Source organism: Pseudomonas sp. Marseille-P9899 (assembly GCF_903166565.1).
GTDB lineage: Bacteria > Pseudomonadota > Gammaproteobacteria > Pseudomonadales > Pseudomonadaceae > Aquipseudomonas > Aquipseudomonas huaxiensis.
Genome location: NZ_CAESCG010000001.1, coordinates 691,076 through 748,746, shown reverse-complemented (window position 1 = coordinate 748,746; position 57,671 = coordinate 691,076). Strand labels below are relative to the sequence as shown.

Annotated in this window: 45 protein-coding genes and 1 pseudogene (2 of these 46 running past the window's edge); 28 read left to right on the top strand and 18 right to left on the bottom strand. The window is 64.7% G+C overall.

Going from position 1 to position 57,671, the window contains the following annotated elements:
• Window positions 1-468, top strand: the final stretch of a protein-coding gene (locus tag HWV67_RS03280) for an ABC transporter substrate-binding protein (protein ID WP_175649906.1). It extends 669 nt beyond the left edge of the window; 468 of the gene's 1,137 nt are visible here — the last part of the coding sequence; its start codon lies beyond the left edge, outside the window; its stop codon occupies window positions 466-468.
• Between the two features lie 32 nt (window positions 469-500).
• Entirely contained in the window at window positions 501-1,772 is a 1,272-nt protein-coding gene (locus tag HWV67_RS03275) for an OprD family porin (protein ID WP_175649905.1), read from the top strand.
• 63 nt (window positions 1,773-1,835) lie between these two features.
• Here the strand turns inward: HWV67_RS03275 and HWV67_RS03270 are convergent, their stop codons facing one another.
• The 4 genes from HWV67_RS03270 to HWV67_RS03255 form a co-directional block, all read right to left on the bottom strand.
• Window positions 1,836-2,996: a M20 aminoacylase family protein gene (locus HWV67_RS03270; protein ID WP_175649904.1), complete on the bottom strand. Its 1,161-nt coding sequence runs from the start codon at window positions 2,994-2,996 to the stop codon at window positions 1,836-1,838.
• A gap of 12 nt (window positions 2,997-3,008) precedes the next feature.
• Window positions 3,009-4,643, bottom strand: coding sequence for an APC family permease (locus HWV67_RS03265; RefSeq protein ID WP_175649903.1), 1,635 nt, complete (start codon window positions 4,641-4,643; stop codon window positions 3,009-3,011).
• Window positions 4,644-4,739: 96 nt separating this feature from the next.
• On the bottom strand, window positions 4,740-5,948 hold the full coding sequence (locus HWV67_RS03260; RefSeq protein ID WP_175649902.1) for a diaminopropionate ammonia-lyase: 1,209 nt from the start codon (window positions 5,946-5,948) through the stop codon (window positions 4,740-4,742).
• A gap of 61 nt (window positions 5,949-6,009) precedes the next feature.
• The gene (locus tag HWV67_RS03255; RefSeq protein WP_175649901.1) at window positions 6,010-7,242 is read right to left on the bottom strand and encodes a Zn-dependent hydrolase; all 1,233 of its coding nucleotides are present in this window, start codon (window positions 7,240-7,242) and stop codon (window positions 6,010-6,012) included.
• A 139-nt stretch (window positions 7,243-7,381) separates the two neighbouring features.
• Here HWV67_RS03255 and HWV67_RS03250 point away from each other — a divergent pair, with 139 nt between their 5' ends.
• Window positions 7,382-7,849: an Lrp/AsnC family transcriptional regulator gene (locus HWV67_RS03250; RefSeq protein ID WP_110968734.1), complete on the top strand. Its 468-nt coding sequence runs from the start codon at window positions 7,382-7,384 to the stop codon at window positions 7,847-7,849.
• Here HWV67_RS03250 and HWV67_RS03245 read toward each other — a convergent pair.
• Window positions 7,846-8,589, bottom strand: coding sequence for a sulfite exporter TauE/SafE family protein (locus HWV67_RS03245; RefSeq protein WP_175649900.1), 744 nt, complete (start codon window positions 8,587-8,589; stop codon window positions 7,846-7,848). The two genes, HWV67_RS03250 and HWV67_RS03245, sit on opposite strands and share 4 nt — an antisense overlap.
• Window positions 8,590-8,786: 197 nt before the next feature.
• Between HWV67_RS03245 and HWV67_RS03240 the strand changes: the two genes are divergently transcribed.
• From HWV67_RS03240 to HWV67_RS03230, 3 genes are all read left to right on the top strand, one after another.
• Window positions 8,787-9,647, top strand: a complete 861-nt coding sequence (locus tag HWV67_RS03240) for an AraC family transcriptional regulator (RefSeq protein ID WP_175649899.1) — start codon at window positions 8,787-8,789, stop codon at window positions 9,645-9,647.
• 72 nt (window positions 9,648-9,719) lie between these two features.
• The gene (gene ppk2, locus HWV67_RS03235) at window positions 9,720-10,637 is read left to right on the top strand and encodes a polyphosphate kinase 2 (protein ID WP_175650957.1); all 918 of its coding nucleotides are present in this window, start codon (window positions 9,720-9,722) and stop codon (window positions 10,635-10,637) included.
• A gap of 73 nt (window positions 10,638-10,710) precedes the next feature.
• Window positions 10,711-12,327: an inorganic phosphate transporter gene (locus HWV67_RS03230; protein WP_175649898.1), complete on the top strand. Its 1,617-nt coding sequence runs from the start codon at window positions 10,711-10,713 to the stop codon at window positions 12,325-12,327.
• 188 nt (window positions 12,328-12,515) lie between these two features.
• On the opposite strand, the pseudogene HWV67_RS03225 reads toward HWV67_RS03230, so the two are convergent.
• Window positions 12,516-13,551 (bottom strand): annotated as a pseudogene (locus HWV67_RS03225) (transporter).
• Window positions 13,552-13,554: 3 nt separating this feature from the next.
• Complete coding sequence (locus HWV67_RS03220; RefSeq protein ID WP_175649897.1) at window positions 13,555-14,502, bottom strand: Ppx/GppA family phosphatase; 948 nt, start codon at window positions 14,500-14,502, stop codon at window positions 13,555-13,557.
• 183 nt (window positions 14,503-14,685) lie between these two features.
• Between HWV67_RS03220 and HWV67_RS32345 the strand changes: the two genes are divergently transcribed.
• On the top strand, window positions 14,686-16,365 hold the full coding sequence (locus HWV67_RS32345) for a methyl-accepting chemotaxis protein (protein WP_175649896.1): 1,680 nt from the start codon (window positions 14,686-14,688) through the stop codon (window positions 16,363-16,365).
• A 391-nt stretch (window positions 16,366-16,756) separates the two neighbouring features.
• Here the strand turns inward: HWV67_RS32345 and HWV67_RS03210 are convergent, their stop codons facing one another.
• Complete coding sequence (locus HWV67_RS03210) at window positions 16,757-17,200, bottom strand: hypothetical protein (RefSeq protein WP_175649895.1); 444 nt, start codon at window positions 17,198-17,200, stop codon at window positions 16,757-16,759.
• A gap of 347 nt (window positions 17,201-17,547) precedes the next feature.
• On the opposite strand from HWV67_RS03210, the gene HWV67_RS03205 reads away from it, so the two are divergent.
• The 12 genes from HWV67_RS03205 to HWV67_RS03150 all read left to right on the top strand — a co-directional run bounded on the left by HWV67_RS03205 (window position 17,548) and on the right by HWV67_RS03150 (window position 41,086).
• On the top strand, window positions 17,548-17,865 hold the full coding sequence (locus HWV67_RS03205; protein WP_175649894.1) for a hypothetical protein: 318 nt from the start codon (window positions 17,548-17,550) through the stop codon (window positions 17,863-17,865).
• 280 nt (window positions 17,866-18,145) lie between these two features.
• Entirely contained in the window at window positions 18,146-18,550 is a 405-nt protein-coding gene (locus HWV67_RS03200) for a hypothetical protein (protein ID WP_095158797.1), read from the top strand.
• Between the two features lie 134 nt (window positions 18,551-18,684).
• Entirely contained in the window at window positions 18,685-25,266 is a 6,582-nt protein-coding gene (locus tag HWV67_RS03195; protein WP_175649893.1) for an SDR family NAD(P)-dependent oxidoreductase, read from the top strand.
• Between the two features lie 29 nt (window positions 25,267-25,295).
• Window positions 25,296-26,612 (top strand): flavin-containing monooxygenase, encoded by a 1,317-nt coding sequence (locus HWV67_RS03190; RefSeq protein WP_175649892.1) that lies wholly within the window; start codon window positions 25,296-25,298, stop codon window positions 26,610-26,612.
• Between the two features lie 25 nt (window positions 26,613-26,637).
• Window positions 26,638-30,237: an alpha/beta fold hydrolase gene (locus HWV67_RS03185; protein WP_175649891.1), complete on the top strand. Its 3,600-nt coding sequence runs from the start codon at window positions 26,638-26,640 to the stop codon at window positions 30,235-30,237.
• A complete protein-coding gene (locus HWV67_RS03180; protein WP_175649890.1) occupies window positions 30,230-31,732 on the top strand; it encodes a flavin-containing monooxygenase in 1,503 nt (500 codons plus the stop codon). The genes HWV67_RS03185 and HWV67_RS03180 overlap by 8 nt, the downstream gene beginning before the upstream one ends.
• Window positions 31,720-34,497 carry a beta-ketoacyl synthase N-terminal-like domain-containing protein gene (locus tag HWV67_RS03175; RefSeq protein WP_175649889.1) on the top strand — a complete coding sequence of 926 codons (2,778 nt, stop codon included), beginning with the start codon at window positions 31,720-31,722 and terminating at the stop codon, window positions 34,495-34,497. The genes HWV67_RS03180 and HWV67_RS03175 overlap by 13 nt, the downstream gene beginning before the upstream one ends.
• Complete coding sequence (locus HWV67_RS03170; protein WP_175649888.1) at window positions 34,494-36,302, top strand: acyltransferase domain-containing protein; 1,809 nt, start codon at window positions 34,494-34,496, stop codon at window positions 36,300-36,302. The genes HWV67_RS03175 and HWV67_RS03170 overlap by 4 nt, the downstream gene beginning before the upstream one ends.
• Complete coding sequence (locus HWV67_RS03165) at window positions 36,299-36,571, top strand: acyl carrier protein (protein WP_110968748.1); 273 nt, start codon at window positions 36,299-36,301, stop codon at window positions 36,569-36,571. Before HWV67_RS03170 ends, HWV67_RS03165 begins: the two co-directional genes overlap by 4 nt.
• Complete coding sequence (locus HWV67_RS03160) at window positions 36,564-38,333, top strand: fatty acyl-AMP ligase (protein WP_175649887.1); 1,770 nt, start codon at window positions 36,564-36,566, stop codon at window positions 38,331-38,333. Before HWV67_RS03165 ends, HWV67_RS03160 begins: the two co-directional genes overlap by 8 nt.
• Window positions 38,320-39,069 carry a thioesterase II family protein gene (locus tag HWV67_RS03155; RefSeq protein ID WP_175649886.1) on the top strand — a complete coding sequence of 250 codons (750 nt, stop codon included), beginning with the start codon at window positions 38,320-38,322 and terminating at the stop codon, window positions 39,067-39,069. The genes HWV67_RS03160 and HWV67_RS03155 overlap by 14 nt, the downstream gene beginning before the upstream one ends.
• A gap of 148 nt (window positions 39,070-39,217) precedes the next feature.
• Entirely contained in the window at window positions 39,218-41,086 is a 1,869-nt protein-coding gene (locus HWV67_RS03150) for a ricin-type beta-trefoil lectin domain protein (protein WP_175649885.1), read from the top strand.
• Between the two features lie 94 nt (window positions 41,087-41,180).
• On the opposite strand, the gene HWV67_RS03145 is transcribed toward HWV67_RS03150, so the two are convergent.
• From HWV67_RS03145 to HWV67_RS03105, 9 genes are all read right to left on the bottom strand, one after another.
• On the bottom strand, window positions 41,181-41,357 hold the full coding sequence (locus tag HWV67_RS03145; RefSeq protein ID WP_175649884.1) for a DUF6021 family protein: 177 nt from the start codon (window positions 41,355-41,357) through the stop codon (window positions 41,181-41,183).
• A gap of 240 nt (window positions 41,358-41,597) precedes the next feature.
• Complete coding sequence (locus tag HWV67_RS03140; protein WP_175649883.1) at window positions 41,598-42,704, bottom strand: alkene reductase; 1,107 nt, start codon at window positions 42,702-42,704, stop codon at window positions 41,598-41,600.
• Between the two features lie 66 nt (window positions 42,705-42,770).
• Window positions 42,771-43,211 carry an SRPBCC family protein gene (locus HWV67_RS03135; RefSeq protein WP_175649882.1) on the bottom strand — a complete coding sequence of 147 codons (441 nt, stop codon included), beginning with the start codon at window positions 43,209-43,211 and terminating at the stop codon, window positions 42,771-42,773.
• 10 nt (window positions 43,212-43,221) lie between these two features.
• Entirely contained in the window at window positions 43,222-43,608 is a 387-nt protein-coding gene (locus HWV67_RS03130; protein ID WP_175649881.1) for a nuclear transport factor 2 family protein, read from the bottom strand.
• 10 nt (window positions 43,609-43,618) lie between these two features.
• Window positions 43,619-43,996: a nuclear transport factor 2 family protein gene (locus HWV67_RS03125; protein ID WP_175649880.1), complete on the bottom strand. Its 378-nt coding sequence runs from the start codon at window positions 43,994-43,996 to the stop codon at window positions 43,619-43,621.
• 72 nt (window positions 43,997-44,068) lie between these two features.
• Window positions 44,069-44,812 (bottom strand): SDR family oxidoreductase, encoded by a 744-nt coding sequence (locus HWV67_RS03120; protein ID WP_175649879.1) that lies wholly within the window; start codon window positions 44,810-44,812, stop codon window positions 44,069-44,071.
• 106 nt (window positions 44,813-44,918) lie between these two features.
• Window positions 44,919-45,500 carry a TetR/AcrR family transcriptional regulator gene (locus HWV67_RS03115; RefSeq protein WP_175649878.1) on the bottom strand — a complete coding sequence of 194 codons (582 nt, stop codon included), beginning with the start codon at window positions 45,498-45,500 and terminating at the stop codon, window positions 44,919-44,921.
• Window positions 45,501-45,617: 117 nt separating this feature from the next.
• Window positions 45,618-46,871, bottom strand: coding sequence for a cation:dicarboxylate symporter family transporter (locus HWV67_RS03110; protein WP_175649877.1), 1,254 nt, complete (start codon window positions 46,869-46,871; stop codon window positions 45,618-45,620).
• Between the two features lie 111 nt (window positions 46,872-46,982).
• The gene (locus HWV67_RS03105) at window positions 46,983-47,408 is read right to left on the bottom strand and encodes a VOC family protein (protein WP_175649876.1); all 426 of its coding nucleotides are present in this window, start codon (window positions 47,406-47,408) and stop codon (window positions 46,983-46,985) included.
• 105 nt (window positions 47,409-47,513) lie between these two features.
• Between HWV67_RS03105 and HWV67_RS03100 the strand changes: the two genes are divergently transcribed.
• The gene (locus HWV67_RS03100) at window positions 47,514-48,398 is read left to right on the top strand and encodes a LysR family transcriptional regulator (protein ID WP_175649875.1); all 885 of its coding nucleotides are present in this window, start codon (window positions 47,514-47,516) and stop codon (window positions 48,396-48,398) included.
• A 9-nt stretch (window positions 48,399-48,407) separates the two neighbouring features.
• Here HWV67_RS03100 and HWV67_RS03095 read toward each other — a convergent pair whose 3' ends face one another.
• A complete protein-coding gene (locus HWV67_RS03095; RefSeq protein WP_175649874.1) occupies window positions 48,408-49,283 on the bottom strand; it encodes an AEC family transporter in 876 nt (291 codons plus the stop codon).
• 438 nt (window positions 49,284-49,721) lie between these two features.
• Here HWV67_RS03095 and HWV67_RS03090 point away from each other — a divergent pair, with 438 nt between their 5' ends.
• The 8 genes from HWV67_RS03090 to HWV67_RS03055 all read left to right on the top strand — a co-directional run.
• On the top strand, window positions 49,722-51,404 hold the full coding sequence (locus tag HWV67_RS03090) for a M64 family metallopeptidase (RefSeq protein ID WP_175649873.1): 1,683 nt from the start codon (window positions 49,722-49,724) through the stop codon (window positions 51,402-51,404).
• Window positions 51,405-51,440: 36 nt separating this feature from the next.
• Window positions 51,441-51,824: a hypothetical protein gene (locus HWV67_RS03085; protein WP_175649872.1), complete on the top strand. Its 384-nt coding sequence runs from the start codon at window positions 51,441-51,443 to the stop codon at window positions 51,822-51,824.
• Window positions 51,824-52,438, top strand: a complete 615-nt coding sequence (locus HWV67_RS03080; protein ID WP_175649871.1) for a hypothetical protein — start codon at window positions 51,824-51,826, stop codon at window positions 52,436-52,438. Before HWV67_RS03085 ends, HWV67_RS03080 begins: the two co-directional genes overlap by 1 nt.
• 1 nt (window position 52,439) lies before the next feature.
• The gene (locus tag HWV67_RS03075) at window positions 52,440-52,964 is read left to right on the top strand and encodes a 3-hydroxyacyl-ACP dehydratase FabZ family protein (protein WP_175649870.1); all 525 of its coding nucleotides are present in this window, start codon (window positions 52,440-52,442) and stop codon (window positions 52,962-52,964) included.
• Window positions 52,957-54,246, top strand: coding sequence for a beta-ketoacyl-[acyl-carrier-protein] synthase family protein (locus HWV67_RS03070; protein ID WP_175649869.1), 1,290 nt, complete (start codon window positions 52,957-52,959; stop codon window positions 54,244-54,246). The genes HWV67_RS03075 and HWV67_RS03070 overlap by 8 nt, the downstream gene beginning before the upstream one ends.
• Window positions 54,243-54,983 (top strand): SDR family NAD(P)-dependent oxidoreductase, encoded by a 741-nt coding sequence (locus HWV67_RS03065; protein WP_175649868.1) that lies wholly within the window; start codon window positions 54,243-54,245, stop codon window positions 54,981-54,983. Before HWV67_RS03070 ends, HWV67_RS03065 begins: the two co-directional genes overlap by 4 nt.
• A 14-nt stretch (window positions 54,984-54,997) precedes the next feature.
• Entirely contained in the window at window positions 54,998-55,261 is a 264-nt protein-coding gene (locus tag HWV67_RS03060) for an acyl carrier protein (protein ID WP_157969657.1), read from the top strand.
• A 108-nt stretch (window positions 55,262-55,369) separates the two neighbouring features.
• On the top strand, window positions 55,370-57,671 hold the 5' portion of the coding sequence (locus HWV67_RS03055; protein ID WP_175649867.1) for a DUF6603 domain-containing protein. Its footprint extends 2,249 nt past the window's final position; the window shows 2,302 of its 4,551 coding nt (coding positions 1-2,302); the start codon lies at window positions 55,370-55,372; its stop codon lies beyond the right edge, outside the window.

The following is a 57,671-nucleotide window of genomic DNA, read 5'->3' as shown; positions in this document are numbered from 1 at the left end:
CGCCGCCTTGGCTACAAGGGCACCATCTACCACACCCACGGCGCCGCCAACTCGGCCTTCCTGCGCATCGGCGACAAGGCCCTGAACGGCGCGATCCTGCCGGTAGGCCCGGTGGTGGTGTGGGACAAATTGCCGGAAACCCACCCGTCCAAAGCCGTCGCCAGCGACTACGCCCAGCGCTATGAAGCGCAGTACGGCGCGGGCAGCCTGTCGCCGTTCGGCGCCTACCTGTACGACGCCATGCGTCTGGTCGAAGCGGCCGTGCCTGCCGCACTGAAAACCGCCCAGCCGGGCAGCGCCGAATTCCGCCAGAGCCTGCGCGACCAGCTGGAAAGCACCAAGGACGTAGTCGGCACCCATGGCGTCTACAACCTCAGCGCCACCGACCACTTCGGTCACGACCAGCGCGCCCGCGCCCTGGTGACCGTGAAGGACCAACAGTGGGTCCTGCTGCACGCCCCTGAATGAACCCCGAAAACAACAATAAGAAAGGCCACACCATGAACCGACTCAACACCGCCGTCGCCCTCGGCTCGCTTTGCGCCCTCAGCCCGGTCCTCCAGGCCCAGGGTTTCTTCGAAGACAGCAAGGCGACCGTCACCGCCCGCAACTACTACTTCGACCGCGACTACAAAGGCACCTCGGCGCAATCGGCGACCCGCGAATGGGCCCAGGGCTTCATCCTGCGCTTCAATTCCGGCTACACCGAAGGCCCGGTGGGCTTTGGCCTCGATGCCCAGGGCCTGCTCGGCATCAAGCTCGACTCCAGCCCCGACCGCACCGGCACCGGTCTGCTGCCATTCGACAGCACCGACCGCCATCCCCGCGACGACTACTCGGAGCTGGGCCTGACCGGCAAGATCAAGGTGTCCAAGACCGAACTGCAGGGCGGCACGCTGATGCCGATCCTGCCGATCCTGTTCGCCAGCCCGACGCGCCTGCTGCCGCAGACCTTCCGTGGCGTGAACATCAAGTCCCAGGACATCGACAGCCTGACCCTCACTGCGGGCCGCCTCGACCGCATGAACCAGCGCGACTCCACCAACGACCAGAAGATCTCCATCGCCGCGCCCAACCGCCGCTTCAACGGCGCCGCGCAGTCGGACGCCTTCAACTACATCGGTGGCGACTACCAGTTGTCCGAGCCGCTGACCCTCAAGTACTACCACGCCGAGCTGGAGGACATTTACAAGCAGGACTTCGTCGGTTTCATCGACAACCGCGCGCTGGGCGGCGGTCGCCTGAAGACCGACGTGCGCTACCACATCAGCCGCGAACACGGCCCGGCCAAGGCCGGCGAAGTCGACAACCGCACCTTCGGCATCATGGCCACCTACAGCCAGGCCGGACACAGCCTTGGCCTGGGCTGGATGCAACTCAACGGCAATACCTCCATGCCCTACATCGCCGGTTCCGAGCCGATGGTGGTCAGCGAAGGTGCGCTGAGCAGCGAATTCCTCAACCCCAAGCAACGCACCTGGCAAGTCCGTTACGACTACGACTTCGTCGCCATGGGCGTTCCCGGCCTGAAAGGCATGCTGCGCTATCTGGACGGCAGCCATATCGAACTGCCGACAGCGTTGGGCGGGTCGGGGTTGAACGAAAGCGAGAAGGATATCGAGCTGTCGTATGTGGTGCAGAGCGGACCGCTGAAGAACGTCGCCGTACGCCTGCGACATGCCTGGTACCGCAACGACTTCGCCCCGGCGGCGTCGTTCCGGGATGACAATGAGCTGAGGGTGAATATCGACTACACGCTGGCGTTGTTCTGATGAAATGAGCCCCCGCCTTGTGCGGGGGCTTTGTTTTGGCCATGCAGGAGCGCTACCAAACCATCAAACCGACAAGCTTCTTCTCACCACCTCGGCAAAGTAGCGTGCCCCCACGCCCAGAATCCGGTCATTGAAGTCATAGCAGGCGTTATGCAGCGGCGTCGCCCCGACCTCGCCCTCAGCGCCGTTGCCGATAAACACGAAGTTGCCCGGCACCTGTTGCAGGAACGCGCCGAAATCTTCCGAGATCATCATCGGCGCCACCTCGGCATCCACCGCCGCCTCGCCCACCACCGCACGCGCAGCTTCCACCGCCAGCGCAGTATTCGCTGCCCAGTTCACCGTCGGGGCGAATTCGTGGCTGTACTCGAACTCGCACTCGGCGCCATTGGCCGCGCAGATGCCCTGGCTGATCTCGCGCATCCGCGTCTCCAGCAAACGTTGCACCTGCGGGCTGTAGCTGCGGGTGTCGCCCTTGATGGTGACGTGGGTGGGAATGGCGTTGCGAATGCCGTCGGTCAGGAACTCGGTGCATGACACCACCGCCGACTGGCTTGGATCGACATTGCGCGCCACCACGGTCTGCAGCGCCAGGACGATCTGGGCCCCGGTCACCAGCGGGTCGACACCCATGTGCGGCCGCGCCGCGTGGGTGCCGCGACCACGAATGCGAATGACGAAGTTGTCCTCGCTGGCCATGATCCCTCCAACCCGCGTGGCGATATGCCCGGCCGCCATCCCCGGCATGTTGTGGGCACCGTAGATGGCGTCTACCGGGAACCGCTGGAACAGCCCGTCCGCCATCATCGCCTTGGCGCCACACCCATGCTCTTCGGCAGGCTGGAAGATGAAACGCACCGTGCCATTGAAATTGCGCTGGCGACACAGCAGGTCGGCGGCGCCAAGGACCATCGCCATATGCCCGTCGTGGCCGCAGGCGTGCATCTTGCCGGCGATGCGCGAAGCGTGCTCGCGGCATGGCGCCTGTTCGGTGATGTTCAGCGCGTCCATATCGGCACGCAGGCCAATGACGCCCGCGCCCTCGCCCACGGTCAGACTCGCCACCAGCCCGGTGCCGCCGATGCCGCGGTGCACTTCAAGGCCCATGCCCTGGAGAATCCCGGCCACCCGCTCGGCGGTGTCGACTTCCTCGAAGCCGGTTTCCGGGTGGCGGTGGAACGCATGGCGCCAGTCTTTAAGGCGCTGTTCGAATGCATCAGTCATGGTCGATTCCTGTCACGGGGTCACGGTCGAAGGTGAGGTGGGCATCGCGAGGGACGCGGGTTCAGTCTCGGCGCTGTCGCGCCAGGCCGCGCTCTCCTGAAGGTGCCGGGTGCGATAGCCGCTGCGCACCCCGGCGTAGTAGAAGGCCAGTGCCATCAGCGCTACCACCAGCATGTCCCAGCCCGCCGGCAGCACGCCGATGCCACCGAAATCGCTGCTGCCCAGCCAAGACACCAGGGCCATGGCGGGGAGGAAGCCGATCAGCCAGAGGGCGGCGTAGAGGTCGCGGGCAAATCCTTTCCAGCCGGCCTTGGCCTGAAACCAGAAGAAAATCGGCAAGGCGCCCACCACCAGCAGGATCACCTGGCCGGTCAGCGGCCAGCGCGCCCAGTACAGCACCAGCGCGGCGCAGACAAAGGCAAACGGTGCGACCACGGCCATGCCCTTGATCACCAGCGGACGCGGGACATCCGCCGCAGTGACGCGCAAGGTCATCAGGCTCACAGGGCCAGTAAGGAACGAGATGATCACCGCTACCGAAATCACCGCCGCCAGCGTGCCCCAGCCGCGGAAGAAAAACAGAAAGACGAAGGACACCGCCAGGTTCAGCCACATCGCCGGACGCGGCACGCCATACAGCGGGTGCAGGCGACCAAAGACTTTCGGCAAGGTGTTGTTGCGCTCCATGGCATGGATCATTCGCGCCGTGGTGGCGGTGTAGATCGAACCGGTGCCCGAAGGGCTGACGAAGGCATCCAGGTACAACAGCATCGCCAGCCAGTTGAGGTTCAGCGCCAGGGCCAATTGCGCCAGCGGCGAGTTGAAATTCAGGCTATGCCAACCGCCGGCAATGCTTTGCGGGCTGACCGCACCGATGAACGCCACCTGCAACAGCACATACACCACCAGCGCAATCAGCACCGAGGTGATCAGCGCGAAGGGAATGCTGCGCCCCGGATTACGCGCCTCGCCGGCCAGGCTGACCGGGCTCTGGAAGCCGTTGAAGCTGAACACGATGCCGCTGGCCGCCACCGCGGTGAACACCGCCGACCAGCCATAAGGCGCGAAGCTGGCCTGGCTGCCGTCACCGAAGTTCTCCGGATTGAACCCGGCCCAGATCAGCACCACGCCGGTCAGCGCCGGGACGATCAGCTTGAACAGGGTGATGGCGGTGTTGGTCCGTACGAACAGCTTCACCCCCCAGTAGTTGAGGCCGAAGTACACCAGCACCAGTGCGGCGCTGGCCCACAGGCCGGAAGTGCTGAGTTCGCCGTTGGCGACCATTGCCCGGGCCCAGGGGTAGTCCCAGGACGCCATGTACTGGATCGAGGCGATGGCTTCGATGGGAATCACCGAGACGATGGAGATCCAGTTGGCCCACGCCGCCATGAAACCCACCAGCGCGCCGTGGGAGTAGCGGGCGTAACGGACCATGCCGCCGGACTCGGGAAACATTGCGCCCATTTCGGCGTAGGTCAAGGCAATCGCCAGAATCACCACGGCGCCGATGATCCAGGCCAGGATCGCCGCCGGCCCGGCGATGGCCGAGGCATGCCAGGCGCCGAACAGCCAGCCCGAGCCGATGATGGACCCCAGCCCGGTCAGCATCAGCGACCAGGGTCCGATAGTGCGTTTGGTAGCGTGCATGTCACTCTCCGCTTGTTGTTTTTGTCTGGAGCAGCAGGCGTCGGATCAGGCCGGTGACAGCCTGATCGGACGGGGTAATCGGGAAAGGGAGAAATCTCAGGCGCCGGGAGTCCAGCGCATTTGCCGGGCTCGCACCGACTCGGCCGATTCGCCTACCAGCTCGGCATACACGCCCGGCGCAGTGGCGCCTTCGGTGCTGATCAGCAGCACCCGCGAATCGGCGTTCAAGCCAATTTCGGCAGCCTGGCCCGGCGCCTCCGCCAGACGCTGCAACGCGGCCAGCCCGGCCACCGCCGACTCGCCGGCTTCCAGCGGAATGTCACGGGCGCTGCCTGCGGCGAGACGGCCCATGGCGCGTACCGCATCGCTGTCTTCGATGGTCATGAAGAAATCCACCCCCGGCTGCAGGAATTTCCACGCCAGCGGCGAGGTTTCCCCGCAGGCAAGACCGGCCATCACCGAGTCCACCGAACCGCTGGCCTTCGCCGCACGCCCGGCCAGGGCGCTCTGGTACAGACAATCGGCTTGCTCCGGCTCGACCACGATAACGGTCGGGCGCTGCTCGCCCTGCAATTCCCACAGGTAGCTGGCAATACCCGCCGCCAGGCCGCCGACGCCACCCTGCAGGAACACATGGGTGAAGCCTTCGGCGTGGGCTTCGACGATCTCGGCGGCGATGGTGCCGTAGCCCTGCATCACGTCGCGGGGGATGTCTTCGTAGCCTTCATAAGACGTATCCGAAACCACCAGCCAGCCGTTGCGATCTGCCTGTGCGGCCGCCTCTTCCACCGACTCGTCATAGTTGCCGCTGATCCGCACGATCTGCGCGCCATAGGCGGCTATGGCCTGTTCCCGTTCGACGCTGACATTGGCGTGCAGCACGATCACGCAGCGGCAACCGACGCTCTGCGCCGCCGCAGCCAACGCGCGACCATGGTTGCCGTCGGTGGCGCTGATCACGGTGAAGTCGGCCAGGGCCTGGCGGTATTCACCGGCCAGCAGCGCCGGCACATCGAAGCGCTGTTCGGGAAAGCGCCGCAGGATCAGGCGCACCAGGGCGATCGGCGCGCCAAGGGCCTTGAAACTGCCCAGCGGCGAACGGCGTGATTCGTCCTTGACCCGCAACTGGCCCACACCCAGTTCGGCGGCCAGATCCGGCAGCGCGTACAGCGGCGTGGCGCCCCGGTTGAGACCGTCCCAGTGGCCCAGCCATTCACGGCTTTCCTGGGCTTGGGCGATGCTCATGATGCGTTTCAGCGCCTCGGGGTATGGCTGGCGGGTGGCGTTAGGGTTGGCTAATAGCATGAAGCACATCTCCACATTCCATTTGTTGTCATCTGTTTTTGCAGGAGGGTTTCGAAACAGCTCAGGAAAGCCGCCGCACCACCACATCCAGCAGCACCTCGGCGCCTTCGATCAGCGCCGCGTCATCGGTGTGTTCCCGCGGGTTGTGGCTGATGCCGCCACGGCTAGGCACGAAGATCATCGCGGCCGGGGCGATGCGGGCGATCATCTGCGCGTCATGGCCGGCGCCGGAGGTCATGCGCCGGTGGCTCAGGTCCAGGCGTCGGGCGCTGGCCTCGATGGCGTCGGCCAGCCCCGCGTCGAACACCACCGGCTCGAAGCGCACCAGCTGCTCACGGCTGACGCTCACGCCTTCTTCCTTCGCCAGTCGATCAAGCACCTCGGCGAAGCGCTGTTCGGCCTGAAGCAGGCGCGGTTCATCCGGGTCGCGCAGATCGACGGTGAAAGTGGCCCGGCGCGGAATCACGTTGATCACGTTGGGCTCGAAGGCGATGCAGCCGGTGGTCGCCAGCGTGCTGCCGGCGGAATCCCGGGCGATGGCGCGGGCCTCGGCCACCGCAGCGCAGGCAACGAAACCGGCGTCGTGGCGCAGGCGGGTCGGCGTGGTGCCGGCATGGTTGGCGCTGCCGCTCACCGTCACCTGCTGCCAGGAAATGCCCTGCAGGTTTTCCACCACGCCAATCTGCAGGCCCTCGGCTTCGAGGATCGGGCCCTGCTCGATATGCAGCTCAAGGTATTCATGGGGCACGATCGCGCCCGGTTCCAGATCACCGGCATAGCCGATGCGGGCCAACTCGTCGCCAAGGCGGGTGCCATCGGTGCCGAGGGTGTCCAGCGCCGCGTCCACCGCCAGGCCGCCGGCGTAGACCAGCGAGCCCATCATGTCTGGCTGGTAGCGCACGCCCTCCTCGTTGGTGAACGCCGCGACGGTGATCGGCCGCGACGGCAGCACACCCGCGTCGCGCCAGGCGCGGACCACCGCCAGCCCGGCGAGCACGCCGTAGCAGCCATCGAGGGCACCGGCGTTGGTCACGGTGTCGATATGCGAGCCGATCATCAGCGGCGCTCGCTGCTCGCCGGAGGCCGAAGGCAAGGTGCCGAAGATGTTGCCGATGCGGTCGATGCGCACGGTCAGGCCCAGCGCGTTCATCCAGGCCACCACTTGGTCACGACCGGCCTTCTCGGCGTCGGTCAGGGCGATGCGGGTGCGCCCGCCGTGGAGCGGATCGGCGCCCAGTTCACCGAGGATGCGAATCTGCTCCAGGAGCAGCGCGCCGTTGAGCTGAAGGTTCATCGAGAGGTCTCTGCGTGTTCGGTTGATGGGTAAATCCTATTTCAACCCAACGCAGTTATTTCTTGATTTTCGACTAGGAAATGAATTTTTATTCCGCATTCGCCCGCCTTCGCGGGGTTTGACCTCAGGAGACCGTTACATGAGCCTGGACCCCTTTGACCTGGCCTTGCTGGACGCCGTCCAGCAGGACGCCACCACCTCGCAGCAAGACCTCGGCGCGCGGGTCAACCTGTCCCCCGCCGCCGTCAATCGCCGCCTGAAAAAGCTCAATGCCGAAGGGGTGGTGCGCAAGACCGTCGCCCTGGTGGACCCGGTTTCCGTGGGCTATGGCCTGACGGTGATCGCCGAAGTGGAAGTCGAGAACGAACGTCTCGACCTGCTCGACGCCATGAAACGCACCTTCCTCGCCTGCCCGCAGGTGCAGCAGTGCTACTACGTGGCCGGCGAGTGCGATTTCGTGCTGATCATGGCGGTGCGCAACATGGAGCAGTACACCGAGCTGACGCGGACGCTGTTCTTCGAAAGCAACAACGTCAAGCGCTTCAAGACGCTGGTGTCGATGAGCAATGTGAAAGTCGGGCTGAACGTGCCGGTGGACGGGCGTTAAACCACGTGCGGTAGCGACTGGACGATCAGCAACACCCCCGCCAGCGCCAGCAAGCCCAGGACGATCTTGCGAAAGGCGATATCACTGAAATGCCGATAGGCGCGGATTCCAGCGAAGGTAGGCAGCAGCACCGCCAGCGCCACCACCGGGAACAGGCCGAGGGCTTCGGCAGTAACGGTGCCGGAAACCAGGTAGGTGATCATCGTCAGCAACTGCATCCCCAGGTTGAAGCCCTGGATCACCGAGCGCTGAGTATCGCGGTCCCAGCCCTTGAGTACCGCCCACAGCGCCGGCGCCGGCCCGGTCAGGCCGCCGATGCCGCCCATCACCCCGCCCAGCACGCCCACCGCGGCATCGGCCTTGCGTCCGCCACGGCGCAGCGTCGGCAAATTGCTGGAAAACAGCATCAAAGGGCACCACAGCGCCAACACGATCCCCACCAGCAGGCGGAACACCAGCGGGTCGATGGCATGCAGCAACGCCACCCCCAGCGGCACCCCGGCCAGCCCGCCGATCAGCATCGGCACCAGATGCTCGCGCTTCAACCCACGGCGCAAGGTTCCCGCCGCCAGTACCTGCCCCACCAGCGAGCCGCAGACCACCAGCGGCCCGGTCAGGATCGGATCCAGCGCCCAGGCCCAAACGGCCATGGCCACCAGACCGAAGTTCGAGCCCGACAGGCCCTGGACGAACCCGGCCAGGGCGGCGCCGAGGATGATGGTGAGAAGCAGTGAATCCATGAAGAAGGGTTCCGGGCAAATGGGCAGCAGAATAGGGGCCAGTCGAGGGTTGATAAAGAGCCAATTGATCGGGGTTTGATAGGGCCGCTTTGAGCTCGGTGCTAATCTCCCCCACCATCGAGCAAACCCGGCTAGGCGCGCCCAGCCATCAATCACCGATCCTGTGCCTACCGCAAAACCAGCCCACGGTACCCGAGATGTCCAGCGACTCCAGTTACGCCAAACGCTTCGCCACCGTCCTGACCCACATCGCCGACAACCTTGAAGGCGATCTGTCGGTCAAGACCCTGAGCCATCTGGCGAATTTCTCGGAGTTCCACTTTCACCGCCAGTTTTCGGCCTTTGTCGGCGTGCCGGTTGCCCGTTATGTGCAATTGATGCGCCTGCGCCGGGCCGCGCATCGGCTGGTGCAAAGCGCCGGGCATTCGGTGCTGGACGCCGCGCTGGGCGCCGGGTTCGAAAGCCCGGAGGCGTTCAGCCGGGCGTTTCGCCGGGACTTCGGCATGAGCCCCAGCGCCTTTCGCAAGGCGCCGAACTGGCAGGTCTGGAACGCGGTGTTCGCCATCCCTCACTTTTCCAGGAGCATCACCATGCAGGTCAGAATCGTTGATTTCGCCGAAGTCCGCGTTGCCGCGCTGGAGCATATCGGCCCACCGGGACTGGTGCCGGAGACGGTGCGCCGCTTTATCGACTGGCGCATCCACAGCGGCCAGTCGCCGGTGGCGTCGAGCCGCAGCTTCGGCATGCCGTTCAACAACCCCGATACCACCCCGCCAGAGCAATTCCATTTCGCCGTTTGCGGCGAAATCGACGAGGCGGTGCGGCCCAACGACTTTGCCGTCGGCGAGCGGATCATCCCCGGCGGTCGCTACGCCGTGGTGCGCCATTCCGGTTCACCCGACCATATCGGCGAAACCATCTACCCGATCTACCGCGACTGGCTGCCCGCCAGCGGCGAGGAGTTGCGCGATCAGCCGCTGTTTTTCCAGTACCTGAGCGTGTTCCCGCCAACGCCGCTGGAGCAGTGGCAGACGGATATTTTCGTGCCACTGAAGTAAGCGCCCGGATTGTCACCTGCCTGCCACGGAGCCTGCCTAACATCGGCGCTATTACCGTGAGCGAGACCGATGATGATCCTGACCGATGACTCCCTGATCCAGCGCATCTACCACGAGCTGATCGACCACAGCGACGAAGAGCTCGAACTGGAACTGGCCGAAGACGCCGAAAACCTCGACGAGCTGTTCGACGAGAACCTCCCGGACAGCCCGGAAAAAGCCGCACGCCGCCGCTATTTCCGCGAGCTGTTCCGGCTCCAGGGCGAGCTGGTCAAGCTGCAGAGCTGGGTGGTCAAGACCGGCCACAAGATCGTGATCCTCTTCGAAGGCCGCGACGCCGCCGGCAAAGGCGGGGTGATCAAGCGCATCACCCAGCGCCTCAATCCGCGGGTCTGCCGGGTCGCCGCCCTGCCCGCGCCGAACGACCGCGAACAGACCCAGTGGTACTTCCAGCGCTACGTGCCGCACCTGCCGGCAGCCGGTGAGGTGGTGCTGTTCGACCGCAGTTGGTACAACCGCGCCGGCGTCGAGCGGGTCATGGGCTTTTGCAGTGACGATCAGTACGAAGAGTTTTTCCGCAGCGTGCCGGAGTTCGAACGCATGCTGGTGCGTTCCGGGATCCAGGTGATCAAGTACTGGTTCTCGATCTCCGACCAGGAGCAGAACCTGCGCTTCCTCAGTCGTATCCACGATCCGCTCAAGCAATGGAAGCTCAGCCCGATGGACCTGGAGTCCCGCCGGCGCTGGGAGGCCTACACCAAGGCCAAGGAAATCATGCTCGAGCGCACCCATATCGATGAAGCACGCTGGTGGGTGGTGCAAGCGGACGACAAGAAAAAGGCCCGCCTGAACTGCATCCAGCACCTGCTCGACCAGGTGCCGTATGAAGAGGTGCAGACGCCGACCGTGTCGCTACCGCAACGGGTGCGCCAGGCTGACTACAGCCGCACGCCGACGCCAGAAGCGCTGATCGTACCGGAGGTCTACTGATTTCGATGTAGACACATCCTGTAACATCCGCTTCCGATAATCACCGGTGCCCTCCCCTCACCGGTACCGGAACATGGACACCAGCACACTCACCGCAACGCCTTCCCCACGCGCCGCGGGCCCTCGCCCGCAGCTCGTGCACAAGCCTGGCCGGCTCGCCTCGGCGATCTTCTTCATCATCATCGCCGCCGGCATCCTGTTCTCGGCCTGGAGCCTGGTGCGCGACGTCGGCGACATGAACGCCGTGGTCACCACCTGGACGCCCTTCCTGCTGCTGGGCATCGCTTTGCTGATCGCCCTCGGCTTCGAGTTCGTCAACGGCTTCCACGACACCGCCAACGCCGTCGCCACGGTGATCTACACCAACTCCCTGCCGGCGCATTTTGCGGTGGTCTGGTCCGGCTGCTTCAACTTCCTCGGCGTGCTGCTGTCCAGCGGCGCGGTGGCGTTCGGCATCATCGCCCTGCTGCCGGTGGAGCTGATCCTGCAGGTCGGCTCGTCGGCCGGCTTCGCGATGATCTTCGCCCTGCTGATCGCCGCGATCATCTGGAACCTCGGCACCTGGTGGCTGGGACTGCCGGCTTCGTCGTCGCACACCCTGATTGGTTCGATCATCGGCGTCGGCATCGCCAACGCGCTGATGCACGGCCGCGACGGCACCAGCGGCGTGGACTGGGCGCAGGCGACCAAGGTCGGTTATTCGCTGCTGCTGTCGCCGCTGGTCGGCTTCGTCTGCGCGGGGCTGCTGCTTCTTGCCCTGCGCCTGTTCGTGAAAAACCGTGCGCTGTACAAGGCCCCTGAAGGTGACGCACCGCCGCCGTGGTGGATTCGCGGCATGTTGATTCTCACCTGCACCGGCGTGTCCTTCGCCCACGGTTCCAACGACGGCCAAAAAGGCATGGGCCTGATCATGTTGATCCTGATCGGCACCCTGCCCATGGCCTACGCGCTCAACCGCACCATGCCGGAGAGCCAGGCCATCCAGTTCGCCGCAGTGGCCGAAGTGACCCAGCAAGCCCTGCAACGCAGCGCCCCGCTGCCGGCCCCCGCCGATCCGCGTCCGGTGCTGGAAACCTACGTGCGCACCAAGCAGGTCACGCCTGAACTGGTGCCGGCGCTGGCCGTGCTGTCGGGCCAGATCGGCGCCGAGGTGAAAGGCTACGGTTCGCTGTCGCGGGTGCCGGCCGAAGCCATGGCCAACGTGCGCAACGACATGTACCTGGCCTCCGAAGCCATCCGCCTGATGGACAAGGACAAGGTCGGCGGCTTCGACGCCGACACCAGCGCCAAGCTGCAAGCCTTCAAGAAACAGATCGACGATGCGACCCGCTTTATTCCGCTGTGGGTCAAGGTCGCCGTGGCTATCGCCCTGGGGTTGGGCACCATGGTTGGCTGGAAGCGCATCGTGGTGACCGTCGGCGAGCGCATCGGCAAGACCCACCTCACCTACGCCCAGGGCGCTTCGGCGGAAACCGTGGCGATGCTGACCATCGGCGCGGCTGACTTGTATGGCCTGCCGGTGTCAACGACCCAGGTGCTGTCTTCGGGCGTGGCCGGGACCATGACCGCCAACGGCTCGGGGTTGCAGTGGGGGACAGTGCGCAACCTGCTGATGGCCTGGGTGCTGACCTTGCCGGCGGCGATTCTGTTGTCGGGGAGTTTGTACTGGGTGTTGAGCAAGCTGTTCTGATCTAGCAGCGCAGCGATGAGCATGGGTATCTACACATCTCCCTGGGCATCGCAAAGCTTCGGTCACCTGCAATCCTGTGGGAGCGGATGAATCCGCTCCTACAGGATCGCAAGCGGCTGACGGTTTGCGATTACCTGCAAGATGTGTAGATACCCATGCAGCGATAAGGCGCCAACTGCCCCCAAAAATCAGTAATCCCCACGCTTGCGAAACGCCCAGCGCCCCGCCAGCACGGTAAAGGTCGCCACCAGCGCTACCAGGACCCAGAACCCGTGCGGGTCATCCGCCAGCGGCACCCCGCCGACGTTCATGCCGAAGAAGCCGGCAATGATGTTGATCGGCAGCGCCAGCACCGTCACCACTGTCAGGGTGAACAGCGTGCGGTTGTTCTCTTCGGTGAGCTTGGCGGCGATCTCTTCCTGCAACAGCTTGATCCGCTCCACCAGCGCGGTGAGGTCGTTGATGATCACCGCGAACTCTTCAGTAGCCGAGCGCAACTGGCGCATGTCCTGCTCGCGCAGCCAATCCGGCGGGCGGTTGAGCAGGCGCAGCAGCGAGCCCGGCTCCAGCGCCAACAGGCGTTGCAGGCGCACCAGCACGCGGCGCATGCCGCTCAGTTCCGCACGGTTGTTGCTCAGGCGCTGGGACAGCAACTGGTCTTCGATACGGTCCACGTTCAACGTGGTTTCGCGGACGATCTGCGTCAGCAGATCACCCTGGTCACCCAGCAGGTGAATCAGCAACTCGACGGTGGAGGCAAAGCGTTCGCCGCGCTTCACCGAGGAACGCAACCGGTCCACCGAGTGCAGCGGCTGCAAGCGCGCGCTGACCAGCAGCCGGCTGCGGGCGCAGGCCCAGAGCGTGGACACGTCCGACGACACCAGGCCGAAGTTGAACACCACGTCGTTGACCACCGCCAGCAAAGCGGTATCGGTGTGTTCGATGCGGGTCGAGCGCGAGCCTTCGCGCAGGGTTTCGAAGAAGGTTTCCGGCAGGTCGAGGCTGCCTTTCATCCAGCGCTCGCAGGCGGCGTGCGCAAGGTTCATGTGCAGCCAGAGGAATTCTTCCGGCTCGCCAGGATTGAGCAGCAGTTCCAGGGCCTGCGTCGAGTCGATCTCCCGACCCGGCTGGCCGGGGCGAAAGACGAAGCCGTAGAGCAGGCCGTTGAGATCGGCGTCCTGGTGGTGACCCTGAGTGGTGATCATGCGAGTACTCAAGGGCAATTTATCAGTGTCGGGCCGAACCGTTGTCCATCAGGCTGTGCAACAGGCCGAAGCGCAGGCCGGGTTCGGACGGAGTCATGTCCTCGATACCAAAGGCCTTGAACGCCGCCAGCATGATCGCCAGACCACCGGGCAGCATGCCCAGGCGATGCTCCTGCAGGCCGCAGAGTTTCACGCGCTTGACGTGACCGGCTTCGAGCAGGCTCAGGGACAGACGCAGTAGGCCGGCGTAGGTGATGCCGTCACGGCCACCGTCGTTCAGGCCGTTGGCCTTGAGCACCCGCGCCAGCATGCGCGCGGTGCCGGACGAGCCGATCGCCGCGTGCCAGCCGTGTGCACCGATCTCCCGGGCGACCCGGGAAAACTCCAGGCAGGCGCTCTGCTCCGCCAGTTGCAGCGAACGGCTGTCGACCCGTCCGCCAGGGAAAAAGCGTTTGCCGAAGGTGCCGCTGCCGATGGTCAGGCTTTCGCTGAAGATGGGTTGCTTGCCGCGACCAACGATCAGTTCAGTGGAACCGCCGCCGATATCCACCACCAGGCGGGTGGTTTTCTCGCAGGGCATGGTGTGGGCGATGCCCGAATAGACCAGTTGCGCTTCTTCCTGGCCGGAGATCACGTCGATGGGGAAACCCAGGCGGGCTTCCGCGCCTTCGAGAAACACCGCCGCATTGCGCGCCTGGCGCACCGCACTGGTGGCCACGGCGCGCACGCTGCCTTCGCGGAACCCGCTGAGCTGCTTGCCGAACCGCGCCAATGCCTGCCAGCCACGCTCCAGCGCCAGGGCATCCAGCGCATCGCCTTGCAGCCCTTCGGCCAGGCGCACCGGCTCGCGCAGGCTCTTCACCTTGCGAATGACCAGGCGACGGTTGCACACGACCTGCTGGCCGATGGTCATACGAAATGCATTGGAGCCGAGATCCACGGCCGCAAACAGGGAAGCGCTGCCTTTCATGCGAGAGTCCTGACCTATTCCAGGGTTGGAGGATATCTCTCGTTACATGACAGTTGGATGAAGGGTGGGATGTGCCCGAAAACAATAGCCCTTAAGCAAAATGCCACCATCTTCAGCTTTCCCCAGCCCTGCCGATGAATCGGTAAACCCCTCGCAATGTGCGACGCCACTGAGGAAACGAAGATGCAGTTGACTCTAAGAACAAAAATGCTGTTGCTCGCTGTCCTCCCGGTCCTTGTGTTCGCCCTGGTCATCAGTGGCGCGGCGGACCGGATCCTCCGCCACCTCGCCGAAAACGAAGTCAGTGAAACCCGCCAACGCCTGGTCGATGAAAGCCGCCAGAGCCTCGAAGACTACATGCAGATCGCCCTCGGTTCGGTGCAGGGCCTGTACGACGCCGCCGCCAACGGCGACGAAGCCAGCCGGGCGCAGGCCATCGCGGTCCTGTCGAAGATCAAGTACGGCAAGGACGGCTACTTCTTCGCCCACGACTCCAACGTGGTGCGCCTGTTCCGCGGCGACAGCCCGGTAGATGTCGGCAAGAACCTCAGTGAGCGCAAAGACATCAACGGGGTGTTCATCAACCGCGAGCTGGTGCGGGTGGCCAAGGACGGCAGTCACTTCGTCAACTACAGCTCGCCGCTGCCGGGCAACGAGAGCGTGCAAGTGCCCAAGCTCGGCTACAGCTATTACCTGCCGAAGTGGGACATGGCCGTGGGCACGGCGGTCAACCTGGACAATATCGAGCTGCGCATCACCGAGCTGCGCGCCGAGATCGACCAGCGTATCCAGTCGATCCTCACCAGTATCCTGGGCATCGCCGCGGTGTTGCTGGTGATCCTCGGCATCGCCGGGCTGACCCTGAGCAATGCCCTGCTCAAGCCGCTCAAGGCCATGAAGGACAACCTCGACGACATCGCCGCCGGTGACGGCGACCTCACCCACCGCCTGCGCGCCGGCAATGACGAGTTGGGCCAGTTGGCCGGCTCGTTCAACCGTTTCGTCGAGAAGATCCAGAGCCTGGTGCGCCAGGTAGTGGAAGTCAGCGGCGAGCTGTCGAGCCTGGTGGAGTCGGTGGAAAGCCAGAGCCGTCGCTCGGAAGCGGCCATGGAACAACAACGCCACGAGACCACTCAGGTGGCCACGGCGATCAACCAGATGTCCGCCGCCGCCCAGGAAGTCGCGCACAGCGCGCAGAACGCCGCCCATGCCGCGCAGGAAACCGACACCCAGGGCCAACAGGCCCGGCAGGTGGTGGACGGCAGCATCAAGCGCATCCACGCGCTGGTAGAGAACATCCGTGGCAGCGGTACCTCACTGGACAGCCTGCAACAAGACGTGCAGTCCATCGTCAGCGTGCTCGGGGTGATTCGCTCGATCGCCGAGCAGACCAACCTGCTGGCGCTCAACGCTGCCATCGAAGCGGCGCGGGCCGGTGAGGCCGGGCGCGGCTTCGCAGTGGTCGCCGACGAGGTCCGCGGGCTCGCCAGCCGCACCCAGCAGAGCACCCAGGAAATCCAGGTGATGATCGACCGCCTCACCACCGGCACCCATTCGGCGGTGGAATCGATGCGCCATTCCTGCGAAACCGGCGATGCCACCCGCAACCAGGCCAGCGAAGCGGGCACCTCGCTGGATGCCATGGCCACGTTGATCGGCACCATCAGCTCGATGAACGCGCAGATCGCCAGCGCCGCCGAAGAGCAGACCGCCGTGGCCGAGGAGATCAACCAGAGCGTGCACCAGATCGCGGTGGCGGTGGAAAGCGTCGCCGAACAAACCCGCCAGGGTGCGCAAACGGCGAAAAGCCTGTCGTCGCTGGAAGCGCATTTGCGGGCGCTGGTGCGGCAATTCAGAATCTGAACCACGTAATGCCCGCGGTTCTTGTGCAGACTGAACAAGCTGCACAAGAGCCCGAGGGCGATTTGCACGTGTCCAATTGAAAGGATGGCACTCGAATAATCCCCGCAGTGCTTCTCCAGAGAGCACCTTTATCTCTTCTCGACATCACAATGATTCTTTCAATTCCGAACACCTATAAATAACTGACATTTTTGTCAGGTGACAGGGTGCATAGCGCCGCTTACTCTCTGATAACTATCGGATATCAATGAGGTGTGCCATGCTCCGGACACTCCAGAAACTTTTACTGTTAACCGCAATTCTGGTTACTCAACAGACAGCACTCGCCGACGCTTGCCTTGATGCTTGGAAAAAGAGCGCCGCAGCGAGTAGCTGCGGCAACGTGTCCAGTTCAGACGAAACCCATACTGCGCATGATACCGGCAACAACACATGCGAAATTTCGGTCGTCTGTAAAAGTAATACGCGTGGTCCTGTATTTCATGATCTTGATTCCTTGAGAGCTGATGAGGTTTCCAGACTGGTTAACACTGACGGAAGGCTTCACCTGTCCCCCCTGCCCCCAACGGCCTGCGCTGACGCCTGGAAAAAAAGCTCGGCCCGCAATAGCTGCAGCATCTACCAATACGATGATAGAACCAGCAATAGTGACGGTGAAGTAAAAAACTTCGACGATGCTCGCTGCAAAGTCAATATGTGGTGCAAAACAGGTCAAAGCGATACCGCACCAAAAAAACACAACACCAAAGACTGGAAAGTTGGAGAAGTTCTGAAGCTCGGCAACTATAACGGGGACCTTAAAATCAGCCCGTAATACGGATTCAGGCCAAACCATCGATGCCCTGTGATTGGATGCAGGGCTGCGCGTGCATATCGGGCCAGGTCATGGCCAACCGTGCGTTTTCCCCGGTGCATTCATTCTTGTCGTGACAGTCGCGATGTTGCGCTCGGCTACCACCGGCACCGGTTAAGTTATGCCTTCGATATTCTTTTCGTGGTCTTCACGTTGATGTTCTTAGAATAATGCCCAGAGCGCTTCGCCAACGAGCCCTTATTTCGTCTCGACATCACAATAATATTTTCAATTCCGAACCCATATAAATAACTGATATTTTTGTCAGGTGACAGATGGCATGGCGTCGCTTATTTTCTAATAACTACCTGATAACAACGAGGTGCGCCATGTCCCAAATACTCCCACGCTTTTTACTATTGACTGCAATGCTGGGACTTCAGCAGACAGCATTCGCGGACGCTTGCTCTGATGCTTGGGAAACAAGCACGGCGTTCAATAGCTGCTTCTTGGGGGTGTACCACTTCAAGGAAGACAAGGCTGATGGCGAGGTAAAAAATATCAGCAGCGACCTCTGCAAAGTCAATGTTTGGTGCGAGACAGGCCAGGCACAAAATGCCCCCAGAAAATCCAACTCCAAAAACTGGAAACTTAACGAAGTCCCGAAGCTTGGCAACTATAACGGCGATGTCAAACTCAGCCCGTAATACGGGTTCAAGCCAAACACGGATGCGCGGCGATTGAATGCAGTGCCGCGCTTCCAGGTCGGGCCAGGTCATGGCCAAGCGTGTGTTTCCCCTGCGTTCAATGTACTGCTCCTTAAGTAGTAAACCTCTCGACTCCCCCGCCTTCTTTGGTCTTGCCCGCCTGTGCCGTGCTTGACACCAGCCTGTGCTGATCGCAATTCTTGCAGCCGCAAAACCAGCCAGTCACAACAATAATAATTACTGCATGACGCCCCTAGGCGCCGGAACAAGGAGTTCTTGAATGCTTGGTTACTATGCGCAATACAGCAAGGAATACATCACCACCCTGATGATCGTGACCACCCTGTTCTTTGCCTTACCCATCTTCCTCGCCCCGCTGCAATGGGCCCGGCTCATGCGCTGGACCGTCCCCGAACACGAACACCTGGCGATCTATTTCGGTCGTTGCCTCGGTGCGTTCATTCTTGTGGTTGAAGTTGCGATGTTGCGCTCGGCCACCACCGGCACCAGTTTCAGTTATGCCTTCGATATTCTTTTCGTGGTGTTCACGTTGATGTTCTTCGTGCATGTCTACGGCGCAATCAAAAAGATCCAGCCTATTACCGAAACATTGGAAATCGGTTTCTGGATGATCCTCTTCGTACTCAACATCCTGTTCTACCCCGCCACCAGTATCACGCTGTAAACCTTCGCCGGACCGCGACCGGACAGTTGCCGGTCGCCGTTCAACCCCGTTGAAAGTCCGTATTGCCTGGCGCCCTCGCGTCGGTGGCCTCGTGTCCGCCGAACGCTGCGCCATGGCCGGTTCAAGGAGTGAGCATGATCCAGTCCAGGGAAGACGCCGCCCTCAAGGCCGCACTCAAGAAGTTGCTGCGCGACCTGCTCCAACAGGCCACCGGCCTGGCCCCGGCAGCGCTGCACGATGAGGCGCCGTTCCATGAGATCGGCCTGACCTCCCTGGCGATCCTCAATTTCAACGAGCAAATCCAGCCGGTATTCCCCGGCCTGAACAAGACCCTGCTGTTCGACTGCCGCAGCGTCGGCGAAGTGGTCGAGCACCTGCTGCGCGAGCACCCCGAGGCTTGCGCCCGCTATCTGCAACAGCAGCACCCGACGCAGCAAGAAACGCCAGCGGCGCCAGAAAACGCCGCAGCACCCTGGCCGCACCTCGTTCCCCTTGCCCTTCGGCGGCCGGACAGTGACGCCCTGGATATCGCAATCGTTGGCCTGCACGGGCGTTTTCCCGATGCCGACAACCTCGACCGGCTGTGGCAGAACCTGCTGCACGGGCTGGATTCGATCAGCGAGATTCCTGGCGAACGCTGGCCGCTGGAGGGCTTTTTCCAGGCCGGGGCGGATGCCCGCGAGAGCGGCCTGAGCTACGCCAAATGGGGCGGCTTTCTCCACGATATCGAACGCTTCGATGCGCAATTCTTCGGCATTCCGCCACGCGAAGCGGCCTGCCTCGACCCGCAGGAGCGGCTGTTTCTGCAATGCGCCTGGCATGCCCTGGAAGACAGCGGCCACCTCGGCGAACGCAGCCGCGTACTGCGCCATGCCAACGGTTCGCTGGATATCGGCGTGTTCGTTGGCATCACCAGCAACACCTGGCCGCTGCTTGGCCCGGCGCTGTGGCAGGCCGGGCAGACCGCGATCCCCAGCGGCCTGCCGTGGTCGGTGGCCAACCGCGTGTCCTGGGCGCTCGACCTGTGCGGACCGAGCCTGGCGGTGGACACGGCCTGTTCGTCATCACTGACCGCCCTGCACCTGGCCATCGAAAGCCTGCGCAAAGGCCAATGCCGCGCGGCGCTGGTGGGCGGGGTCAACCTCTATAGCCACCCGGCCAAATACGTCCAATTGTGCCAGCAGCACATGCTCTCCCCCAGCGGTCGCTGCCAGGCATTCGGCAGCGGCGCCGACGGTTTCGTCCCCGGCGAAGGTGTCGCGGCGGTGCTGCTCAAGCCTCTGTCGGCGGCACGCCGCGATGGCGACCGAATCCTCGCCGTACTCAAGGGCAGTGCGGTCAACCATGGCGGACGCAGCAACGGCTATACCGTGCCCAGTGCCCGCGCCCAGGCCGAGCTGATCGAGCAAGCGCTGAGCGACGCACGGGTGCCGGCAGCCAGCATCAGCTATATCGAAGCCCACGGCACCGGCACGCGCCTGGGCGACCCGATCGAATTGCAGGGACTGAAACAGGCCCTCGCTGCTACCGACAATGCGCCGTGCGATGTCGGCTCGATAAAGAGCAACTTCGGCCATCTGGAAGCGGCGGCGGGCATGGCCAGCCTGTGCAAGGTGGTGCTGCAGTTGCGCCACCGCAGGCTGGCGCCATCGCTGCACGCGCAAACCCTGAACCCCGACGCCGGGCTCGAACACAGCAACCTGCGCATCGTCCGCGAAGCCCGCGAGTGGAGCAGCCGTGATGTGCGCCGCGCCGGTATCAGTTCGTTCGGCGCGGGCGGCGCCAACGCCCATGTCATCGTCGAACAGGCACCCGAGGCCGTGGCCCGCAGCGTCAGCGCCGGAGTGCCGGTGTTCGTGCTCTCGGCGCGCAGCTCACACCAATTGCGCGAACAGGCCAGCGCCTTGCTGGACTGGCTCGTACCCCACGGCGACGACGTCCTTTGCGCCCTCGCCTACACCCTGCAATGCTGCCGCGCGGCCTTCGATCACCGGCTTGCACTGGTCGCCGGCGGCACCCAATCCCTGCGTGACGGGCTGTCGCGCTTTCTCGACGGCGAGCCCTCGGGCTATCAGGGCCGCGTGCCGGCGGGGACGATCGCGGATGCTCAAGTGTCCGGCGAAGATCCCCACGCTCTCGCCCGCGCCTGGGTCGCCGGCCAGTTCGCCGACTGGAGCCAGTTCTGGCCGCAGCCACCGATCCCGCTGGCCGCGCCGCTTTACCCGTTCGCCCGCGACCTGCATCAACTGCCGCGCATCGCCGCCGTCAACGCGAATGACAGCCGGCGCATCGCCCTCGATCCGCAACAGTTCTTCCTGCGCGATCACCGCGTTCAGGGCCAGCCGGTGCTGCCGGCGGCGGCGTATCTGGATTTCTGCGTCGACAGCGCACGCCGCCACGGCCTCGACCTGCCACTGGAACTGCGCGCCCTGACCTGGGCCAGCCCGGTGCGCTTCGACACGCCGCACGCACGCACCCTCGACTGTCACCACGAGCGCCACGACAGGGGACTGCGCCTGAGTTTCCAGAGCAATGGCGAAACCCACCTGCGCGGCGAGTGCCGAGCCCTGACGCACGTGCCACACAGCGCGCCGGACCTCGCCCAACTGCGCCGCGACTGCGGCGAAGCGCTGGACCTCAGCCAGCTCTACCCGACCCTCGAACGCCTGGGCATCGCCTACGGCCCGACCTTCCAGTGCCTGCACGCCGCCTGGCGCGGCACTGACCAGGCGCTGACCGAAGTGCGCCTGCGTTCCCGGGCCAACGAAGCGCTGACCGCCCTCGATCCGGCCTTGCTGGATGCCGTGTTGCAAAGCGCGTTCATCACCGCAGGCCCGATCGAAACCACCTTCGTGCCCTACGCCTGCCAATCGCTGCGCTGCCATGGCGTGCTGACCGAGCGGCTGTTTGTGCAGGTACGCCCGCACCCGGTGCAAAACGGACCGATGCGTATCTATGACTTCCGCGTGTTCGCCGATTCCGGCGCGCTGCTGCTGGAAATCGACGGCTTCGCCTTCCGCCAGTACCGGGTTGCCGCCGAGCAGCCGGTGCATTTACTGGAACCGTACTGGCAGCCGGCGCCGCCCGCGCAAACCGCATCGCCGGCCACCACCCTGCTCTACCGCGCCAACCCGGACCTTGCCCTGCCAACCGCCGTGCTGGACAACAGTTGGCACCTGCACCCCGCCAGCCATTTCCACTACCTGGCGCCGCGCAGGGTAGAAGCCGACCTCAACGACCCAAGGCAGATCGACCTGCTGCTGCGTCTGCTGACCACCCACGGACTGAGTCCCGAACGCCTGCTGCTGGACCTGCGTGCGCCAGCCAATCATGACGCCGACGTAGGCGATGGCCTCGACGCCGTGCTCGCCGCCGCCGACCTGCTGCGTCACCTGTGCCAGGGCCTCGGCACGCCGCGCCTGCAAGTGCGGGTGCTGGTCGATGCAGGCCCGGCCAGCGCCATCGAAGGGCTGCTGCGTTCGGTGGTGCAGGAACTGCCGAGCCTGAGCGCCAGCCTGATCGAGGTCGAGGGCAATCCCGCCAGCCTTGAACAGGAATTGCTGGCCGCCGCGCAACCCGGTGTGCAACGGATTCGCCTCGGCGCCAACTCGCGCCAACTTGCCGCCTTGCGTTTCATCGCCCCCAACGAACGCGGCCAAGCCATCGATTTCGCTCCCGGCGACACCCTGCTTATCACCGGTGGCCTGGGCGCCGTGGGCCGTGCGTTGGCCGGTGCGCTGGCGAAGCTGGGCGGTTTGAATCTGGCCATTCTGGGCCGCCGCGACAGCGATGCCAGCAGCGAACAGTGGCTGCAACAGCTTCGTCAACTGGGCGCGGCCGATGCCGGTTACTGGCAGACCGACTGCGCCGATGCCGACTCGCTGCACGCCGCGCTGGCTGCAATCCGCCAGCGCTTCGGCGGCTGTCATGGGGTGATTCATTGCGCCGGCGTGCTGCACGACGGTTATTTCCTGCGCCAGCCGGCCAGCGAGCGCCACGCCGTGTTGCAAGGCAAAACCCTCGCTGCGCAGCATTTGGACCAGGCCACGGCGCAGGATCCGCTCAAGCTGTTCATGGTCTGTTCGTCGCTGGCCGGGGTCTACGGCAATGTCGGGCAGAGCGCCTACGCCCTGGCCAACGCCTGGCTCGACCGCTTTGTCGAGCGCCGTCAGCAGCGCGGCGGCGCTGGCCGCTCGCTGTCCATCGCCTGGCCGCTGTGGCAGACCGAACACGGGATGCAGGCGCCGGAGCCGGTACGCCAGTGGTTGAGCCGCAATGGCCTGGCGTTGCTGCCGGAAGACCAGGGTGTAGAAGTGTTCCTGCGTTGCCTGGCCCTGCCGCACACCGTGCTGGTGCCGGTGTGCGGTCAGCGCGAGGCGGTGGCGACGCTGTTCGGCATCGCCGCACAAGCGCCGGTCGCGGCGCCCGTCACACAATCGGGCGTGTCGCTGCTGGACTACCTGAGCCAGCAACTCGCCGAGGTCACCGCCACCGCGCTGGAGCGCATCGATCCGGACACCTCGCTGGAAGTCTTCGGCCTCGACTCGATCCTTGTCATGGAGTTGAACGGTCGCCTTGAGCGGCACTTCCCCGACCTGTCGAAAACCGTGCTGTTCGAAGTGCGCAGCCTGCGCGAGTTGGCGGCGCTGCTGGAGGCCGAGCACCCCGAGCAGGCCGCTCGCCTGGCACCGGTCGAAGTCGCCAGCCCAGTGATACAAGCGGAAGCACCACCACTGCCAGCGCCAGTAATGGAACCTGACGCCGGACGCCAGGACATCGCGATCATCGGCCTCGCCGGTCGCTATCCCGGCGCCCGCGACGCTCAGGCGCTGTGGCAACACCTGGCGGCGGGCGATGATCTGGTCAGCGACATCAGCCACCGCTGGCAACAGGCGGATGACCAGGATCCGCTGTACGCCCGCTGGGGCGGGCAACTGGAAGACTTCGACTGTTTCGACCCGTTGTTCTTCGGCATCTCGCCCCGCGACGCCGAACGCATGGACCCGCAAGAGCGGCTGTTCCTGCAGACCGCCTGGCATGCCGTCGAGGACGCCGGCTACACCCCGCAGACCCTGTCCGGCCCGCGCCTGCCCGGCGTGCCACGGCGGCGGGTGGCGGTGATCGCCGGGGTGATGTACGGCGAATACCAGTTCTATGGCGCCAGCGCCTGGCCAGAAAAGCCGGCGACCCTGACCAATTCCTCCTACGCCTCGATTGCCAACCGGGTGTCGTTCTGCCTTGACCTGGAAGGCCCGTCGTTCGCCGTCGACAGCATGTGCTCGTCGTCGCTGACCAGCCTGCACCTGGCCTGCGACCTGATCCGCGGCGGCAGTTGCGAACTGGCCCTGGCCGGTGGCGTGAACCTGTCACTGCACCCGTACAAATACCGCACCCTGTGCGAACTCAACTTCGCCTCGACCCAGGGCCAGTGCCGCAGCTTCGGCGCCGACGGCGACGGCTACGTGCCGGGTGAAGGCGTCGGCGTGGTGCTGCTCAAGCCGCTGGCCCAGGCCCTGCGCGACGGCGACCATATCCACGGGGTGATCCGCGGCAGCGACCTCAACCATGGCGGCCGCACCTCGGGTTACACGGTGCCGAACGCCGACGCCCAGGCCCAGGTGATCGGCCGCGCGCTGGAGCGCTCGGGCTTGCCGGCCTCGCGGCTGGGCTATATCGAAGCCCACGGCACCGGCACCAGCCTGGGTGATCCGATCGAAATACGCGGCCTCGGCAAAGCCATCGCAGCCCAGGTGCCAGCGGACTGGCAGTGCCCGATCGGCTCGGTGAAAGCCAACCTCGGTCATCTGGAATCGGCTGCCGGCATGGCCGCGCTGACCAAGGTGCTGTTGCAGTTCAAGCACCGGCAACTGGCGCCATCGATCCATGCCGAGCCGTTGAACCCGAACATCGACTTCAGCAAGACGCCGTTTGTAGTGCAGCAGCAGCTTGCGCCATGGCCGCAACCCCGCGATGGCTTGCCACGGGTGGCGGCGATCAGCTCCTTTGGGGCCGGTGGCGCCAACGCCCATGTGCTGGTGGAAGACGCCGCGCCGAGCGCCCTGCCGCCGGTGACCGACGCACGGGTGTTCGTCTTCAGCGCCCGTGGCCAGGGGCAATTGCGCGAGTACTTGCAGCGCTTCGTCGATCACCTGGAACACGAACGCGCCCTGGCGCCACAGCAGCCAACGGCGCGATTGGGCCGCGAAGGCTTCACTACCGCCGAAGTCGCCCGGACCTTGCGCGAGGGCCGGCAGCGGTTCGATGAGGCGCGGCTGGCGGTGGTGGCCGGGGACTTCGATGAGTTGCGGCAGTTGCTTGGTGAGTGGTTACTGGAAGGTCGTGAGGGAGAGGCGCGGACGCTGTTGGGGGCTGGTGGGTTGCGGGATGAGGCGGCGCGCTGGCTGGAAGGGATGGATGCCGAGGTTGCTGCGGAGCCGGGCCGGAAAGTCCCGTTGCCGGGGTATGCGTTTCTTCGACGCAGGTATTGGGCCGCTGTGCGGCCCTTCGCGACGGTTCGGCGCTCCGACAAGCTCGCTCCCACAGGGACCACGCAAGGCTCGCCATCCACTGTGGGAGCGAGCTTGTCGGAGCGCCGAACCGTCGCGAAGGACCGCACAGCGGTCCCAACCCACCCCCCGCAAGACATCCTCGACCGCCTGTCCCGCCAGGAAATCACCCCGGACCAGGCCCGCACCCTGCTCAAGGCCCTGCTTTGACCACTTCAACCGCAAAGGGAATCGACGCAATGCAGCAGCCGACAATCGCCATCATCGGCGCCGGGGCCAGTGGCCTGGGCGTGGCCAAGGCCCTTCGCGAAGCCGGGGTGAACTTCGAGATCATCGAGGCCACCGCGCGCTTCGGCGGCAACTGGCAGCCCGACGGCCCGGCGTCGAAGATGTACGAATCGGTGCACTTGATCAGCTCGCGGCGCAACACCCAGTTCGCCGATTTCCCCATGCCCGCCGACTACCCCGACTACCCGCGGCACAACCAGGTATTCGCCTACCTCACGCAACTGGCCGAGCACTGCCAGCTCGCCGCGCACACCCGCTTCAACACCCGCGTCACGCACATGACCAAGGACCGCCAGGGCTGGCAACTGACCTTCGCCGACGGCAGCCAGTCGCGCTACGAGGTGGTGGTGGTGTGCAACGGCCTGCTCGGCGTGCCGAAGATCCCCGCTTACCCCGGCACCTTCAGCGGCCCGAGCCTGCACGCCCGGGACTACCGCTCTGCCGAGCAACTGCGCGGCAAGCGGGTGCTGGTGGTGGGCGGCGGCAACTCCGGCTGCGACATCGCCGTCGACGCCGCACAAACCGCCAGCCGCGCGCTGCACTCGACCCGCCGCGGCTACCACTACATGCCCAAGTTCATCGACGGCCAGCCGACCCAGGAATGGCTGATGGACCAGGCGCCCAAGTTCAGCGACGACGATGCCTACTGGGCGCATGTCGAGCGCAGCTTCAAGTTCGCCGGCTTCGATGGCCGCGACTACGGCCTGCCGGCGCCGGACCACGATATTCGCGAATGCCACCCGATCCTCAACTCGCAGATCCTCTACTACATCGGCCACGGCGATCTGCACGCCAAGCCGGACATCAGCCGCTTCGACGGCCAGCAGGTGCACTTCAACGATGGCAGCGTGGAAACCATCGACCTGATCGTCTGGGCCACCGGCTATGGCATCGACCTACCGTTCCTGCCGCAGGAGGTGTTCGACTGGAAGCGCGATTTCGACGGGTTGTTCATGCGCATGCTGCCGGCCCGGCACGACGACCTGATGTTCGTCGGCTACCTCAACACGCCGTCGGGCATCGGCAACCTGGCCAACATGACCGGCCGCTTCATCGCCGCCTGCATCCAGGCCCGCGCCGCCGACAGCCCGGCGTGGCGGCAACTGCAGCAGATCAAGCTCGCGCCGGAACGGCTCGACCTTGGCCAGCAACGCTTCATGCAGACCCAGCGGCATGCCCATGAAGTCGACCTGTGGAAATTCATTCGCACCCTGAACTTCCTCACCGCCCGCCTGCAAACGGCGCAACCCCTGGCCCACAGTGCCTGAATCCGAAGCTTCGCGAGGCCCGACCATGAACCAGCCCACTCACCTGCCATCTGCCAACGAACTGAGCGCCCTTGACGCGTTGCGCCTGCTCGACAGCCTCGACGCACCGCCGACGCTGGAAGCCCGCTTGCTGGAGGATTTGCGCGAACTGCTGCTGGGCGTACTGAAGATCGCCCCCGAAGACTTCTCGCCAACCCGGCCGCTGATGGACTACGGCCTGGACTCCATTGCCTCGACCGAGATCGGCACGCTGTTTACCCGCAAATTCGGCATCACCGTGCCGCCGACGGTGTTTTTCGAGTTTCAGGATTTGCAGAGTTTCTGCGGGTATTTGCTGGCGGGGCATCGGGGGCAGTTGGAAAACCACTACGAAACCCCCGCCTCGAACCCACCCCAAAACCCTGTGGGAGCGAGCTTGCTCGCGAAGGACCGCGTAGCGGTCCCAACGCCTGCCACAACGGACCTTAAATTTCAAAAACAAGCGGTGATGCCAACATCACCTAGCACCTCGGAGATCACATCATCCGGTTTTAGGGCCGCTTCGCGCCCCTTCGCGAGCAAGCTCGCTCCCACCGGTGAAACGGCGGCCATCAAGGATTCCTCTGGCAACACCGCCTTATCAATCGAAGCCCTCTGGCAAGAATCCCCCTACCTGGAGCCCGCCCAATCCCTCCTCGACCACCACCTCCTCACCTGCCGCCAGGCAACCCGCATCCAGTTCCAGCGCCCTGCCGCCCCGCGTCTGGAATGCGCCACCTACGGCCAGGGCACGCCGGTCCTGCTGCTGGGCGGTCTGGTCATGCAGTACGACGTGATGTGGCGCCTGCAAATGCAGGCCCTCGGTGAACGCCACCGGCTGATCATGTTCCACTTGCCCGGCTGCGGCGAAGCCGAGCTGCCGGATGCCTTCGATATCGCGCACCTGGTCGCCGACCTCACCGACCTGCTCGACCAACTCGGCATCACTGCCCCGCTGCCGGTGATCGGCTATTCCTTCGGCGGCGTTCTCTCCCAGGCCTTCGCCCTGACCCACCCCGAGCGCTGCGCCGGGCTGTGCATCACCGTCAGTTCGCCGTTCAGCGAAGGCGCCGGCAATTTCCCGGTGCTGATGCGCGAGCTGCAAAAAAGCCCACGCTTCATGACCCTCAACCGCGGCTGGAACATGCCGGCGCTGCCGGCCTATCAACAGGTGATCGGCGACTTCGACCTGCGCCCGCGCCTGCCGGCCCTGAGCTGTCCGTGCCGGATCATCTGCGGTAGCGACGACGCCTACCAGCCACCCGCCTATTCGGCGCTGATCGCCCAGGCCATGCCCCACGCCGAGCTGATCGAGGTGGCCGGTGCCGGGCATTTGCTGGGCTTCACTCACCATGAACACTACAACCGCCTGCTGCTGGAATTCCTCGCCGGGCTGCCAGCGCCTGGCAATCCGGCGCCCCGCCCGCGCCCCGGGGTATTCCAGGCGGCCACCCCGCAAACTCTGGAAACCCTCGGCGACTACGTGCGTCAGGGCGACCAAAGCCATTGCGCCATTCTCTCGGCGCCTGCCGCGCAAACCGCGCTGCTGCTCAATCACCTGGGCCAGCGCGGCAAACGCGAAACCGCCGACTACCGCAGCTACTTCCTGACCTCACTGGAAGAAGCCCTCGACGCCGCCCTGCGCCTGGCCCGCCACCACGCGCGCAATCGCACACCGGACGGCGAGGCCGGGTTGTTGCTGGTGGACGCCAGCGGCTACTGGGCGCGCTACTTCAACCCGCTACAGAGCCCCGACGCCCAGGCGTTGGTCCCCGGCGTGCGGGTGGTCGGCAGCCTCGCCGAAGCCCGCACGCTGCTCGCCGGCCTGGGCCCGCAACACCTCGCGGCAGTGGCCTGTATCGAGGCTGCCGATGCCAGCCCGCAAGCGTGCGATGCGCTGATCGCCTGCCTCGCCGGCAGCGGCATTCTCAGCCTGTTCGTCGAACACTGCCGTGGTGCGGGTGACTGGTCGCTGGCGGCCCTGCGCGAAAGCCCGGATTTGCTGGTCTTCGGCGAAGGCATCAGTGGCTTCCAGGCGCCGCTCGGCGCTTGCCTGGTGCATGAGCGAGTAAAGAACCCCTGGCTGATGACGCCCAACGAAAGCTACGTGCGCCATGTGATGAGCAACTTCGGCCTGCCGCTGCGCCTGGCGGCCGAGCACCTGACGCAGCGCTTTGCCGGCGAGTTGCCCGGCGACTTGCTGCGCCAGTTGCGCCGTGTCGAATCGAGCAGCGAAGCGACTTTCCAGGCGCACCTGCGCCACGGCAACAGCGGCTACGCGCGCATTGCCCGCATGCACGGTTTCGATGCGCGCTTCTACGAAGCTCGTGGTGTGCGTTCGCGGCTGCGGGTGGATGGCGAACCGTCGCGGGAAATCATCGACTGTTTCGTCAATGTCGGCACCTGCCCACGGGGCCTCAACCCGACCGATGTGATCGATCAAGTGGCGGGCAAACACGACCCGCGCCACGACTACTGGGCCGAGCTGACCCACCTGCTCGCCGAGCAGACCGGCCTGCCGCTGGCGCTGCCGGCATCCAGTACGGTCACGGCGGTGGAAGCCGCCCTGACCCTCGGCCTGCTCGGTGCCCCCGACAAGCGCCGCAAGCTGCTGTGCTTCAGTGGCGGGCTGGGGTTTTCCATGCTCAGTGCGGCGGCCTCGCGCAACGAAACCTTCGATATCTTCCGCCAGCCGTTCGAGCCGCTGCACGCCAACACCCTGTTTATCGACCCGCAGGCGGCGGATGCCGAAAGCCAATTGCAGGCGCATCTGCTCAGCGGCGAAGTCGCGCTGGTCTGGTTCGAAACCCTGCAGGTCGACGCCAACGCCTCGCGGCCGATTCCACCGGCATTGATCGCCCTGATCGAGCGCCACCGCGGGGCCGGCGGCTACCTGGTGGGCGTCGATGAAACCCAGACCAACCTGGCCACCGGGCAGTTTCTGCATAGCCAGGCGCAGGTGTCGCAGCCGGATATCGTCGCCCTCGGCAGCGCCCTGTGCGACAGCCTGATGCCCATGGGCGTGGTGCTTTACGGCGACGCACTTGGGCAACGCGCCGCGCAACGCCAGCCCGAACGGCTACTGGATTTGCAGACCCGCGGGATCAATCAGTTGTGCGCTCACCTGGCGCTCAACTGCCTGCGCGCCATCGCCCGCGATGCCGGCCTTGCCCAGGCCCGCGACCAGGGCGAGTACTTCAAGCAAGGCCTGCTGGCGCTGCAACGGGAGTTCCCGCTGATCAGCGGCGTGCGCGGCGAGGGCCTGCTGCTCACCGTCGAGCTGGACCTGCGCGACACCCCGGCCTTCGTCGAGCGCAGCTTCGGTTACCTGCTCTGGGGCAGCCTGCTGCGCGACCCGCACGGCGGCGTCGCTGCGGCCGTGTGCCCGATCTACAACAACTGCCTGCGTTACCTGCCACCCCTGACTATCGACCGCGAGGCCATCGACCTGATGCTCGCCAACCTGCGCCGGGCCCTGGTCCTGGGCATCGATGGCGTGCTTCAGGACTGCGCCGCGCACAACCGGCGCCTGGGCGATTCGCGCACCGCCGACTTTCTCGCCGGGCTGATTCCGGCAAAAAAAAAAAAGGAGCCACGCTGTGACTGAGCACACCCGCGTCAACCCGTCGCGCCCCGCCGAACCCGGCGTGGCTTCCATCCGTCCGTTGCAGGGCCGTGGCCCGATGGTCTGCATCATCGGCGCCGGGGTCGGCGGCCTGTCCATGGCCCGCGCGCTCAAGCGCAAGGGCATCGCCTTCGACTGCTTCGACCGCCGCGACCGCATCGGCGGCATCTGGGCCTTCGACCATAGCGGGCAGCACACCTCGGTTTGGCACAGCATGAACATGAACACGCCCAAGGGCCTGTACCAGTTCAGCGATTTCCCGATGCCCCGGCACTACCCGGACTTCCCCTCACACCGCCAGGTGCACGCCTATCTGGACAGCTTCGTCGAGCACTTCGAGCTGCGTGATTCGATCCACCTCGACTGCCCGGTGCAGCGCACCGAACGCCTGCCGGACGGCGTCTGGCGGGTGACCCTCGGCTCGGGCGAGGTCCGTCACTACGACGCCCTGGTGGTCGCCAACGGGCACCACAACACGCCCAACTTCCCCGACTACGCCGCCGACACCACGATCGACGCCATCCACTCGCAGCAGTACCGCTACCGCCACGGCTACCAGGACAAACAGGTGATGGTGGTCGGCGTCGGCAACAGCGGCGCGCAGATCGCCGTGGACGTCAGCCATGACGCGCGCATGACCTACCTGTCGCTGCGCCGCGGCGTCTACGTGCTGCCGCACTACCTGTTCGGCATCCGCATCGACAAGGTCATGGGGTGCCTGAACGACTGGTGGGTGAAGAAGATCCTGCCCTACCCGCTCAGCGGGCTGATGTTCACCGGCCTGTACAAAGCGCTGATCGCCAAGCGCAAGCAACTGGGCATGCCCAAGCCCGACCACCTGATGATGTCGAGCCTGCCGACCCTCTCGGAAAACTTCGCCAACCGCGTCGGCGACGGCAAGCTCAAGGTGGTGCCGCAGGTGCAGCGCATCGACGGCAACACCGTGCACTTCGTCGATGGCAGCCAGCTCGAAGTGGACGCGGTGATCTACGCCACCGGCTACCACACCGATTTCCCGTTCCTGCCGACCGAGCTGCTCAAGGTCGAGGAAAACCGCATCCCGCTGTTCCAGCGGATCTTCCTGCCGGACGTGCCCAATCTGGCCTTTATCGGCCTGTTCCAGGCGGTGACCTGGGGCTTCCTCGACATGATGGAACGCCAGGCCGAACTGACCGCCGACTACTTTGCCGGCCAGTACCTGCGCCCCGAGCCGGACAGCGAACGCCAGCACATCGCCGCCGAGCGCAAGGTGATCGAACGCGAATTCCTCGCCACGCCGCGCAACAACTACGAAATGCACGGCCCGACCTACATGCACTACCTGGCCAGGGAATTGCGCCAGGGCCACGACCGCGCCAAGGCTACCGGCAGCGTCAGCCCGCTGCTGGCCCAGGCCTACGCCTACGACGCCGTGAGCGCGCTGGCCCAGCCGCAGGCGACGGCGACAGCCCTGGAGAGCGATCCATGCCAGGGATGAGCGCAGCGGCCCTGGCCGTGGTCGGCATGTCCGGGCGCTTTCCCGGCGCCCCGGACCTGCGCGCCTTCTGGCACCTGCTGCGCGACGGCGGCGATGCCGTGCGCCAGGTACCAGCCGAGCGCTGGAACTGGCGCGACTACGACAGCGAACTGAATGCCGGCGAAGACACCAGCTATTGCCAGCACGGCGGTTTCATCGAACACGTCGACCGCTTCGACGGGCGCTTCTTCGGCATCCTGCCCCGCGAAGCGCAGAGCATGGACCCGCAGCAACGGCTGTTCCTGCAGTGCGCCTGGGCCGCGCTCGAGGACGCCGGCTACGCGCCGGCGCAACTGGCGAAGCGGCGCGTCGGGGTGTTCGTCGGGGTCGGCCACGCCGATTACCCGACGCTGATGCGCCGCGACGGCGTGCCCAGCGACGCCTGGCGCGGCACCGGCATCGCCCTCACTGCCATCGCCAACCGGGTGTCGTATTGCCTGGACCTGCACGGCCCCAGCGAAAGCATCGACACCGCCTGTTCCAGCTCGCTGGTGGCGCTGCACCGTGCCAGTCAGGCACTGCGCGCCGGCGAGTGCGAGGTAGCGATCGTCGGCGGGGTCAACCTGCTGCTCGGCCCGGAACTGTTCATTGCCTTCGCCAAGGCCGGCATGCTCAGCCACGCCGGGCATTGCCAGACCTTCTCCACCGACGCCGACGGCTATGTGCGCGGTGAAGGTGTGGCTGCGCTGGTGCTGACGTCGCTGGACGTTGCCCGGGCCAATGGCGACTACGTCTACGGCGAAGTGCTCGGTAGCGCACAGAACCACGGCGGGCGGGCCCACAGTTTTACCGCGCCCAACCCCAAGGCGCAGAGCGAGGTGATCCAGCAGGCCTGGGCGCAGGCCGGTCACTCGCCACGCCAGGCGCGGTTGATCGAAACCCACGGCACCGGAACGCCACTGGGCGACCCGATCGAGATCAATGCGCTGAAAAAGGCCGTGCCCGCCGGCGACGGCGCGCCGATCGTGTTGGGCGCGCTGAAAAGCCAGATCGGTCATCTGGAAGCCGCTGCCGGGATCGCCTCGGTGATCAAAAGCCTGCTGTGCCTGCACCATCGGCAACAGGTCGGCAACCTGCATCACCGCCAGCTCAACCCGCAGATCACCCTGGACGACAGCCCCTTCCAGCTCGCCAGCGGCAACGCCGCATTGGCGGACAATCCGGGTGAGCCGCTGCTGGCGGGCGTCAGCGCCTTCGGCTTTGGCGGGGTCAACGCCCATGTGGTGTTACGCGCTGCCGCCACGCCCAACGTCAAAGACGCTGATAGCCAGCCATGCCTGATCCTGCTCTCGGCCAAGGACGACGCCGGCCTGCGCGCCCGCGCCCGCCAGTTGCTCGACGCCTTCGACGAGGCCGGCACACCCGGCAATGCACCGCTGCGCCAGGCCCTGCTCGAACGCCTGCGTGATCTGCTCGGACTGATGCCGACGGGAGATGCCGCACCGACCCGACTGGCAACCCTGAATGTCGACGCCGGCTACTTTGTCGGCTGCCTGGAACAAGTGCTCGACGCCCTGCAACTGGACGTGCCGATCGACGCCTGGCGCGGTGCGGTCAGCCTGGAAGAAGTGGCGCAGCGCCTGGCCGCCGAAGCCCAGCCCCAGGCGAGCACCGAACCGCGTCTGGGCAGCTTCGCCGCCCTGCCCGCCGCGCATCTGGCCGACGCCAGCCTCGCCCGTATCGCCCGCACCCTGCAGGAGGGCCGCGACGCCATGCCCAAACGTCTCGCCTTCGTCGCCGACAGCCGCGAACAGCTATTCCAGCGCCTGCGCGACTTCCTTGGGGGTCACCACGACGGGCTATCGTGCAGCGGTAGCACAGAGACGGTCGCCGCCCCGACAGGCGCCGGACAACTGGCGCAGTGGGCCGCGCACTGGGCCAGCAGCAAAGTGCCCAGCCCGGACTGGACCAGCGTCTACGACGAGCGGCCACGCCCCGGCAAGTTGCCGTTGCCGGCCTACCCCTGGCGCCTGGAGCGGGTCTGGTACACCCCGGCATTCACCACCACCAAACGCAGCGCCCCGAACGCGGCGCAAGCCTGGCTCGACCTCTGGGAAAATTCCGCCGCCCTGCCCGGCTCGGTCATGGCGCTGGCTGGGCTGATCGCTCAGGTGTTGCGGCAGAGCCCTGCTGAACCACTGGCCTGGCGCGACCTGCGTTTCGGCCCGCCGCAGGAACTGGACAGCGCCGAGGCGCTGCGCTTTACCCCGGTCGAGCCGCGCTGGCAGGTCAGCCAGGGCGAACAGGTGCTGCTGCAAGTGGAACGCGGCGAACCCGCGCCGATGCCCGCCGCCCTGCAACCGCAAGCCGGCACCACCACCCTGGCGGCCAAGGCGTTTTATGCCAGCCTCGCCGAACAGGGCTTGTGCTACAGCGCCCTCGGCCGCGCCCTGCAAGACCTGCGCAGCACGCCGAACAGCCTGCACGCCAGCCTCGCCCTCGGCTGTCAAAGCGCGGATGACCTGCCGTTCTGGGCGACGCTGCTGGCCAGCCTGTGCGCCGCGCCGGCAGTGCTCGGTCAGGTGTCCACACCGAGCCTGCCCTTCAGCATCCGCCAACTGTCACTCGACCCCGAGGCGCTGCCCGGCGCCCGGCAGCTGGGCATCGTGCGCCGGGGCGACGAACTGGCCGTCAGCCTGAGCAATGCCGACGGCCGCTGCGCTCTGTATCTGGACGGGCTGGTCATGCGCGCCATCCCACTGGCCTTGAACCGGGTGAGCGCATGAACGCCTGGCTGTTCCAGGGCCAGGGCAGCCAGCGCAAAGGCATGGGCGCGGCGCTGTTTCCGCGCTTCCCGGCGCTGGTGGCCGAGGCTGATCGGGTGCTCGGCTACTCCATCGAGCGCCTGTGCCTGGAAGACCCGGACCAGCAACTGAACCAGACCCGCTACACCCAGCCTGCCATCTACGTGGTGTCCTGGCTGGGCTGGCTGGCGGCGCGGGAAGATGGCGCCACGGCGCAGTTCGCTGCGGGTCACAGCGTCGGTGAATATGCCGCGCTGACCGCCGCCGGCGTGCTGGACTTCGTCCTCGGCCTGCGCATCGTCACCGAGCGCGCGCGGTTGATGGCCGAGGTCGAGGACGGCGGGCTGATGGCGGTGCTCGGCCACGATGAACAACAGGTCCGCGCCCTGCTGGCGGAACTGCCGGACAGCGGCCTGGCCATCGCCAATATCAACAGCCCGCGGCAGATCATCGTCGGCGGCGCGCACGCCGCCCTCGACCACCTGCTGACGCTGTGCGCAGGCCGCAGCATCCGCGCCCTGGCGCTGAAAGTCAGCGGGCCGTTCCACACCCCGCATATGGCCGCGGCGGAGCGCGAATTCCGGGCGTTCCTGCGTAGCGTCAGCCATCAGTTCCGTGAGCCGGCCTTCCCGGTGATCGCCAATATCGACGCCCGCCCACACCGCCGCGAAGCGCTGGTGGACGCCCTGTCGCGCCACCTCTCCCACCCGGTGCAATGGCAGCAAGTGGTGCAACACCTGCTGGCAGCGGGCGTCGAGGAATTCATTGAAATCGGCCAACCGCCGATCCTCGCCGGCATGCTCAAGGACATCCGCGAACATGCGCCGGTGCCGGCGCCAGCTTCACCCCCTCGCGCGGTTCGCGAACGCCCGGTGCTGGTGGCGGCGCTGCCCCCGGACCTCGGCGGCGAAACGCTGCTGCTGGAACTCGCCCGTCATGGCGCCATGGGCCTGCTGGATGCCCACGGCCTGGACGACCAACACCTGCGCGAAACCCTTGAGCGCTGCAACGCCAACCCGCACCTGCGCGGCCGCCTCGGCGTCAGCCTCGGCGGTGCGGCACGGCTGGCCGAAGTTGCCGGGCTGGGCATCGGTTGCATCGAAATCGCCGCCCACCAGTTGACCGCGCAACTGCGCGAACGCTGGCCGGCGGTGCACTGGCTGGTGCGCCTGGAACACCCACGCGACCTCGACGCCGGCCTCGCCCATGCCGACGCCCTGCTGATCGCCGCCGACCGGCACCTGCCGCTGTTGCTGGAAGCGCTGAGCCGTCGCGAGCGGCAGATTCGTCGTCCGTTGATCGGCGCTGCGGGTCTGATCGGCAGCGCCAGCAGTGCCCAAACGATGTTCGAACTGGGGGTGGATTTCATCGCCCCCGGCGCGGTGTTCCTGCTCGCCGCCGAGGCGGCCGTACCGGCGCCACACCAACAGCAACTTGCGCGGGCAGGTCGGCAAACCCACCAATGGCTGGCCGACTGGCGTTATCCCGAACTGCACAGCCGCAGCCAGGGCTATGTGCTCGATCGCAGCGCCCATGAACAGAGCGAGGCCGCGCAGGCCTTCTACCTCAGCGACGACGGCGACAGCGGCGAAGGCCGCCGCGCCCTGCACGCGCGTATGCAAACCCGCGTGCGCGAGGCGCAGGTCTGCGGCGATGCCTCGCTCTGGCTGTTCAATCACTGGCGTCGTCAACACGCCCCGGACCTCGCGGTTCCCTTACCCGCGGCACAGTTGCTCGACCTGCTGTGCCCGGTCGCCCCCGACGCACCTTCAAGGACACGCCCATGAGCCTGATCGAACGCCTGCAAATCCATATCAGTGACTTCATCTGCAAGGAAGCGGACCTGCCCGCAGACGAGATCGACCTGCACACGCCGCTGGGCGCCCTGGGCGTCGGCTCGCTGGTCGGCACCCGGCTGATCGGCAGCCTGGAAGAACAGTTCGGCGTGCGCCTGTGGCCGACCCTGGTTTTCGAACACCCGAGCATCACCGAACTGGCCGAGGCCATTGCCGAGATCGTCAGCCAGGCCAACCGCGAGGAACCCGCGCATGTTTGACAAGACCTGCCTGAGCCCCCAGGAACTGGCCTCGGCCACCGGCAGCCTGGCGATCCACGACAGCCTGGCCCTGCGCGCCCGCCTGCACCCGGAAAAAGTGCTGTTCACCCTGCTCGACGACAACGGCGAAGAACAGCAGCGCCTGACCTACCGGCAACTGCTCGGCCGCGCCAGCGCCATCGCCCGCGAGTTGCGCGAGCACAGCCAGCCGGGCGAGCGCATCGCGCTGTTCTTCCCGCAGGGGCTGGAATTTATCGCCAGCTTCCTCGCCTGCCTGATCGCCGGGCGCATCGCCGTACCGGTCAACCTGCCGACCCGGCGCCGGGTCGAGCGCTGCCTGAAGATCCTCGACGACAGCGGCAGCCGCCTGCTGCTGGTGGCCGACAGCGAACGCGCCGCGCTGCAACAGGCGTTCGCCGGCAGCGCCGCGGCGGAGCTGACGATGCTCAGCCCGACCAGCGCCTGCGACGACGACGTGCAGTGGTCGCGCCCGGACGCCAGCGATCCGCAGCGCATCGCCTTCCTGCAGTACACCTCCGGTTCCACTTCGGCCCCCAAGGGGGTGATGGTCAGCCACGCCAATATCAGCGCCAACCTGCGCATGATGCGCGACTCCTGGGCGCTGGATCACACCAGCGACTTCGTCACCTGGCAGCCGCACCACCATGACATGGGGCTGATCCTCGGCCAGTTGCTGCCCATCGTGCTGGGCAACCACACGGTAATCATGGCGCCCTCGACCTTCGTCCGGCAGCCACTGATCTGGCTGCAAGCGATTGCCCGCTACAAGGCGCGGCTGGCCGGTGGCCCAAACTTCGCCTACAACCTCGCCGTGGAACGCTACGACGCCCAGCGCCTGGCAGGCCTGGACCTGTCGAACTGGAGCCACGCCCTTAATGGCGCCGACGTGGTCCGCCCGGCCAGCCTGCAACGCTTCGCCGAGTGCTACGGCGCCCACGGTTTTTCCGCCAACGCCTTCCTGCCCTGCTACGGACTTGCCGAGGCGACCCTGTTTGTCAGCGGCGGACCCCACGGTCAGCCGGTGCGCTCGGTGCTGGCCGACCCGCTGACCCTGGCCCTGGAACAGCGCCTCAGCGCACCGTCCGACCCGGCCACGGCCCAGGTTCTGGTGGGCTGTGGCGAACCCTCGTGGGAAGTGCAGGTGGCGGTGGTCGATCCGGCCTCGCGGCAACGCTGCGACGCGCAACGCATCGGTGAAATCTGGCTGCGCGGCCCGGCCATCGCCAGCGGCTACTGGCAGAACCCCGAGGCTACCGAGGCCGGTTTCCGTGCGCGGCTCAATGACGGCAGCGAACAGACCTGGCTGCGCACCGGCGACCTCGGTTTCGTCGAAGAACAGGACCGCCAGCTGTACATCTGTGGCCGCCTCAAGGACCTGATCATTTGCGAAGGCCGCAACCTGCACCCTGAAGACATCGAGCACACCGTGATCGAAGCCCTCAAGGACGTGCGTCCGCAGAGCTGCGCGGTGTTCAGCCACGACAACGAACAGCAGCGCCAGACCATCGTCGCTGCCATCGAACTCAACCGCGAGATCAAGCGCTGGCTGCAGGACAACCCGCGCCAGCTCAAGGCCGCAGTGCGCAGCGCGGTGGTGGACAACCACGGCATCACCCTCAACCGCATCGTCTTCGTCCAGCCCACCAGCATCCACAAGACCACCAGCGGCAAGATCCAGCGCGGCAAGATGCGCCAGCTCTACCTGGCGGCGGAACTGGACCTGCTCAATGAAGCCGGCTGAACCCGCGCTGGTGCAATGGCTGGCCGACGCTGCGGCGCCGGTCAGCCTGGTCTGCTTTCACTGCGCCGGTGGCAGCGCGCAAAGCTTCTTCCCGTGGAAGAAACCGGCGGCCGGGTTGTGCGAGTTGTACGCGGTGGAACTGCCAGGCCGCGCCCGCCGCCTGCGCGAACCCTTCGCCCGCTCGGTGGACGCCCTGGCCGAGCACTTCGCCGAACAATGTCGCGCGCTGCCGGACAAACCCCTGATGCTGTTCGGCCACAGCCTCGGCGCCCTGCTCGCCTACGAAACCGCGCGGCGCTTGTTGGCCGGCGGCGAGCGGCGGCCGGTGGCGTTGCTGGTGTCATCGCGGCAAAGCCCGGACTGGCTGCCGGCCTGCGCCGGCTTGCCGCAACTCAACGACCAGGCCCTGCGCGACTACCTCACCGACCTCTCCGGCACCCCGCGCGAGGTGCTGGAAAACCAGGCGATGATGGACCTCGCCGTACCGATCCTGCAGGCGGACCTGAGGTTGATCCTCGACTACCGGCACCAGCACCCGCAGCCGCTGGAGATTCCGGTGCGGGTGTTTGGCGCCATCGATGATCCGCAGGTGGGGTATGAATCACTGGCGGCTTGGCAGCGGGTCAGCGGGGCGGACTTCGGCTTGCGGATGATCGATGGGGGGCATTTTGCGGTGATGGAGGAGATGGAATGGGTGTTGCGGGAGGCTTCGGGGCGGGCGTTTCAAGGCCGGTAATGACTACGTATTAGTCGATATAGACAGTGCTGGCTGATTTGAGGATCAAGGTTGCGGAATCTATACCGTTGAGAGGGGTTCCTTAAGTTTGCGTTAGGCATTCCTGAAATTTTCATGAGTTTTTCCACTCATCGAACAGGACACTACCGTGAACAGATCAACACTGCGAACCCGCTTCGGGGGCATCGTGTTGCTGCTGGGATTCTCGCTGGTTTGCGCAGGATCCGGAGCCGCTTCCGAAACCGTTGCCCCCACCCCAATCGTGCGCGAACAAGGCCACTTTCTGGATGTTCCCGCGCTGCTGGAAAACCGTGCCGAGACCAGGACGTCGCCACTTCTCGCAGGGGTCAAGGCACCCAGGCTTGAGCCTCAAACATCGCAGCCGGGCTATCACCTCAGTAGCGCCAATCTTGTTCGCGATAACAACGAGCCAGGCGGTTTCATCGTGATCGTGAACAAGGACGACGGCAGTTTCCTCGCCTTGGTCAATGGCCCGAACCGAAGCGGCCTGGTGCTCGGCCAGGCGGACGGCAGCCAGACGTTCAATGAGGACACGAAAACAGACTTTCTGAAAGACGACTCGGTGTTCGACCCGCAGGAGCAAGCCAGGGCCGATGCCCTGAAAGAACCTCTGGATAGCCGCAGCGGAGAACTCCAGATCACCGTGCTGATGGGCTATTCACGGGCCGCTGCCGATTACGTGAGTGACACGACCGCCTACACACTGGCGCAGTTGGAGACCGTGAATCTGGGCCTGCGGAACTCTGGGGTGACAGGCATCAGGCTGGTCGTGGGAGAGATCGCCGTAACGCAGAAAAACTATCCGCAGACTACCGAAACCCTCTCGTCGCTGCCTTCAATCTTTGCCAATTACTCACGGTCCAGTCTGGTGGCCGGTTTTTTCATGCCCACCGATCAAGATGGCGGGATAGGCGGCATGGCGTGGACACCCGGTCGATACTCAATCAATCACGTAACCGGGGGTATCGTTTTCCGCCATGAAGTGGCTCACGGCGCTGGGGGTTCACATTGCAATGGCGGTGACAAGAGTTATCGGTATGGCTACTCGGACGGAAAATACAGCACCATCCTCTGTGGCAACAACGTGCCGTATTACTCAACACCAAACCGCTCCATAAACGGTTCTCCCCTGGGTAATGCCAATACCGCTGACATGGCCCGGGTGTGGCGAGAACAGGCCCACAGATTGGCCTCTTATGAAGAGTCTTCACCGTTTCTCATTCAAAGCATGGCCGGTTCTGCCGAGTGCGTGGATTCTCATGGCCAATCTGCGGGAACAAAGGTAGGGCTCTGGGTGTGTGACAAAAACAACCCTAATCAGCAATGGGTGCAAGTACAGGTTGGAAACAAGATACTGATTCGGCTGAAAGCCTATCCGACACTTTGCCTGAGCAAAGGTCATGATGGTTCGACCCGGGACGTTTTACTCCTTCAGTGCCATGAAGGATTTGCCTGGGAGGAAGTCACTGGCCAGTTCAAAACCCTGGGGCTTCAGAACTTTCTCTACCTGAGCCGTAAAAGCGACGGCACACTTGAAGCCGCCGAAAACGGTGGTTCTCAGCCCGGATCCCACTGGAAAAAGCTGCCCGTGGCTCAAACTCCGCCGTTCCTCCTTCATAGCGTGGCCGCCCCTTCCCAGTGCGTGGATGCCCACGGTTACACCGGAGGGGCAAAGGTTGGGCTCTGGGGATGCGACAAGAACAACCCCAATCAGCAATGGGAGCGGGTACAAGCGGGAAACAAAGTCATGATCCGGCTGAAATCCGTTCCGGCACTTTGCCTGAGCAAAGGCGACCAGGGTTCGATCAGGGACCTGGTGCTTCGAGTGTGCAGTGAAGGCTACGCCTGGGAGCAAGTCACAGACCAGCTGAGAACCCCGGGCGACAAGGAATTTCTTTACTTGAACCGGACCAGCAGCAACGCGCTTGAGGCCTCCGAAAAAAGTAATCACCTTCCCGGCTCCCACTGGCGGATGGAGAACCTGCCAACGCCTTGATCGACGCGGTGCATCGCTGGCAAACCGGCGATGTACCGCAGAGCGGAGCTCGACTTCAAAAACGCCGAAATCCCGTCGACAGGCACCTGCCAACTCAATCCTCCTTACCACCCTCACTCCCCGGTCCACCCAGCGGCGCCTTCGCCGGCCCCGCCGGGTCGACCTGCGGATCATTCAGGTCCGGGGAATCCGGATCAAAACCCGGATCGTCGTTGCCGCTGGAATGTTCCGAAGAATGCGGGCCCTGGTCGTCGTTCGGTTTGTCGTGCATGGCGTGACTCCTGTGTGTGGTTACAGGTTTAGGTCGCCTTGCGGACGCAGACGTTCAAACAATGTTCCAGATGGTCGCGCGTCAGCCTCAACATCGGGAGACAAGGCATTGGCCCACAAGTACTTGGCCTTGAAACCTTTGACGCAACCCGTCGGCGCAGCGCGGATCCACTTGAGCCACGGCGCGGCAACCCGCGTCGTTCCTGAACACAGAAGGTCCTGTGTGTCCTTTCACAGTGATTCACTTCCCGGCGAACACAGGCCAGTCGGTATAGCCCTTGGCGCCTCCGCCGTAGTAGGACTCCCGCGGTGCCACAACCAGGTCATGCCCATGACGCAGCCGCGCCGCCAGATCCGGGTTGCCGATAAACAACCTGCCGAAGGCTACGGCATCAATCCGGCCCTCGGCGCGACGCTGAATGGCCATGTCCAGGTCGTAATTGTTGTTGCCGATGAACAGGCCTTCGAACCGCGCGCTCAAGGCATCCAGATCAACGCCCTCGGGCACCCGACGCGAGGTGGCGGTCGCGCCTTCGACGAGATGCAGATAGGCCAGGCCAAATTTGTTCAGCTCCTCGATCAGGTGCCCATACAACCCCATGACATCGCTATCTGGCGGTGTATTGCCGGCATCCGGGGTGACCGGCGAGAGCCGTATGCCCACTCGCTCGCGGCCCCAGACCCTGACCACCGCGTCGGTCACTTCCAGGGTCAGCCGCGCGCGGTTCTCGATGGAGCCGCCGTACTGGTCGCTGCGCTGGTTGGTCGAGTCGCGCAGAAATTGATCCAGCAGGTAGCTGTTGGCCGAATGCACTTCGACGCCATCAAATCCGGCGCGTTTGGCATTTTCTGCGGCGGTCACGTATTGCTGGATGATTCCGGGGATCTCGTCAGTGTCCAGCGCACGCGGCATGGACACCGGAACGAAGCCGTCCACGGTGTAGGTGTCGCCTTCGGCCTTGATCGCTGACGGCGCAACCGGTGCCTGGCCGCCCGGCTGCAACTCGACACTGGAGAAACGCCCGACATGCCAGAGCTGGCTGACGATCTTGCCGCCCGCCGCGTGCACGGCGTCGGTCACGGTCTTCCAGCCGGCAACCTGTTCGTCGCTCCACAGGCCCGGTGTCGCGGCATAACCCCGCCCCTGCGGCGAGATGTTGGTGGCCTCGGCGATCAGCAGGCCAGCACTGGCGCGCTGGGCGTAATAGGTGGCGTGCAATGCGTTGGGCACACCGTCTTCGCCATAGCGGCTGCGGGTGACCGGGGCCATGACGATGCGGTTGGCAAGCTGCAGCGCGCCCATGGTTACCGGCGAGAAAAGATCGGTAAGGAGACTGTTGTCAGTCATGTTGCTTACTCCTTGAAAAGACCGGTCAATCGAATAGACCGGTCGTCTATCTCGTGATCAAAAAATTTAATGACTGGCCAGGAATGCAGCCAGCCCGTGGTGGCCTGCCACGATCAGTTCGCGAACCAGCCCTTGGTAATGAGTGGCGGACTCTGCCGTCGGTACGCCAAAACCCGCACGCCAGTGAATCACCGCACGCGGCTCGTCACTGAGGGCCAGCACCTGGACCGTCGCAACATAGTCGAGCAGTGGCAGCGGTGCCTCCTCGAAGCGGTAACTCAGACGCCGCGCCTGGTCGTCCACCGCCAGCAGGCGTTCGCGAACCACCGCACCGTCGCCCAGGCGCAAATAACGGACAGACCCCGGCAAACCCTCGGGCTGCTGGTCTTCGATATGGCTCTCGACAATGCCGGGATGCCAGGCCTGGATGCGACCGAACTGCCGGAGCACCGCCCACACGCGCTCAACGTCACTCTCGACCAGGGCACAAAACTCGACTACGGGCATGGCGCGGACCTCAGGCTTCGAACTGGTGATAGACCTTGGCGATGACCTGCCAGCGGCCATCGATCCTGATCAGGGTCAGAAAATCGTTGTAATCGGCACCGATGGCATCCTGCTCCATGTCAACGCGCACCACCGCAGTGGTCGGAGTGATGGCGAGGATATCCAGGCGGGTGGTGATGTCAGGTGCATCACCATTGCTGCGGATGAACGTGTAGAGGTTGTCAACCGATCCGCCCAGCAACTGGCCGTTGGTGAAGCCATACATCACCGCATCGGGATGGAAGGCTTCGGCGACCGTGTCCGCGCTACCAACACGCAGACCTTCGACGTACTTCGCGGCGACGGCAATCACGGCATCGTAATCACGGGTAGGAACCGCTTTGATGTTCTTGTTCATGGGGTAGGCCTCAGGCTGCGGAGCGGGTGTGGTAGATCTTGCTGACGATGGTCCAGCGGCCCTCGACTTTCAGCAGGTTGAAGTAGTCGGTGAAGCAGAAGCCGGAGAGGTCATCGGTATCGACGCGGGCACTGGCGGCGGTGCCGACGATATCGACGTAGGCCACCACGCCGCTGGCCTGCGGCGACGGGGTGAAAGCGCTGTCGATCACCTGGTAGAGGTTGTCGATGCCACCGCCGACCAATTGCCCGTCATCGACGCCGAACATCGTCGCCTTCTCGTGGAACGCGGGTTTCATCAGGCGGCTGTCGGCTTTGGCACCGCCCTCACCGTATTGCTTGAGCAGGTCAAGAATTGCGTTGTGATCGTGGATGTACGAGGTCGTCATGGGTAGAAACTCCAGTGAGGGCTTAGGGAATGGGGTAAGAATTCAGGCGCTGGTAGCGCCCTTGCGCGACGCTCACCAGTCCTGGCGAGTCGGCGAAATGATCAGGTCATTGATGGTGACCTGCGGTGGCTGATCCAGCGCATACACCACCGCATCGGCAACGTCCTGTGGAGCAATGGCAATGCGGTTGAGTGCCTGCGCGGCGAGGCGACCGGCCGGGTCGGTTACCTTGTCGGCCCAGCCGGTATCGATCACCCCAGGGCTGATGGTGCTGACCCGGATGCCATGCTGCACACCCAGCTCCTTGCGCATGGATTCGGTCATGGCCTGGATAAAGAACTTGGTCGCGCAATACACCCCCGCCGATGGCGACACCTGATGCCCGGCCACGGAATCCATGTTGAGGATCTGCCCGCCCTGCTGCTCAAGCATGTGTGGCAGCACCGCAGCGATGGCGTTGAGCGAGCCCTTGATATTCACGTCGATCATGCTTTGCCAATCCCGTACCGCGAGGTCGGTCCAATTGGAGAACAGCATCAGGCCGGCGTTGTTGATCAGGATGTCGATGCGCCCCCAGGTGCCTTTGGCCAACGCGGCCAGCGCCTGCATGTCCTCGGCACGGGTCACATCGGCGACCTTGCCCAGCGCCTCGCCGCCGGCCTGACGAATGTCGTCCACCAGCGCGTCGAGCCCGTCCTGGTCCAGCGCGGCGGCCACGACCCTTGCACCACGGGCCGCCAGGGCCCGGGCGCTGGCGGCGCCGATCCCGGACGATGCGCCGGTGACGATGGCAACCTTGTCTTGCAGATGATTCATCGCATTGCTCCTCTTGCGGGTAACACCCTCGGCCAACTGCCAGCGAAGGGTGGAAAAACGCCAGAATTAGACCAGTCGTCTAGTAAAGTGGCGAAAAAAAAGCACCTCAGCCCAGCAGGTGCTTGCTCATGGTCATGACGGCCTTGAACGGCTCGGGAGCCTGCTCCACCTTGGCCATCAACGAGGCGCCAAGCCACATCTGATACAGCGTCTCGGCCAACACTGGCGCCGGTTGCGCGGAACCGATCGAACCGTCTGCCTGGCCACGCTCGACGCAAGCCGCCAGGCGCTCGACCACCTTGTGGGTGCCGCCCTTGAGTACCAGGCGCATCGGGTCGGACAGGTCACAGACTTCCGCTCCCAGCTTGACCACCAGGCACTTGTCGTTCGATGCGTGCGAGCACTGTGACTCGACCCAGTAGTCGAAGTACGCCATCAGTTGCCCGGCACCGGTGTTTCTCCCAGCCAACAGCCCGTCGATGGTGCTCAGGTAGTCGGCGAAGTACTCCTGCAACAGGGCCTCGCCGAACTCTTCCTTGGAGCGAAAGTAGTGATAGAACGAGCCTTTGGGAACCCCCGCAGCGCTCAGCACTTCATTCAGGCCAACCGCGGTGTAGCCCTTGTGGGTCATCAGCGTCCTGGCCACATCGATGATGTGCTGGCGCATGTCTTGGGATGATTTCTTCATGGGCGCGGATCATAGACGCGATTAGACCAGTCGTCTATAAGCAATCCTGCAAACCCACTCCTAATCGACCACTGGTACCCACTCGCTCTCTACGCCCTCCCCTGGCTGCGTTGCGCCTCAGGCCTTCTCCGGCACTTCTGCCAGTGGTAGCAACTCGACTTTTTCCCAGCGCGCGATCACCAGCGGTGCGATCGCGTTGCCCAACACATTGAGCGTGGTGGTGCCGCCTTCGATGATGCGGAAGATCCCCGCGATCAATGCCACGCCTTCCAGCGGCAACCCCGCCGATGCCAGGGTGGCGGACAGAATGATGATGGCAAAACCGGGCACACCCGCCGCTCCCTTGGACGTCAGGACCATGGTCACCACCAGCAGCACCTGCTGCGTGAGCGACAGATCAATGCCATACAACTGGGCGACGAAGATGGTAGCGACACCGAGGAAAATCGACGCTCCATCAAGGTTGAAGGCATAGCCCACCGGCACCACGAAGCTGACGATGCGCCGCGGCACCCCATAGCGTTCCAGCTTGCTCATCAGTTGCGGCATCACCGCTGCGGATGCTGCACTGGAAAACGCCAGGATCAACTCATCACGGAAGTAGCGCGCCAGCTTGAACACGTTCTCGCCGATCAGGTAGCAAATGCCACCCAGGAACACCAACGCGAACACAATCAGCGCCAGATAGACCACCCCGATCAGTTTGAGCAGCGGCAACAGCGAGGCAAAGCCAAAGGTCGCCACCGTGGCCCCGATCATCCCGAACACACCGATCGGGGCGTAGGCCATGACATAGCTGACCAGTTTGAACATGCCGTCGGAGATGCCCTGGATCAGCGCTATCACCGGCGCGCTGCGCTCGCGAGGCAATGCGTTCAGGGCCATGCCGAAGAGCACGGCGAAAAACAGGATCGACAGCAGTTTCGCCTCGCTCATGGCGACCAACAGGTTGTCCGGCACGATGTTCTGCAACACCACCAGGGCGCCTTTGGGCGCTTCCAGGTTTAACGCCGCAGCATTTCGGGCCAGGCCGGAAATATCGGTGCCGCTGCCAGGCTCGAAGAGATTGGCGAAGCACAGCCCGAGAATGATCGCCAGCGTGGTGATAGCGAAGAAATACCCGAGTGCCTTGGCGCCCATGCGCCCGAACGACTTGTTGTCTCCGCCGCCGGCGATACCCAGGATCATGCAGCAGAAGACGATGGGCACCACGACCATCTTCATCATCTTGATGAAGATGTCGCCCAGGGGTTTGAGGATTTCGGTACTGACCCACTGTTGATAGTCCGGGTGAGTGTTGAAGTACCAACCGACGAGCACGCCAAGCAACAGCCCGGCAACGATTTGCCAAACCAGGGGAATACGTTTCATGTCTAGCCTTCTTGTTGGAGTGAGGTATCTGCGTGGGAGGCAGTAGCTAGATTCATGAGCTTTCAGCTCACAAAGTAATGGGCACGGCTCATCGGCCGTGCCCGTGTCGTGTCACTTGGCGAACAGTTGACCGATGTCCTTGAACGCCTTGAACTCGAGCGCGTTACCACAAGGATCGAAGAAGAACATGGTGGCTTGCTCGCCCACCTGCCCCTTGAAACGGATGTAAGGCTCGATGACGAACGCGGTTCCGGCGCGGGTCAGCCGCTCGGCCAAGGCCTCCCACTGCTCCCACTGCAGCACGATGCCGAAATGCGGCACTGGCACGTTGTGGCCATCGACCGGATTGCTGTGCACGCTCTCCTGGGAGGAGGTCTTGGGGTGTTCGTGAATCACCAGTTGGTGGCCGTAGAAGTTGAAGTCGACCCACTGGGTCGCGGAGCGCCCTTCTTCCAGGCCGAAAACGTCCCGGTAGAAAGCACGCGCGGCGGCAAGGTCGTAGACGGGGATCGCAAGGTGAAACGGAGAAAGGCTCATCAGGTACTCCAACGCACTGTTGTTATGGATGGAGCTGATGCTACGGGTGGGCTTTCAATAAAAAAAACAATATGATTTTGTCATTAACACAAAGGAAATTTGTGAATGATCCGCGAACTGAAAACCTTCATTGCCGTTGCCCGGGAAGGTACCTTCGCCGCGGCCGGCAACCGCATCGGCTTGACCCAGGCCGCCGTAAGCGCCCAGATGCAGCGCCTGGAAGCGGAGCTTGGCTTCGAACTGTTCGACCGTAGCGGACGCTCCGCGCACTTGAACCGGCGCGGCCAGCAACTGTTGCTGCAGGCACAGGAGTTGCTGCGCATGTACGCCGAACTGGGGACCCACAGCCCCGGACTGCCGATGCCCATGCGGGTCAATATCGGCGCCATCGCCTCGGTTCAGCGCAGCTTGCTGCCGGATGCGCTGACGCGTTTCCATCGGCAGTTCCCGCTGTGCCGGACGCGCATCCTCCCAGGGGTCTCGATGGAACTGGTCAACCTGGTGGATGCTGGAGAACTGGATATGGCCGCGGTGATTCGCCCGCCCTTCTCGATGCAGAGTGATCTGGTCTGGACAACCCTCTCCCGTGAGCCCTACCGGCTGATCGTGCCGAAGCAGACCCAGGGTGACGACTGGACCGAATTGCTCACCACCCACCCCTTCATCCGCTACGACCGCGCCTCGTTCGGCGGCCGCCAGGTCGACCGTTTCCTGCGCCAGATGCACTTCGTGCCCCGGGAGGTCTGCGAACTGGACGAGCAAGAGGCAATCATCAAGCTGGTCGGCAATGGCCTGGGCGTGGCGCTGGTACCGGAAACCGACAGCCGCAAGGGATGGCCCGGCGGGGTCCGCGCACTGGACCTGGGCGAGCACACGTTCCACCGCGATGTAGGCCTGATCCACCGGGCGAACCTGCATCTGGACCAGACCGTGAAGACGCTGGCGGACTACATCATCTCGACGGCGGGCACGCGCAAGGCGTCCGCGTGAGCGACACGGCTACATCCACCCCGCCAACACCAGCGGCAACCACACAAACGACAACACCGTCGAACACATCACCACATTCGCCACCTGCTCCGGCGCACGATTGGCCCGCACCGCCAGCAGGTAGTTGAACACCGCCACCGGCATCGCCGATTGCATGACCAGCACCGCGTGGGCGAGGTGGTCCAGGTCGAGCAACGCGCCGATGCCCCAGCCGACGCCAGCACCGATGACGATACGCAACGCGCCGATCAGCATGCCGCTGCCGATGTGTTGCGGGCGGATGCTGGCCAGCGATACGCCAAGGGTCAGCAGCATCAGCGGAATGGTCATGCCGCCCAGCAGATCGACGGTGTTGCCCAGCCAGCGCGGCAGTTCAAGATCGAAGAAGATCACCGGCAATGCCAGCGCGAGGCTAATGACAATCGGATTTTTCAACAGCCCGCGGAACGAGGCGACACCACCGGACAGGGCGATACCGAGGGTGAAATGGAAGCTCGACAAGGTCAGGAAAAACGCCACCGCCAGGGCCAAGCCTTGCTCGCCGAAAGCGTACAGCGCCACCGGCAAACCCATGTTGCCAGTGTTGGGGAACATGAACGCCGGCATCAGTACCCGCCAGTGTTGGCGAAAGGCGCGGCTGACCGCATAACCCACCGCCGCCATGGCGACCATGCACAGCACGCAGGCCAGGGCCATGTGGGTGAAGGCCGCAGGGTCGAGTCGGGTGCGGTGCAGGGTGGACAGCACCAGCGAGGGCGTGCCGACGGTCATCACCAGGCTGGCAATGAAATCCGTGGGATAGGCATGGCCCTTGCGCGCCCAGATAAAGCCGATACCGGCGACGATGAAGACCGGCGCCAGAACGGCGAACAACGAAGCCAGCATGCGGCTTTTCCTTTGCGAAAAACGGCCATGCTAGAAGCCCCGTGCCAGCACGTGCAAGGACCGCGACGCTGAACCACGCCGATATCCGTTTGAGTGTGGGACTATCGGGCGGATCTTCTGGCCGATTCGCCTTGCTTCACTTGTCGGGTTGGCAAAAACACCGTGAAACCGACTCCTAAGTGCACAAAGCATTGATTCGGGTCATTGATTCACACTCAAGATGTGTTAGGCACCGAGCCGAACCCAAGCGCTCTATCACCCGCTTTTTAGCCAAAAAAAGCGACGAATTGGTCAACTTGTATCTATGAAACTTTTCTGAACACCCTTGACGGGCGTTCAAACGCGATAGCAGGATGCCGCCATCGAAGTAAAACAATTCGCGTTTGCCAGTAAGAATTTTCGACCTTATGGATGAGGGTGATTCGAATGGATTCGGCTGTGTCGTGCACGAAAATCGTCGACAACGGTGACGATGGCAAACGCTTCATCATCGCGATCACCGGCGATGGCTTTACCTCTTCCCAACTCACCACATTCCACCAGGCGGTGGTCACCTTGCTCGCTGGGCTCAGCGACATCGTGCCGATCTCCTGGCGTCTGGCCGACGCAATCAACGTCTACATGATCGATACCGTCTCGGCGGCTTCGGGCATTGGCTCGGGCACCGGTTGCGGTACGCCGGTCACGGTGAACAACGCCTTGGGCACGGTGTCCTGCGCCGACGGCAATTCCAGCAGTTGTATCTCCGCCTCCCCCAGCCTGGTGAACGCCGCGCTGAACGCTGCCGGGATCACCTGGCACCTGGCGGTGGTGATTGCCAACACTGCCGTTGCCGGCGGCAGTTTCGGCGGCAACCAGTGCACCCTGACCCTGGACAGCGGCAACGTCGCGCTGCTGGCCCGGGCCATCGCCCAACTGGCGGCCGGACTCGGCGTCGAGTACGCCGCCCAGCCCGGCACCTACCCGGACATCGAGCCCAGCAGCCCCAACCTCACCACAAACATCGCCGCCGCCACGCTGAAGTGGGCGCAGTACCTCACTCCCGGCTACACCGCCCTGCCCTCCAATCCGGCAGCCAGCGGCTGGCAACCGTGGATGGTCGGCGCCTTCGAAGGCGGCGGCAATTACGCCCAGGGCATCTACCGGCCAAGCCAGAACTGCCTGATGCGTGACCCCGCCGCCGACTTCTGCCTGGTCTGCTACAACGAGTTGCTCAACGCCTTCGCGCCGTATCACCAGACCACCGGGCTGTCCTGGCTGGCCAGCCAGAACGGGGCCGGCGTCTGGTCGGCAGTGAAAGCGGTATCCGCACCGGTGCAGCCTGCGCCGATCCAGTCACTGGCGACCACCAGCCAGGCCAGCCGGCTCTACGTGTTCACCCTGGCCAACGGCGTGGTCAGCCACAATTCCGCTACCGTGGTCGGCAATTGGGAGAGCGCCCATCCGATTCCCCTAAACACCGGCAACATGGCCGTGCCCACGGATATCGCCGCGACCCTCTCTGGGTCGGTGGTAGTGGTCACGGCGCTGTCTGCCAATCAAGTCTGGCTCGCCAGCCAGCCTTCGGGCTCCGCCTGGAGCGCGTTCGCGGCCATCAGTTCGACCGGCCTGCCCGCCGGCTGCACCCGCGTCGCCTGCGCGGTGGCAAACGGTCAGTTGTTCGTGTTCGCCTCGGGCAGCAAGGGTATCTGGCTGAGCGTGCGCAACGGCGCCAATACCTGGGACGCGAAGTGGAGCGAAGTCACTTCGCAACTGGGCCTGAGCAATGGCTCGGCGATCGACTGCCTCGCCGCCGGCGCCGCCGTACAAGGCCAGTTCATCCATGTGTTCGCAGCGCAAGGCACCACGCTCAAGCACGTCAAGGTCACCAGTGCACGGCAGTGGCAGGGCCTGGAGAACGTCGGCAGCAGCGGCCTGGTCCCGGCCCTCGATCTGAACTGCGCCGTGCGCGACGAAGCCTCGGTGTTCCTCACCGCCGCCACCAGCAAAGGCCCGGTTGGCGCCACGCGCAATGCCGTGGCCTGGCCAACGGCGGCCACGCTCCTATCTGCTCTGCCAGGCACGGTCACCCGTGTCTCGGCGGGCATCCTGTCCGGCACGCTTCTGGCCGCGGCATCCTGACCCACCCACACAGCAAGGCCATCATGGAGAACGCTTATGAGTAGTGGCGGCGGCAGTAGTCCAACCCCCAACCGTACCTGTAACGGCAACCTGAAAACCAACGTCAGGCTGGTACTGGTCTATCAGCCCGCGTACAGCCTCAACGGTGCGAACTGGCAAACCACGCCGGCGACCCAGGTCACCGCGAACAGCTCGCCGGTGTCGGTATTCATCGCCAACGGCCAGAACCCCGACGGCAGGATCACCTACCAGGCCGACGACGGTACCCAGTTCGTGCTGGCGTTCACCATGAACGGTACCAATGCCATCAACGTTATTGGCAATGGCGGCGGCGCGTCGGCTTACAACTACTCCGTGACGAAACCTACAGCCGGAGACTGCATTGATGCCGTCTACACCATTTCCAAGAGGGACTTGTAATGAGTTACACAATGTCCGTGGACCGGGTGATTCAGCTCGCCCGTTGCGATGATTTCCCCGAAGTGACCATTCGCCAGATGTTCGCCGATCACAACGCCACCGAACTGCCGCTGGATGTGCTGGCTACACTGCCGATCCCGTTGCAGGTGAAGGTGTTCCTCGGCCTGCAGGACGAGTTCTTCACCGCCGAAGAGTTCCGCGAGCTGGCGGTGGCCTTCGCCAAGCGCGCCGCGACCGAAAATCCGACGGTGGAGAACGACTACTTCGTCGGCAAGACGCTTGAGGTCTACGAGCAGGCCGTGCAGGCAACCCGCACGCTCAAACTTGGCGCCGCCCTCGATGCTCAACTCAGCCAACTGGTGACCGGCTACCGTGGCGCGATCAAGGCTCTGACCGAACCGCTGAGCAAGGCGCTGCAGAGCACCAGCGGCGAGCAGTTGCAAACCATCGCCGCCTACGAGGCCGTGTGGTTCGCCGGCTATGAAAGCCAGGGCATCGCCTGCCGCAACGCCGCATCCTGCGCCGTGGCCTCGGTGCCCAAGCCAGAAGCCGATGGCGTGCTGCAATGGGTGCTGGACAACGCCGTGGCCGTGACCCAGGCACGGGCCGCCTGACATGACGGGGACCAGCGCTGCCCTGGATGTCACCGCCGCGCTGGCCCAACTGCGCCGTGGTCCGTTGCTGCAACAGACGGCGGCATCCGCCGTCGTCGCAGAATTCCCGCCGCTGCAACAGGTGCTGCCGCACCGCGCGCCGTTCCTGTTGCTGGACCGGATTCTCGCGTGGGATCCGCACCTCAATGCCTTGCTGGCGCAACGCCGGGTCGATCCTGAAGACCCGGTGCTCGCCGGCCATTTTCCCGGTAACCCGATCTACCCCGGCTCGCTCCAGGGCGAGGCCATCGCCCAGGCTGGCCAGTGCCTGCTGCACATGACCTGCGGCTGCCCGCCGGCGCCGCTGCGGCTGTTGGCAACACGGGTGTTCGGGGCGCAGTTCATCGGCCAGGTGCGTCCTGGAGAAATCATGGATATCGAAGTCCGCCTGCTCGACGACAACGGCATGCTCGCGGTCTTCGGCGGGCGCATCAGCGTCGATGGCGCGGTGCGCACGGTGGTGGTGATGGAGGGTTGTCGTGTCTGAGCTGCCACGTATCGTCGTGACCGGCATGTCGGTCCTCACGGCCCTGGGCGAAGACCCGGGCACCCTGCTCGACAACCTGCTCGCCGGCCGCTCCGGCATCAGCCGCTGGCAGCACATGGGCGATATCGCCACCAAGGTCGGCGGCAGCCTGGAAGGTTTCGAACCCCGCCCACGGCTTGCCGCGCTGGCCGACAGCCTGCCGGACGCAGCACGCCTGCGCCTGCGCCGGGCCAGCAACCGCTTGCCGTGGTCCACGGCACTGTCGGTGCTGATGGCCGGACGCGCCTGGCAGCACGCCGGGCTGTTCGAACACCCACCGGGAGATGACGGCGAAACCGCCATCGTGGTCGGCGGGCACAACATCGGCCAGAACTACAACTTCGAAAACTACCGCCAGTTCCAGCGCGACCCCGACCATATCGATGTGCAGTTCGGCCTCGCCGGGCTGGATTCCGATCATGCCGCCGTGGCGTCCGAGGTGATCGGCATCCGTGGTCCCGGCTACACCGTTGGCGGCGCTTGCGCCAGCGGCGCACTGGCGCTGCGGGCGGCGTTCAACGAGATCCGTTACGGCGGCGCCGAACGGGTGGTGGTGCTGGCACCGGTGCTGGATTACTCGCCGCTGGAACTGCACGCACTGGCGCTGATGCAGGCGGTCAGCCAACGCGCCTTCAACGACTGCCCGGAACAGGCCAGCCGGCCGTTCGACCGCCGCCGCGAAGGCTTCGTGCCCAGCCATGGCGGTGCCTGCCTGGTGCTGGAGCGGGCTGATCTGGCCGTGGCCCGCGGTGCCGAGCCGCTGTGCGAAGTGCTCGCGGTCGCCGCGCGCTCCGATGCCAGCCGCCAGCCGAGTCCACAGGAAGACGGCCAGGTGCGAGCGATCAATGCTGCGCTGCGCGAAGCCCGCTTGCGCCCCGAAGACATCGACTTCGTCTGCGCCCACGCCACCTCGACGCCGCTGGGCGATATCACCGAAGCGCGCTCGATCCGCCGCGCCTTCGGCCGTCATCTGGCGCAGATGAAAGTCAACGCACCGAAATCCATGCTCGGCCATACCTGCTGGTCGGCGCCGCTGGTGGAACTGGTGGCGGCCATCGCGCAGATGCGCGCCGGGCAATTGCACCCGACCATCAACCTCGACGACCCGGACCCGGAGCTGGACTTCGACATCTGCGCCGCCGGCCCGGTGATGCACCCGGTGCGCTACCTCCTGAAGAACTCGTTCGGCTTCGGCGGCAACAACTGTGTTGCGGTGCTCGGCCGCTGGGAGTCGCAGCCATGAACTTCTTCATTACCGGCGGCACCCGCGGCATCGGTCGCTGCATTGTCGAGCAGGTGTTGGCTGCCGGGCACAACGTCGCCTTCACCTGGAATCACGACGCCGACGCCGCGGCCGCCGTGCAGCGCCACGCCGCGCAGACCGCGCCGGAACAACGCTGCGTCGCGCTGCGCCTGGACCTCGCCGACGCCGCCGCCATCGATGCCGTGTGCGACCAGGCCGACAGCGCCCTCGACGGCATCGACGTGCTGGTGGGCAACGCCGCGATCAATCGCCCGAGCCTCGCCGTCAGCCTGCCCGACGCCGACTGGCGGGCGGTGATGGACGTCAATCTCGACGGCAACTTCCGCCTGTGCCGCGCCCTGCTGCCGGGTTTCATTGCCCGCCGTCGCGGACGCATCGTGCTGCTGTCCTCGGTGGCCGCGCACGGCATGACCGGGCAGATCGCCTACAACGTGTCCAAGGCCGGATTGATCGCCATGGCCGCCACCCTCGCCCGCGAATACGGGCGTCGCGGTATCACCGCCAATGCGCTGGTGCTGGGCCTGGTGGACACCGACCTGAGCCGCGACAGCGCGCCGCCGAAAACCTTCGAACACTGGCTCGGGCAATGCCCGAGCGGTCGCCTCGGCACGCCGCACGACGTGGCGCAGGCGGTGCTCTACTTGGCCTCGGACGGGGCCGGATTCGTTAACGGTCAGGCCATGCACCTCACCGGTGGCCTGGATTGGGTGCCATGACAAGGAGCCATGCAATGCACGACATCCACGCCAAGGTTCGCGAGGTAGTGATCAAACACACCGAAGCCGCGCTGGCCTTTCTCGACCTCGGGCCGATCGACACTCAGCTGCGTTTCGATCATCTGGGCGCCAGCAGCCTGGACATCATCACCATCGTCTCCGACGCCATGCGCGAGCTGCAGGTGAAAGTGCCGGTGGAGCAACTGAACCAGTTGTCGAGCATCGATGCGCTGATCGACACCCTCAGCGGCGCGGTGTACTGCCGACAGCCCGGCTGACACCGCGGCGCCCCTGCTCGGCGCCGGCAATCAGCCGGGCCATGGCCCACAAGGATGTACAGGACTCCCTTCCTGCAGCGGACCGATCTCTCTCGGAGGCACCCCCGCATGACCGCCATGAACAACGTTTCACCGGACCTGAGCCAGTTACAGGCCCAGCTCACGCAGAAAAAGGACGCCAGCGGCACCCTCGCCCTCGGTGCCGACACCACCGGCATCAGCGCACTGGACACCCTGTTCGGCGCCAGCAACGTCAGCCTGGCCGATGCCGATATCGGTGCGGTTGGCAGCGACTGGCCGCGCAGCTTCAGTGTCAGCGGCACGCCCAGCGGTGACTGGACCCTCACCGGGCTGGCCGCCAATGCGGCAATCAGCCAACTGAGCCTGACCTTCACCCAGACCGCGCAAGGCGCCGCCATCACCTTCAGCCTCGAAACAGCTGCCAGCGTGACCCAGGGCAAGAGCGTGATCGGCTTCAGCGGCAACCTCGATGACGACGACGCGCTGGTGCTGCAACTGACCCCGCCAGACAGCAACCTGCCGTTGCTGGCGGTGGGCAATTTCGCCTTTCGTAATCGCTTCGGCGGCTGGCTGCCGGTGGACCTGCCGTTGTTCAGCAACATGCCGTTCAGCCAGATCGAGGTCCAGGCCAGTTACGGTGACGCCGCCGAGACCCGCTGCGACGTGACCACCGGGGTCAATGGCGACTGGACGCTGGTCCAGGGCGGGCCGAGCCTGAAAAATGCCTCGGTGACCCTGGCCAGCGACAGCAAAGTGGCGGATGACAAACCCGTCACCCAGCTCAGTGGGAGGGTCGACGGCAGCCTGCAGATTGGCGGCCAGTTGTGGGCCGTCAGCGTCAATCTCAATGGCAGCAGCCAGGTTGCCATCGCGGTGAAAGGCGACGCTGGCCAGCAACCGGCGCTGGCCGCCCTCGCCGGGCTGATCGCCGGTGACGCCGCGGCGGCGACGGTCACCACACAAGTGGCGAGCCTGCCCTTGGCCAATCTGGTGCTGAACAGCGTCGACATCGCCTTCGACTGGCAACAAGGCAAGCTGCTGTCGTCCAGTGTCGCCGCGACCCTGCCCTTCACCTTCAACAGCAAACCCGCCGACCTGCTGCTGGCCGTCTCGCTGCCACCGCTGGACGTGGGCGGCAAGCTGTCGGCGGACACCCCGGTGAAGATCCGCGATGTCGTGACCCAGTACCTCGGCGATGCCAGCGGTTTCCCCGATACTACCGTGACCACGCTGGCCTTCAGCACCGTGCCGAGCGAGGGCAGCTACGGCTTTGCCCTGGCCATGAACGACGTGTTCAGTGCGGGGCCACTGGCGCTGGACAAGGTCAGCGTCAACATCGACAAGAGCGCCGAGGCCACCACCGGCAAGATGAACGCCGAGCTGACCCTGGCCGAAGTCGGTATCGAGGTGGCTGCGGTCTACGGCAAGGGCTGGCAGATCAGCGGCAGCACCGGCAAAGACCAGAGCATCGACGTCGGCAAACTGCTCAGCCAGTTGGCCTCGAGCTTCGGCGTGACCTGCCCCGCCTCCCTCAACGAATTCAAGCTGAAAAACCTGGCGGTCAGCCTCGACACCGGCGCCTCGGACTTCACCTTCGCCTGCGAAGGCAGCTTCCCGATTGCCGGCGTCAGTCTGGACTTCAGCGTCGACATCGAACTGTCAAAACCGAAAACCGCCTGGCAAGGCAACTTCACCGGCGAAGTGGTGATCGGCGCCGCGACCTTCAAGGTCACCTTCACCCAGGACAGCAAGGTCAAGCTGCTGCGCGCCGAACTGGTGCCCACGGCGGGCAAGACCCTGGCCCTGGTCGACGTGGCGCAGACCTTCGCCATCGACCTGTCCGGAGTACCGGCGGAGCTGTTGCCGGTACTCAAACAGGCGTCTTTCACCTACGACTTCAACAAGTCGCAACTGGTGCTCACCGCCAGCACCGACAGCGTGGCGGTGAGCCTGGTCTGCGTACCCGCAGCCACCACCGGACGGCTGTACGCGGCCGTAGTCGATATCCAGGTGGAAGCCGATATCTCGCAGTTGCCGGTGGTCGGCAGCCACCTGGCGGCCATCGAGAACATCGGCCTGAACGGCATGAGCCTGGTTATCGCCTCTGGCGTGTTCAGCGCCGATGAGATCACCGCAGTCAACGCGGTGATCCCCGAAGGACTGCCGGTGGTGCCTGCGCTCAGCGCCACGGGCCGGGTGGTGCTGTCGGCCAACCTGATGCTTGGCGGCAAGGCGGCCAAGCCGCTGCAACTGGCGTTCGCCCAACCGGAAAAACCCAAACAGGCGCTATTGGCCGACGCCGACGTCGCGGCCAACGCACCGACCCCGGCGGGCAACTCCAAGGCCCAGGGCAAGTGGGTCAATGTGCAGAAGAGCTTCGGCCCGATCT

Bases quoted from the DNA above. Each gene is read 5' to 3' on its own strand.
- HWV67_RS03105 (WP_175649876.1), bottom strand. From the start codon at position 47,408: ATGAGCCTTTCTCCGTTTCACCTTGCGATCCCCGTCTACGACCTTGCC.
- HWV67_RS03230 (WP_175649898.1), top strand. From the start codon at position 10,711: ATGGACACCAGCACACTCACCGCAACGCCTTCCCCACGCGCCGCGGGC.
- HWV67_RS03130 (WP_175649881.1), bottom strand. From the start codon at position 43,608: ATGAACAAGAACATCAAAGCGGTTCCTACCCGTGATTACGATGCCGTG.
- HWV67_RS03100 (WP_175649875.1), top strand. From the start codon at position 47,514: ATGATCCGCGAACTGAAAACCTTCATTGCCGTTGCCCGGGAAGGTACC.
- HWV67_RS03065 (WP_175649868.1), top strand. From the start codon at position 54,243: ATGAACTTCTTCATTACCGGCGGCACCCGCGGCATCGGTCGCTGCATT.
- HWV67_RS03115 (WP_175649878.1), bottom strand. From the start codon at position 45,500: ATGAAGAAATCATCCCAAGACATGCGCCAGCACATCATCGATGTGGCC.
- HWV67_RS03210 (WP_175649895.1), bottom strand. From the start codon at position 17,200: ATGGTTTGGCCTGAATCCGTATTACGGGCTGATTTTAAGGTCCCCGTT.
- HWV67_RS03125 (WP_175649880.1), bottom strand. From the start codon at position 43,996: ATGACGACCTCGTACATCCACGATCACAACGCAATTCTTGACCTGCTC.
- HWV67_RS03165 (WP_110968748.1), top strand. From the start codon at position 36,299: ATGAGCCTGATCGAACGCCTGCAAATCCATATCAGTGACTTCATCTGC.
- HWV67_RS03140 (WP_175649883.1), bottom strand. From the start codon at position 42,704: ATGACTGACAACAGTCTCCTTACCGATCTTTTCTCGCCGGTAACCATG.
- HWV67_RS03220 (WP_175649897.1), bottom strand. From the start codon at position 14,502: ATGAAAGGCAGCGCTTCCCTGTTTGCGGCCGTGGATCTCGGCTCCAAT.
- HWV67_RS03175 (WP_175649889.1), top strand. From the start codon at position 31,720: ATGCCAGGGATGAGCGCAGCGGCCCTGGCCGTGGTCGGCATGTCCGGG.
- ppk2 (WP_175650957.1), top strand. From the start codon at position 9,720: ATGATCCTGACCGATGACTCCCTGATCCAGCGCATCTACCACGAGCTG.
- HWV67_RS03085 (WP_175649872.1), top strand. From the start codon at position 51,441: ATGAGTAGTGGCGGCGGCAGTAGTCCAACCCCCAACCGTACCTGTAAC.
- HWV67_RS03255 (WP_175649901.1), bottom strand. From the start codon at position 7,242: ATGAACCTTCAGCTCAACGGCGCGCTGCTCCTGGAGCAGATTCGCATC.
- HWV67_RS03240 (WP_175649899.1), top strand. From the start codon at position 8,787: ATGTCCAGCGACTCCAGTTACGCCAAACGCTTCGCCACCGTCCTGACC.
- HWV67_RS32345 (WP_175649896.1), top strand. From the start codon at position 14,686: ATGCAGTTGACTCTAAGAACAAAAATGCTGTTGCTCGCTGTCCTCCCG.
- HWV67_RS03095 (WP_175649874.1), bottom strand. From the start codon at position 49,283: ATGCTGGCTTCGTTGTTCGCCGTTCTGGCGCCGGTCTTCATCGTCGCC.
- HWV67_RS03250 (WP_110968734.1), top strand. From the start codon at position 7,382: ATGAGCCTGGACCCCTTTGACCTGGCCTTGCTGGACGCCGTCCAGCAG.
- HWV67_RS03080 (WP_175649871.1), top strand. From the start codon at position 51,824: ATGAGTTACACAATGTCCGTGGACCGGGTGATTCAGCTCGCCCGTTGC.
- HWV67_RS03270 (WP_175649904.1), bottom strand. From the start codon at position 2,996: ATGACTGATGCATTCGAACAGCGCCTTAAAGACTGGCGCCATGCGTTC.
- HWV67_RS03200 (WP_095158797.1), top strand. From the start codon at position 18,146: ATGCTTGGTTACTATGCGCAATACAGCAAGGAATACATCACCACCCTG.
- HWV67_RS03205 (WP_175649894.1), top strand. From the start codon at position 17,548: ATGTCCCAAATACTCCCACGCTTTTTACTATTGACTGCAATGCTGGGA.
- HWV67_RS03120 (WP_175649879.1), bottom strand. From the start codon at position 44,812: ATGAATCATCTGCAAGACAAGGTTGCCATCGTCACCGGCGCATCGTCC.
- HWV67_RS03275 (WP_175649905.1), top strand. From the start codon at position 501: ATGAACCGACTCAACACCGCCGTCGCCCTCGGCTCGCTTTGCGCCCTC.
- HWV67_RS03145 (WP_175649884.1), bottom strand. From the start codon at position 41,357: ATGCACGACAAACCGAACGACGACCAGGGCCCGCATTCTTCGGAACAT.
- HWV67_RS03185 (WP_175649891.1), top strand. From the start codon at position 26,638: ATGAACCAGCCCACTCACCTGCCATCTGCCAACGAACTGAGCGCCCTT.
- HWV67_RS03060 (WP_157969657.1), top strand. From the start codon at position 54,998: ATGCACGACATCCACGCCAAGGTTCGCGAGGTAGTGATCAAACACACC.
- HWV67_RS03155 (WP_175649886.1), top strand. From the start codon at position 38,320: ATGAAGCCGGCTGAACCCGCGCTGGTGCAATGGCTGGCCGACGCTGCG.
- HWV67_RS03190 (WP_175649892.1), top strand. From the start codon at position 25,296: ATGCAGCAGCCGACAATCGCCATCATCGGCGCCGGGGCCAGTGGCCTG.
- HWV67_RS03075 (WP_175649870.1), top strand. From the start codon at position 52,440: ATGACGGGGACCAGCGCTGCCCTGGATGTCACCGCCGCGCTGGCCCAA.
- HWV67_RS03265 (WP_175649903.1), bottom strand. From the start codon at position 4,643: ATGCACGCTACCAAACGCACTATCGGACCCTGGTCGCTGATGCTGACC.
- HWV67_RS03245 (WP_175649900.1), bottom strand. From the start codon at position 8,589: ATGGATTCACTGCTTCTCACCATCATCCTCGGCGCCGCCCTGGCCGGG.
- HWV67_RS03195 (WP_175649893.1), top strand. From the start codon at position 18,685: ATGATCCAGTCCAGGGAAGACGCCGCCCTCAAGGCCGCACTCAAGAAG.
- HWV67_RS03260 (WP_175649902.1), bottom strand. From the start codon at position 5,948: ATGCTATTAGCCAACCCTAACGCCACCCGCCAGCCATACCCCGAGGCG.
- HWV67_RS03160 (WP_175649887.1), top strand. From the start codon at position 36,564: ATGTTTGACAAGACCTGCCTGAGCCCCCAGGAACTGGCCTCGGCCACC.
- HWV67_RS03110 (WP_175649877.1), bottom strand. From the start codon at position 46,871: ATGAAACGTATTCCCCTGGTTTGGCAAATCGTTGCCGGGCTGTTGCTT.
- HWV67_RS03170 (WP_175649888.1), top strand. From the start codon at position 34,494: ATGAACGCCTGGCTGTTCCAGGGCCAGGGCAGCCAGCGCAAAGGCATG.
- HWV67_RS03135 (WP_175649882.1), bottom strand. From the start codon at position 43,211: ATGCCCGTAGTCGAGTTTTGTGCCCTGGTCGAGAGTGACGTTGAGCGC.